This window comes from Enterococcus gallinarum (assembly GCF_021496385.1).
Lineage (GTDB): Bacteria > Bacillota > Bacilli > Lactobacillales > Enterococcaceae > Enterococcus_D > Enterococcus_D gallinarum.
The window spans coordinates 3,094,629-3,152,299 of record NZ_CP050816.1 but is presented as its reverse complement, the minus strand read 5'-3'; the positions used below and the strand labels follow the sequence as shown (position 1 = coordinate 3,152,299).

46 protein-coding genes and 1 pseudogene are annotated in these 57,671 nt (G+C 40.2%); 39 read left to right on the top strand and 8 right to left on the bottom strand.

Annotation, left to right across the window (positions count from 1 at the left end; translation table 11 throughout):
* Positions 1 to 96: 96 nt before the first annotated feature.
* A complete protein-coding gene (locus HED61_RS15220) occupies positions 97 to 627 on the top strand; it encodes a DUF4865 family protein (RefSeq protein WP_219645125.1) in 531 nt (176 codons plus the stop codon).
* 106 nt (positions 628 to 733) lie between these two features.
* On the opposite strand, the gene HED61_RS15215 is transcribed toward HED61_RS15220, so the two are convergent.
* On the bottom strand, positions 734 to 1,666 hold the full coding sequence (locus HED61_RS15215; RefSeq protein ID WP_103300195.1) for a helix-turn-helix transcriptional regulator: 933 nt from the start codon (positions 1,664 to 1,666) through the stop codon (positions 734 to 736).
* Positions 1,667 to 1,766: 100 nt separating this feature from the next.
* On the opposite strand from HED61_RS15215, the gene HED61_RS15210 reads away from it, so the two are divergent.
* The 11 genes from HED61_RS15210 (at position 1,767) to HED61_RS15160 (ending at position 17,702) form a co-directional block, all read left to right on the top strand.
* Complete coding sequence (locus HED61_RS15210; RefSeq protein ID WP_081131976.1) at positions 1,767 to 2,405, top strand: type 1 glutamine amidotransferase family protein; 639 nt, start codon at positions 1,767 to 1,769, stop codon at positions 2,403 to 2,405.
* A 279-nt stretch (positions 2,406 to 2,684) separates the two neighbouring features.
* Entirely contained in the window at positions 2,685 to 3,554 is an 870-nt protein-coding gene (locus tag HED61_RS15205; protein WP_081131975.1) for an AraC family transcriptional regulator, read from the top strand.
* Positions 3,555 to 3,556: 2 nt separating this feature from the next.
* Complete coding sequence (locus HED61_RS15200) at positions 3,557 to 4,660, top strand: glycoside hydrolase family 88/105 protein (protein WP_081131974.1); 1,104 nt, start codon at positions 3,557 to 3,559, stop codon at positions 4,658 to 4,660.
* Positions 4,657 to 5,511, top strand: coding sequence for a GRP family sugar transporter (locus tag HED61_RS15195; RefSeq protein ID WP_219645126.1), 855 nt, complete (start codon positions 4,657 to 4,659; stop codon positions 5,509 to 5,511). The genes HED61_RS15200 and HED61_RS15195 overlap by 4 nt, the downstream gene beginning before the upstream one ends.
* Positions 5,512 to 5,531: 20 nt before the next feature.
* On the top strand, positions 5,532 to 6,785 hold the full coding sequence (locus HED61_RS15190; protein WP_081131972.1) for an ABC transporter substrate-binding protein: 1,254 nt from the start codon (positions 5,532 to 5,534) through the stop codon (positions 6,783 to 6,785).
* 67 nt (positions 6,786 to 6,852) lie between these two features.
* On the top strand, positions 6,853 to 9,285 hold the full coding sequence (locus HED61_RS15185) for a hypothetical protein (protein ID WP_219645127.1): 2,433 nt from the start codon (positions 6,853 to 6,855) through the stop codon (positions 9,283 to 9,285).
* Complete coding sequence (locus HED61_RS15180; RefSeq protein ID WP_103300198.1) at positions 9,282 to 10,151, top strand: carbohydrate ABC transporter permease; 870 nt, start codon at positions 9,282 to 9,284, stop codon at positions 10,149 to 10,151. Before HED61_RS15185 ends, HED61_RS15180 begins: the two co-directional genes overlap by 4 nt.
* A complete protein-coding gene (locus HED61_RS15175) occupies positions 10,144 to 10,983 on the top strand; it encodes a carbohydrate ABC transporter permease (protein ID WP_103300199.1) in 840 nt (279 codons plus the stop codon). Before HED61_RS15180 ends, HED61_RS15175 begins: the two co-directional genes overlap by 8 nt.
* 25 nt (positions 10,984 to 11,008) lie before the next feature.
* Positions 11,009 to 13,990 (top strand): glycoside hydrolase family 2 TIM barrel-domain containing protein, encoded by a 2,982-nt coding sequence (locus HED61_RS15170; protein WP_219645128.1) that lies wholly within the window; start codon positions 11,009 to 11,011, stop codon positions 13,988 to 13,990.
* 4 nt (positions 13,991 to 13,994) lie between these two features.
* A complete protein-coding gene (gene arfA / locus HED61_RS15165; RefSeq protein ID WP_219645129.1) occupies positions 13,995 to 15,521 on the top strand; it encodes an arabinosylfuranosidase ArfA in 1,527 nt (508 codons plus the stop codon).
* Between the two features lie 60 nt (positions 15,522 to 15,581).
* Positions 15,582 to 17,702 (top strand): glycoside hydrolase family 95 protein, encoded by a 2,121-nt coding sequence (locus HED61_RS15160; RefSeq protein WP_219645130.1) that lies wholly within the window; start codon positions 15,582 to 15,584, stop codon positions 17,700 to 17,702.
* 335 nt (positions 17,703 to 18,037) lie between these two features.
* Here HED61_RS15160 and HED61_RS15155 read toward each other — a convergent pair whose 3' ends face one another.
* Positions 18,038 to 20,650: an HAD-IC family P-type ATPase gene (locus tag HED61_RS15155; RefSeq protein WP_219645131.1), complete on the bottom strand. Its 2,613-nt coding sequence runs from the start codon at positions 20,648 to 20,650 to the stop codon at positions 18,038 to 18,040.
* A 245-nt stretch (positions 20,651 to 20,895) separates the two neighbouring features.
* Between HED61_RS15155 and HED61_RS15150 the strand changes: the two genes are divergently transcribed.
* Together HED61_RS15150 and HED61_RS15145 are read left to right on the top strand one after the other, a co-directional pair.
* The gene (locus tag HED61_RS15150) at positions 20,896 to 21,543 is read left to right on the top strand and encodes an HAD family hydrolase (RefSeq protein ID WP_219645132.1); all 648 of its coding nucleotides are present in this window, start codon (positions 20,896 to 20,898) and stop codon (positions 21,541 to 21,543) included.
* Between the two features lie 344 nt (positions 21,544 to 21,887).
* Positions 21,888 to 23,225, top strand: coding sequence for an amino acid permease (locus HED61_RS15145; RefSeq protein ID WP_155853110.1), 1,338 nt, complete (start codon positions 21,888 to 21,890; stop codon positions 23,223 to 23,225).
* A gap of 94 nt (positions 23,226 to 23,319) precedes the next feature.
* Here the strand turns inward: HED61_RS15145 and HED61_RS15140 are convergent, their stop codons facing one another.
* Positions 23,320 to 23,679 carry a hypothetical protein gene (locus HED61_RS15140; RefSeq protein WP_081131963.1) on the bottom strand — a complete coding sequence of 120 codons (360 nt, stop codon included), beginning with the start codon at positions 23,677 to 23,679 and terminating at the stop codon, positions 23,320 to 23,322.
* A 640-nt stretch (positions 23,680 to 24,319) separates the two neighbouring features.
* Positions 24,320 to 25,840: a helix-turn-helix domain-containing protein gene (locus HED61_RS15135; protein WP_081131962.1), complete on the bottom strand. Its 1,521-nt coding sequence runs from the start codon at positions 25,838 to 25,840 to the stop codon at positions 24,320 to 24,322.
* Positions 25,841 to 26,046: 206 nt separating this feature from the next.
* Here HED61_RS15135 and HED61_RS15130 point away from each other — a divergent pair, with 206 nt between their 5' ends.
* The 13 genes from HED61_RS15130 (at position 26,047) to HED61_RS15070 (ending at position 39,765) form a co-directional block, all read left to right on the top strand.
* Positions 26,047 to 28,233 (top strand): VWA domain-containing protein, encoded by a 2,187-nt coding sequence (locus HED61_RS15130; RefSeq protein ID WP_219645133.1) that lies wholly within the window; start codon positions 26,047 to 26,049, stop codon positions 28,231 to 28,233.
* 165 nt (positions 28,234 to 28,398) lie between these two features.
* A complete protein-coding gene (locus HED61_RS15125) occupies positions 28,399 to 28,770 on the top strand; it encodes a GntR family transcriptional regulator (protein WP_003125548.1) in 372 nt (123 codons plus the stop codon).
* A gap of 3 nt (positions 28,771 to 28,773) precedes the next feature.
* Complete coding sequence (locus HED61_RS15120) at positions 28,774 to 29,622, top strand: ABC transporter ATP-binding protein (RefSeq protein ID WP_003125549.1); 849 nt, start codon at positions 28,774 to 28,776, stop codon at positions 29,620 to 29,622.
* Complete coding sequence (locus tag HED61_RS15115; protein ID WP_171917291.1) at positions 29,622 to 30,278, top strand: ABC-2 transporter permease; 657 nt, start codon at positions 29,622 to 29,624, stop codon at positions 30,276 to 30,278. The genes HED61_RS15120 and HED61_RS15115 overlap by 1 nt, the downstream gene beginning before the upstream one ends.
* A 337-nt stretch (positions 30,279 to 30,615) precedes the next feature.
* Positions 30,616 to 31,068, top strand: a complete 453-nt coding sequence (locus HED61_RS15110) for a MarR family winged helix-turn-helix transcriptional regulator (RefSeq protein ID WP_138371166.1) — start codon at positions 30,616 to 30,618, stop codon at positions 31,066 to 31,068.
* A 184-nt stretch (positions 31,069 to 31,252) separates the two neighbouring features.
* Entirely contained in the window at positions 31,253 to 31,963 is a 711-nt protein-coding gene (locus tag HED61_RS15105; RefSeq protein WP_219645134.1) for a B3/B4 domain-containing protein, read from the top strand.
* Positions 31,964 to 32,321: 358 nt separating this feature from the next.
* Entirely contained in the window at positions 32,322 to 35,096 is a 2,775-nt protein-coding gene (locus HED61_RS15100) for a sigma 54-interacting transcriptional regulator (protein ID WP_219645135.1), read from the top strand.
* 83 nt (positions 35,097 to 35,179) lie between these two features.
* The gene (locus HED61_RS15095; RefSeq protein ID WP_155853100.1) at positions 35,180 to 35,599 is read left to right on the top strand and encodes a PTS sugar transporter subunit IIA; all 420 of its coding nucleotides are present in this window, start codon (positions 35,180 to 35,182) and stop codon (positions 35,597 to 35,599) included.
* 10 nt (positions 35,600 to 35,609) lie between these two features.
* Positions 35,610 to 36,080, top strand: coding sequence for a PTS sugar transporter subunit IIB (locus HED61_RS15090; protein WP_029486434.1), 471 nt, complete (start codon positions 35,610 to 35,612; stop codon positions 36,078 to 36,080).
* Between the two features lie 17 nt (positions 36,081 to 36,097).
* A complete protein-coding gene (locus HED61_RS15085; protein WP_219645136.1) occupies positions 36,098 to 36,883 on the top strand; it encodes a PTS mannose/fructose/sorbose/N-acetylgalactosamine transporter subunit IIC in 786 nt (261 codons plus the stop codon).
* A complete protein-coding gene (locus HED61_RS15080; RefSeq protein ID WP_156247855.1) occupies positions 36,867 to 37,688 on the top strand; it encodes a PTS system mannose/fructose/sorbose family transporter subunit IID in 822 nt (273 codons plus the stop codon). Before HED61_RS15085 ends, HED61_RS15080 begins: the two co-directional genes overlap by 17 nt.
* Before the next feature lie 12 nt (positions 37,689 to 37,700).
* Complete coding sequence (locus HED61_RS15075) at positions 37,701 to 38,750, top strand: SIS domain-containing protein (protein WP_060813775.1); 1,050 nt, start codon at positions 37,701 to 37,703, stop codon at positions 38,748 to 38,750.
* 10 nt (positions 38,751 to 38,760) lie between these two features.
* Positions 38,761 to 39,765 (top strand): SIS domain-containing protein, encoded by a 1,005-nt coding sequence (locus tag HED61_RS15070; RefSeq protein ID WP_171917288.1) that lies wholly within the window; start codon positions 38,761 to 38,763, stop codon positions 39,763 to 39,765.
* A 514-nt stretch (positions 39,766 to 40,279) separates the two neighbouring features.
* Here the strand turns inward: HED61_RS15070 and HED61_RS15065 are convergent.
* Positions 40,280 to 40,606, bottom strand: coding sequence for a YbjQ family protein (locus HED61_RS15065; protein WP_029486440.1), 327 nt, complete (start codon positions 40,604 to 40,606; stop codon positions 40,280 to 40,282).
* Positions 40,607 to 40,622: 16 nt separating this feature from the next.
* Positions 40,623 to 41,354 (bottom strand): MerR family transcriptional regulator, encoded by a 732-nt coding sequence (locus HED61_RS15060; protein ID WP_103300208.1) that lies wholly within the window; start codon positions 41,352 to 41,354, stop codon positions 40,623 to 40,625.
* Positions 41,355 to 41,596: 242 nt separating this feature from the next.
* On the opposite strand from HED61_RS15060, the gene HED61_RS15055 reads away from it, so the two are divergent.
* Positions 41,597 to 42,637, top strand: a complete 1,041-nt coding sequence (locus HED61_RS15055; protein ID WP_156247722.1) for a DUF1002 domain-containing protein — start codon at positions 41,597 to 41,599, stop codon at positions 42,635 to 42,637.
* A 102-nt stretch (positions 42,638 to 42,739) separates the two neighbouring features.
* Positions 42,740 to 43,111, top strand: coding sequence for a YccF domain-containing protein (locus tag HED61_RS15050; RefSeq protein ID WP_003125563.1), 372 nt, complete (start codon positions 42,740 to 42,742; stop codon positions 43,109 to 43,111).
* Between the two features lie 131 nt (positions 43,112 to 43,242).
* Here HED61_RS15050 and HED61_RS15045 read toward each other — a convergent pair whose 3' ends face one another.
* Entirely contained in the window at positions 43,243 to 43,782 is a 540-nt protein-coding gene (locus HED61_RS15045) for a VanZ family protein (RefSeq protein ID WP_231609092.1), read from the bottom strand.
* A gap of 280 nt (positions 43,783 to 44,062) precedes the next feature.
* Here HED61_RS15045 and kdpA point away from each other — a divergent pair, with 280 nt between their 5' ends.
* From kdpA to HED61_RS15020, 5 genes and pseudogenes are all read left to right on the top strand, one after another.
* Positions 44,063 to 45,739: a potassium-transporting ATPase subunit KdpA gene (gene kdpA, locus HED61_RS15040; RefSeq protein WP_138371160.1), complete on the top strand. Its 1,677-nt coding sequence runs from the start codon at positions 44,063 to 44,065 to the stop codon at positions 45,737 to 45,739.
* 10 nt (positions 45,740 to 45,749) lie between these two features.
* A pseudogene (gene kdpB, locus HED61_RS15035) lies at positions 45,750 to 47,786 on the top strand (potassium-transporting ATPase subunit KdpB); the annotation flags it as partial.
* Between the two features lie 24 nt (positions 47,787 to 47,810).
* A complete protein-coding gene (locus HED61_RS15030) occupies positions 47,811 to 48,332 on the top strand; it encodes a potassium-transporting ATPase subunit C (protein ID WP_003125567.1) in 522 nt (173 codons plus the stop codon).
* A 25-nt stretch (positions 48,333 to 48,357) separates the two neighbouring features.
* Positions 48,358 to 50,934 (top strand): sensor histidine kinase, encoded by a 2,577-nt coding sequence (locus HED61_RS15025; protein WP_219645138.1) that lies wholly within the window; start codon positions 48,358 to 48,360, stop codon positions 50,932 to 50,934.
* Positions 50,935 to 50,949: 15 nt separating this feature from the next.
* Positions 50,950 to 51,636 carry a response regulator transcription factor gene (locus HED61_RS15020; protein WP_021150372.1) on the top strand — a complete coding sequence of 229 codons (687 nt, stop codon included), beginning with the start codon at positions 50,950 to 50,952 and terminating at the stop codon, positions 51,634 to 51,636.
* A gap of 261 nt (positions 51,637 to 51,897) precedes the next feature.
* Here the strand turns inward: HED61_RS15020 and HED61_RS15015 are convergent, their stop codons facing one another.
* Positions 51,898 to 52,746 carry a MurR/RpiR family transcriptional regulator gene (locus HED61_RS15015; protein ID WP_003125570.1) on the bottom strand — a complete coding sequence of 283 codons (849 nt, stop codon included), beginning with the start codon at positions 52,744 to 52,746 and terminating at the stop codon, positions 51,898 to 51,900.
* A 151-nt stretch (positions 52,747 to 52,897) separates the two neighbouring features.
* Here HED61_RS15015 and gnd point away from each other — a divergent pair, with 151 nt between their 5' ends.
* The 5 genes from gnd to HED61_RS14990 are packed head-to-tail and all read left to right on the top strand — an operon-like array spanning position 52,898 to position 57,658.
* A complete protein-coding gene (gene gnd / locus HED61_RS15010; protein WP_103300212.1) occupies positions 52,898 to 53,800 on the top strand; it encodes a phosphogluconate dehydrogenase (NAD(+)-dependent, decarboxylating) in 903 nt (300 codons plus the stop codon).
* 16 nt (positions 53,801 to 53,816) lie between these two features.
* A complete protein-coding gene (locus HED61_RS15005) occupies positions 53,817 to 54,821 on the top strand; it encodes a D-isomer specific 2-hydroxyacid dehydrogenase family protein (protein WP_103300213.1) in 1,005 nt (334 codons plus the stop codon).
* 12 nt (positions 54,822 to 54,833) lie between these two features.
* The gene (locus tag HED61_RS15000) at positions 54,834 to 55,937 is read left to right on the top strand and encodes an iron-containing alcohol dehydrogenase family protein (protein ID WP_156231863.1); all 1,104 of its coding nucleotides are present in this window, start codon (positions 54,834 to 54,836) and stop codon (positions 55,935 to 55,937) included.
* A gap of 11 nt (positions 55,938 to 55,948) precedes the next feature.
* Complete coding sequence (locus HED61_RS14995) at positions 55,949 to 56,779, top strand: PTS mannose/fructose/sorbose/N-acetylgalactosamine transporter subunit IIC (RefSeq protein WP_003125578.1); 831 nt, start codon at positions 55,949 to 55,951, stop codon at positions 56,777 to 56,779.
* A 21-nt stretch (positions 56,780 to 56,800) separates the two neighbouring features.
* Positions 56,801 to 57,658, top strand: coding sequence for a PTS system mannose/fructose/sorbose family transporter subunit IID (locus HED61_RS14990; RefSeq protein WP_003125580.1), 858 nt, complete (start codon positions 56,801 to 56,803; stop codon positions 57,656 to 57,658).
* The last annotated feature ends 13 nt before the right edge of the window (positions 57,659 to 57,671 follow it).

Sequence of the window (57,671 nt, the reverse complement as noted above, 5' to 3'; positions counted from 1 at the left end):
TTATCATTTTTTGTGATAAGCATATCATGATTCTATATTATGCGCGATGGGGGATGTCAAGTATACTTTTTTTGATAACGAAAGGAGAGAGCGAATATGCAAGCGATGCAATATAAAATAGTTTTTCCTGCTGATTACGACATGGAAAAGATAAGAAAAAGAGTAAAAGATAATGGGCACAAGACAGATGGCTTTAAAGATTTGCTGTTTAAGGCTTACCTGATTACTGAGAAAAGTAGCGGTGATTTAGAAAATAGTTATTGCCCTTTGTATGTTTGGAAAGCAACAGACGGTATGACACAATTTATTTTTGGCGGATTTTTTGACAATATTATTGCTTCTTTCGGCCGGAAAAACATTGAGATAGGTGTTACCTCAGAAATCCGCTTAGACCGTTCCTTCTCAGAAAGTAAGTATGTAATCGAAGAATGTCATGATATTCACGAGCAGCCTTCATTAAAAGAAGTTGGACTAAAATCGAATGATTATGACAATTCATTGGGTAAACTTACCATTTATAATCCGGATAAATGGAAGTATGTCACCTTCTCATTTTTTGAGGAGAAGCCAGTGCTCAAACCAAACTTAAAGCGTTATTCTATTTTACATTTATCATTAGAAGAGTAAAGAGGAGTGTCCAGTAGATCGTCATTCTGGACACTCTTTTTCATAGTGAAAACTTTCGTTCGTATAAGCAAGGTTTCATTAAATGAACTTACTCGCTTATCTGAAGCTATTTGTCATATAGTTGGGTTAAACTGGCGATTTTCCTTTTTAATTCTGTGCGAACATGTAAAGGTTCTAGACATTCGCATTTGTCCCCTAAGCTTAAAATAATCCCGTAATAATAGTCATTTTCTACAAAGGGGAATGTGACGATATAATGGGTCTCATCCTCTCTTACAAATTGGTTATAGTCGCAATAATCGAGTAATCGTTCCATGATAGACGCATGAATTCTTAGTTTGATCGATATCTGTCGTTTATTTAAGATTTCTGGAGTAAGCAAAGGTAGCGCTGGAGGAGATTTTGGAACAAAACTGCTCTCATCCATTTTTAAATTCGAAAGGCGAGCTACTTTGAATAATCGAAAATCCTTTCTTTCATAGCAGTATCCTTGAAAGTACCATTGACTATTTTTTAAAACCAGCTGATAAGGTTCGACTTGTCTTTTGGTCCTGTTGCCCTTGTGGTTAATGTAATCAAATGTGAGTAAATGATTTTTTTGTAAAGCCCCCTTGATAATAGTAAGATATGTTTCTAAATTTCGATCGCCCAACCATTGACTAAAGTCGATATGCATTTGCTTTGCTTGTACGTGAGCTGATTCTATTCTCTCTGGCGGGATCAGACTTCTGATTTTGGTCTGTGTATTTACAAAATCATTACTTTTCATAACACTTGGAATACTGGAGATGCCTACTAAAATCGTAATCAAGTCTTCTTCTGTAAAAGTATTTTTATCCATTTTATACTTTTCCATAATCTCAAATCCTCCGCCCACGCCAGAAGTAGAATGGACTGGAATCCCAGCTATACTGATTGCCTCTATATCGCGGTAAATCGTACGGGGTGACACTTCAAACATTTCGGCTAGTTCCTTCGCGCTCACTCTTTTTTTATCCATTAGAAGGATTATAATACTGACCAATCTACTCACTTTCATTTAGAAACTCCTAGTAAATTATTTTGGTATTGTTGTCATAAAGTTGTCAACAATTGATAGGTATAATGATAGCAGAAAGAACGATTAATGGAGGGAAATTATGAAAACAATTTATCTTTACGTACTAGATACTCTAGCAGATTGGGAAATAGGATATGTGACAGCAGAGCTACATTCAAAACGCTTTTTTAAAGCGGATGCGCCTTTATTAAGGATAAAAACAGTTGGTCATTCGAAACAACCTATTCACACTATGGGAGGAATGAAAATAACTCCTGATTGTTTAGTGGAGGAAATGGATTTAAACCAAGAATCTATCCTATTGTTACCTGGTGCGGATAATTGGAGTGATTCAAGACATCACGCTGTCCTTGATGCAGCGAGAGAGTTGCTTTTGCTGGGTGGAACTGTTGGAGCGATTTGCGGCGCCACGGTAGCCTTGGGAAAGGTTGGCTTATTGAATGATCGCTCACATACGAGTAACAGTCTTGAATTTCTTGAAATGTTTTGCCTGGGATACAATGGCCAAGAACTATACGTAGATCAGCGATCTGTATCGGATAATCGTCTAATCACTGCAGGATCAACGGGAGCGTTACTTTGGACGAAGCAAATCATAGAGAGCTTACATGTGTTCAAGAAAGAGACGTTAGAAGCATGGTATAACTATTTTAGTACAGGAAATGCCAGTCACTTTTTTGAACTGATGCAGACATTGCCTTCTGCTGACAATAAATGATTTTACCCGTGCCCAGAAAATATTTTCTGGGCACTCTTTTTTATGATTATAGACAGCTTTTAATGCTATTTCTCTAAAATGCACTGGACTCTGTCAGTTTATTTTCTCTTCCATTTGGTTCTCTAGTTTAAGTAATTTTTGTTGATAAATTATTTTAGCAATCAATTAAATCGTGCTGAATTTCATCTGTTCTGACGATATTGCCCGATTAATTGAATGGAAACGCATACAAATAACTTTAGAAATCGGTTACAATCATCTTGTCAGTGAGGTGAGAGCATGAGATTAGATACCGAAAACGTTGATAAGGTATTAATTGAAAATGATCTAGTGGTAATGCACAAAATAGATAGGATTCATTTTATGGATAAACCGCATTTTCATGATGGGTTTGAAATTCATTTTACATTAACGAATAGCACGACTTATCAGATTGATGAGCGAAAATTTGATGCAGATGCTGGTACGGTTGCTCTGTTTAGTTCAGAAGAGCTCCATCGAGTTTCCATTGATCGCAGCAAATTGTATGAACGCTATTTTATTTTGTTCAAGCCCAGTTTTATTGAAGAATTTACAACAAATTTTCCTTTTCTTTTAGAAATATTTTCCAAGCAACAGAAGGTTGACTGTATTGAGTTGACTTCAGATCAAAGTCTTAAAGTCACTGATCTTTATGAAGAAATGATTCGATGTGACCAAGAGCGAAAAGAGCCGTTTGAACTTTTGCATCTAAAATTGAAGTTGACGGAGTTACTTATTCTATTGAATAAAATCGTTTACTCTGATGAGAAATTACATAAACCAATATCTTATGAGCATTATCAAACAATTTCTGAGATTGTTTCTTTTCTTAAAGAGGAATACATGAATGAAATGACTCTGGATGAATTAAGTGAACGTTTTTTTATCAGTAAATCAACGATTATTCGCGCATTTAAAAATGCACTTGGTATGACACCAAATCAATATTTAATCTATATCCGAATCATGAAATCACGAGAATTGTTAGAACAAGGATATTCTGTGAAACAAGTTTCGGAAAAAATCGGGTACCGTGATGAATCTAGCTATATTAAAAAATTTAAAGAGATACAAGCCGAATCACCAAAACAATACCAATTAAAAAACTTAAGAGCCAAGAGGAGTTAAGAATGGTAGTAGCAAATAATAAAATCTCACTTGTAAGAGAACGGCTTAAGCATTTTGATAGCTTACCGTTAAATCAGGAAGATTTTAGAGACAGTAATAATCAATTATCAGAAAGTAAAGGATTCTTTGCTAGAGACTTTGGTATGGAGCAATGGGACTGGCCTCAAGGCGTCGGAATTTATGGGTTGCATTTGGAGGGACCTATAAATGATGAATATATCAAACAATGGGCCACTGAAGAGATCAATAAAGGTCTTCCAACTAAAAATGTGAATACGATTTGTCCTTTACTAACACTTGTTGACTATCCGGAGTATGAAACCCTTGCTCTAGAATGGATGAAGTGGATCGAAAAAGAATTTCCTAGAACAGATGAAAATGGACTGCAGCATATTACATCTGGAATAGATAAATTCACAGTAAAAGAAAATCGGAACCAGATCTGGGCAGATACTCTTTTTATGACAGTTCTTTTTATGGGGAAAATGGGCGTGAAATACGATAATCAAATCTGGCGTGAGGATGCAATCGAACAAATGCTTCTTCACTGTAAGTACCTCTTAAATCGTAAGAGTGGTTTATTTTATCATGGGTGGAATTTTGAAGAACAATCAAATTACGGAGGCAATTTTTGGTGTCGAGGAAATAGCTGGATCACGGTTGGTATCCCGCTGTTTTTGGAAATAATGAACGGTTATTTAGCTAAGTCGTCAGAAAGGTACCTATTGAATCTCTACAACAATCAAGTGAAATCTTTGTTGGAAATCCGAAGTAAGGATGGCTTATGGCATACAATTTTAACGGATCCGACTTCCTATACGGAAACTTCCGGATCAGCCGGAATCATTGCTGGCATTCTCTTAGGGGTAAAGAGTGATTTCCTTACTATTCAGCTTTCTCAAGAGGTAATCAACGATTTAATCTCATCCTTAACAGCTAAAATAGCAGAAGATGGTACGGTACTTGGAGTGTCTGCAGGTACTCCGATTTCCTGCAATGCTGAGGACTATAAAGGAATTGTCCAAATGCCAATGGTGTATGGACAAGCAATGACGTTGCTTGCCTTAACCATCGCAGAATCTTTGAAAGAAAAGGCAATCACATGAGCTTACTTATCTATAGTTTGCCAGCTTTGGGATGGGGATTGATGCCGATTGTTTCCAAAAAAGCTGGAGGAACACCCGTGGAACAATTATTGGGCACAACCTTTACGGCATTTGGCATTTCTATCATTCTCAGTTTTCTAATGGGTGTTGAATACACATTGACGGGGACTATTGCAGCATTGATTTCGGGATCATTTTGGGCGGGTGGTCAATATCTCCAATTTCAAGCCCTTGCGACTGGGGCAGTGTCAAAAGTGATGCCATTATCAAACGGGACACAATTGCTGTTTACGTCACTCGCTTCTGGCATCCTTCTCCGTGAATGGCAGAATCTGAAACAGGTTCTTATTACCCTGCTGTTGCTGCTGGTTATTTTAGTTGCAATCTACCTTGTTACAATGAATCAAAAACAGAATAAGCAGCAAGAATCAATATCACTACAAACCATTCTCATGATTTGTACGTCATCACTTTGTCTGATGGGCTATGTGGTCACGACGTCACTTTTTCACGTGAAAGGGCTACAAATCTTTCTACCTCAAGCTTTTGCGATGTTTCTTTCCTCTTGCGTGATTGCGAAATTCGACCAAGAAAAGCAAGAGTTGTCAAGAATTTCTCGTAATGTACTGACAGGTATATTTTGGACAATTGCAAATATCTCCTTATTTTATATCGCAACACAGTTAGGCGTAGGTTTAAGCTATACCATTTCTCAGTTGTGCATCTTTGTATCTATTATGGGCGGGATTCTATTATTAAAGGAAAAAAAGACCAAGATAGAGATGATACACACGATAATTGGAGTATTACTGTTTTTTTCAGCAATTTTGGGTTTAAGTCATTTTAAATAGATCATTAGGAGGAAATATTGATGAAAAACAAGATTTTAAAGGCTGGTTTATGTGTGGGTTTATTAATGGGCTTGTCGGCATGCGGCAATTCTGACTCAGCTTCTTCCGACACTGTAAGATTGTTTGTATCGGGAGATGCATCAGAAGGCGGTGCCTATAGTAAGATGGCAAAACGTTATGAAGAAGAGACTGGTATCAAAGTAGAAGTAACAGACGTACCTTATGCAGATATGGAGACGAAAATTTCTAAAGCTGTACAGTCAGATGATGCCCCCGATGTTGCACGGGTTGCAGGGGTCTTACCAGATTGGGGAGACTATTTAGTTGATTTGACAGATATTGCTAAAAAAGGCAAAACGCTAGATTCAATGACGATTAAAGACGAAGACGACAAGGTTCGCGCCTTACCAACAGATATTACTGCGGTAGGAATGTTCATCAATACAGATCTTTTTGATCAAGCAGGGGTTTCTTATCCGCAGAATGAAGGAGAAGTTTGGACATGGGATGAATTTTTAGAAGCTGTGGACACGATCCAAGAAAAAACAGATGCCAAATATGGGTTTGTAATGGACCCGTCTGATCATCGATTGAGAGCGTTCACGTACCAATTTGGTGGGCAGGATTTTGTTCTGAATGATAAAACCGGTACTTATGAAACTGATGATGCGACAAAAGCTGCGTTACAAAAGTTCATTGACCTAAATAATGATGGAACAATTCCAAAAACGGTCTGGACTTCTGGAGAAGATGCTTCTTCAATGTTTAAGAGTGGAATGATTCCAGCATATATGTCAGGAAGTTGGCAAATCAAAGATTTCACCACGAACATTAAAGATTTCAATTGGCAAGCCATTTACATGCCGTATGAAGCAACTCGTGCTACCAATATGGGCGGTAATTTTATGGTTGGTTTTGAAAACAGCAAGAATAGTGAGGGCGGACAGAAATTTATGGAGTGGTTGTACACACCAGAAAATTATACTGAGTTATGTGAATTAGCTGGTTATCTTCCAGCAGAAGAAGGAATAAAAGTGAATTACGCAGATGCACAAGCGGCTTACGATATTTACAATCAAGAAATTGAAGCGGCGGCCCAACCAATTTCTTCTAAACAAACTGCAGATCAAGTGGCGATGACAATGGCTGGATACACTGGACTAACTGGGGCATACAAGGACTCAATGATTCAAGTATTGAATGATGAAATCAGCTTTGATCAAATGATTGAGAATATCGAAAAAGACTACGACGAGGGGTACACGAAGAAGTAAAGTAGGAAATGATGTGGACTGGTACTCATCCGGTCCACATCCATTCTATTTTGAAAGTGGGAGAAGAATGAGCGATTATATCTATTCAGTAAAACAAGGCAGTTCGATCAATTGTTGGCAACGCAGCATGCTCCAAAAGGAAAAAGTTGAAAGCAAAGCTAGTTGTATTGATGCTCCTGTAAATATGACGGAAGGGTATCAAGAAGTCGAATATCCCATTCGAGCAAATTTCTTACAAACGCTTTCTGAGGTGCCGTATCCTGGAAAGCAAGATTTTTCAGAGGTATATGATGGTTTTGAAAATCCGAGGGTAGATTTTTCTACTTTTCAAGCAACTCCGCATAAAGTAAGTACATACTTGCGGGCACAGCTTCGTTGTCAAGAGAAACAAGCGGTGGAATGTTCGTTGGTTACCTGCGGAAGAGCTATTCTTTGGATGAATGGGAAATTGCTTACTGATTTTCGGCCCTATACGCGAAACCATGGCACGAAAACCACTGTAGTTCTCCCGCTAGAACAAGGCGATAATGAACTCATTGTTTACATGGATGATCTAGCCGAGCGAGATGTAAATTTTTTTGTTGAATTAAACGTCTTGTCGAATCATCACTTTCAAGTAGTCTTGCCTTTATCGTATGACGAAACTATTCTTCAACGGGCAGAGGAGTTCTTGAATGGACTTTATTTTGAGAAAGATTTTTATTCTAAAGGAGAAGTACGTATTTGTTCGGACTACGATTATTTCGAGAAAGTCTTTGTTACTTATGAAGAGGTCACCTTTACAGAAGAAATTGGGGGAAATATTACAGATTTCCGACGAGAAAGTCAGTTTCTACCTTTAAATAATCAACGCATTTCTTTAGGGAATGTGGAAGATATCCCTACCTCAGGGCTAACGCATCTGTTTGTGGGCGTGTTACTTCCAGACCAAACCTATCTGTTTAAAAAACTTGTTTTTACAGTTTATAACGAAGAAAAGTTAAAGCGCAACTTAGGTGCAACTTTAGAAGTGAGAAAAGCGACAGCTTTGACAATCTTTTCAAACCTTGCCATTCCGGATATGAATAGTGCGTTAGCAGAAATTCACTTAACCGGGAAATTATCAGAAGAGTGCTGGAAAAAACTTCAGCCGGCTTTTCGTATGATAAAGGAACGGGGAGATTGCGCAGATTTTATGTTCGCACCGTTACTAGGTTTTTGGCTAGGAAAAAAAGGGCAGTTGCCAGAGAAACTAAGGATAAAACTCCGAGAGTTGGCGATACATTTTCGCTATTGGATTGATGAGCCTGGAAACGATGTCATGTGGTACTTTAGTGAAAATCACTCCTTATTGTTTCATGCTTGCCAATATTTTGCTGGATGCTTGCTTCCAGAGGAAACGTTTGTCACGAGTGGAAGACAAGGAAGTCAACAATATGAATTAGGAAAACAGCGCTTGTTACAGTGGTTTGATCAATTTGAACACTATGGGTTTTCTGAATGGAATTCTACTACGTATCTGCCTATCGATCTAATAGGTTTTTTCAGCCTTTATACGAATGCGCCAGATGAAGAGATAAAAGATGCAGCGAAAAAAGCATTGGATTTCACATTCACGATCATGGCTGTAAATTCTCATGGAGGAACTCTTTCCTCCACATTTGGCAGAACATATGAGCACGATTTGAAAGCCATGCGTTTGGGAGAAATAAGCAATATTTTGGCAATTGCTTGGGATCGAGGGAACTTTAATTACGCCTTACGAGCATCGACACTTTTTTGCCTATCTGATTATGTTCCACCAAAAGAATGCATGTCTTTGATTGATTTACAGGCAAATGAGGAATTGACAGCAACTTATCTTCAGGGGATCAATCGAGTGCAGACGTATCTCTATAAATGTCGAGAATATTCAATTGCTAGTGGAATCGAGTATCACTGTTTTCAAAAGGGCCATCAACAACATATGATGAATCTTTCGTTAGGCAGTGATGGGACACAGCTTTGGATAAACAACCCAGGTGAGTTTATGCATAGTGGTGAAAATCGGCCTAGCTATTGGGCTGGAAATGGCCGGATGCCTTGTATTAAACAATTTAAAAATATTCTGCATATGAAATACGATTTATCCAAAGCATATGTACCGTTTATCCACATGTATGTGCCCTATTGGAATTTAGAGCGGGTGGATATCAATGATTCTAATTGGCTGTTTATCAAAAAAGATCAAAGCTACCTTGGCGTTTACTTCTCGCAAGGTTATGAAATGCAGCAGATCGGGGATACTCGTGGTAGAGACATCGTTTTTAAAGGAATCAATCATACCGTACTTGTGAAGTGCGGGAGCAGGAATGAGTTTTCGACTTTTGAGACTTTTATGAAATCGGTTAAAAAATCTAAAATGACCGATGAATCCTTTTATGATCCTCAATTTGGCGCATTAGTTTGGCAGGAGATTGAACATCTTGCATCGTATCAAGTCATACCAGCTGTAAAAATGAAAGAGGGGGGCAGAGCATGAAGAAACTTAAAAAAAATAAATGGCCTTTGATTTTTACGGGAGTCAATATTGTCCTGTTCATTACTTTTTTTCTCGTACCAGCAATTTTGGGCTTTTATTACTCTTTAACGGACTACAAAGGATTTGGGACTGCTAACTTTCTTGGTTTCGAAAATTATATTGCTTTATTTCAAGATGCGAGTTTTTACCGATCTTTATTCCGAACCTTTACTTATGCAATTTGCTTGGTGCCGCTGATTTACGCTGTTTCTTTAGGAATTGCCATTTTGCTGAACAGCAAGCACACAAAGGGAAAGCTCTTAGGGAAAATTGTTTTCTTCTTGCCTTGGACAATTTCGGGTATTGTTGCTGGGGTTATTTGGAAATGGTTGTTTGGAGAAAATTTTGGCTTTGTGAACTATATCATTGGGAATTTAGGCGGCGAATCTGTTCCCTGGTTTTCCAATGCAAGCGCTGCATTTTCGGTAATTCTGTTGGCAGCGCTTTGGGGTGGGACAGCATTTAACATGCTGCAATTTATGTCTGCTCTCAAAAACATACCTAGGTCATATTATGAGGCAGCCGATATTGATGGTGCCTCATCCTTCCAGAAGTTTTTGTACATTACGCTACCTTCATTGAAGCCGACTAGCTTTATGGTGATCCTATTAGCTAGTATCGGTGCCATGAAAGAATTTGCTTTGGTTCAATCCTTGACAAATGGCGGACCAGGTACAGCAAATATGTTCATTGTGCAATACATTTATACAACTGGCTTTGACAAGATGAAAGTTGGGTATGCCAGTGCAGCCTCCATGGTATTATTTGCAATCTTATTAGTTCTCGGACTCGTTCAAATGAAAATTGGAGGTGGTAAAAATGAATGACGTATCAAAGCTTCACGATAAAACGAGCACAACCATTCTCACAGCTGCCTTGGTTCTTGTGGCAATGCTGTATTTGTTCCCACTAGTTTGGTTTATACTCAGCTCTTTTAAACCTGGGTCAGAATTATTTTCCTATCCATTAAGTGTCTTGCCGGAGCATGCCACCATGCAGAATTATCTCGATGCATGGTCCAGTCTAGATTTCGTAAGATACTTTACAAATACTTTGAAGTCGTCCGTTATTACCACGATATTGACGGTTATTGCCAGTGCAACGTGTGGCTTTGCATTTGCAAAATATGATATGAAGTGGTTGAAATTCTTTTTTGTCTGCATTATTGCAACAACGATGTTACCTACCGAAGTAATCATGAATCCAGTGTTTACAGTGATTCGAGAATTAGGTTTGTATGATAGTTTAGCCGGGATCATTATTCCTTCAATCAACACTGCTACAGGAATTTTCATGTTCAGAACCTTCTTCGTCTCTATTCCAGACGACTTAATCGAATCCGCACGCATCGATGGAGCCTCGGATGGGGAAATATTTATGAAAATCATGTTACCTATTGCCAAACCAATCATTATGACGCTGAGCATCTTTTCATTCCAATGGCGTTGGAATGACTACATCTGGCCCTTGATTGTTTTGAACGACCCCAAAAAATACACTTTTCAGGTAGCTATTAGGAGTTTGGTGGGGGCAGAAAATGTCAACTGGACCGTGTTGATTGCTGCTTCAGTGCTTTCAATTATTCCCTTAGTTCTCGTGTTTATCGTGTTCCAACGTTATATCTTAGATTCTGGTGCAACAACTGGTATGAAAGACTAATTATGAATGAAAGCGAGAAAAACGAATGTTTAAGACAAACTACTTGTCAGATCCCCAGCGCATTCATGAAAATAGACAAAGCCCGCGAAGTTATTATCTCCCCTATGCTCCAATGGATGATCATGACAATTCTTCGCGAGTTTTGTCATTGAATGGATTTTGGCGATTTCGATATTTTCCGTCTCATCTAGATGTTGAAAGGGAGCGGTTTTTTGCTGATGATTTTTGGCAAAATAGTCACCTGATTTCTGTACCAAGTAATTGGCAAATGGAAGGGTATGGACAACCGCACTATACGAATATACAATATCCATTTCCAATCAATCCGCCCTTTACGTTCTCTGAGATTCCGGTAGGGGTTTACCGATATGATTTTATTTGTGACTCTCAAAAAATGCGGCAATTTCTTAGGTTTGAAGGAGTGGATAATTGCTTTGCGTTGTATCTTAATGGTAAATATATAGGATTTAGTAAGGGCAGCCGCAATCCAGCTGAATTCGATGTAACCGCTTCTATCGAAAAGGGAGAAAATCAACTTGTCGTTGAAGTTTTTCAATGGTCCGATAGTTCATATATTGAAGATCAAGATATGTGGTGGTTGAGCGGCATCTTTCGTGATGTAGCTTTGCTGCATCGCCCCCAAGAATGTATCTGGGATTTCCACATTCAAACATCATTTGACAGCAACTATGAGAATGGTATTTTGACTATTGATTTTCCGAACATTCATGGTAATCAGCTCGATTGCGAAATTTTTTTAGAAAAAGAATCACTTGTCTTTCAAAAAAAGATTGTGATAGATAAAGAAAACCATCATTTTTCTTTTCCAGTCGTTTCACCTCAAAAATGGACTGCTGAAACACCAGAATTGTATCGGTTGCGCTTTGTCACTTCAGAAGAGGAAATTTGTCAGGAAATCGGCTTCAGAGAAGTGGCTCTTTTGGAAAACAAAATTTGTATTAATGGCAAACCAATTCTATTTAAAGGAATCAATCACCATGAGTTTCATGAGACGAAGGGGCGAGCTCTGCCAAAAGGTTTCTTGGAAAAAGAGATCCAGCTGATGAAAGAAGCGCATTTTAATGCCATTCGAGCAGCTCACTATCCTCATAGTCCTGAATTTTATCAATTGTGTGATCGCTACGGATTATACGTGATGGATGAGGCGGACTTAGAGTGTCATGGAATAGGGAGTACCGGAGATAAAAATTATTTGAGCAGCAATCAAGATTGGGAGAAAGCTTATCTTGATCGCATGAAACAAATGGTCGAGCGAGACAAAAATTATCCTTCAATCATTATCTGGTCGGTAGGAAATGAGTCTGGAAACGGAACAAACCATGAAGCAATGATTCGTTGGTGCCGCGAAAAAGATCCTACTCGATTGATTCATCATGAAGGAGAGTCCCGTGATTGTATTTCAGAAACAGATGGGCGCTACTTTAAAGATGTTCAGCAAGCCGATTTTAATTCTAGAATGTATGCGACGATTCAAGAATTACAAGAGGTCGCAGACAATCCGCAAGTTATCAAACCATACATCCTTTGTGAATATGGACATGCGATGGGAAATGGCCCCGGTTCGTTGAAAGAATACTGGGAAATGTTTTATAAAGAACCGCAATTACAAGGTGGCTTTTTATGGGAATGGAAAGATCAAGGAATCAAAGCAAAGCGGGAAGGGCAACCGACCTATTTATACGGCGGCGATTTTGGTGATATTCCTAATGACTACAATTTTGTTTTGGATGGGTTAATGACCCCTGATTTACAACCATCACCCAGTTATTTCGATATTCAACGACAACAAGAACCAATCGCCATTGATTTTTCCTTGTATGAAGTCGGAAAAATAATCCTACGCAATCGCAATCAATTCAAAGACTTGTTAGGGATGAAGTGTTGTTTTGAAATAAAGCGAGATCAAGAAGTATTGGTAAGTAAGATCGTGACAGTTCATTTACCCCACGAAAAAGACGTCGAAGTGATATTACCTAGCGAACTGTTGCTCGCAGAAAAGGGAAATTTGCTAAAAGTGCAGATTTTCGATGAGCAAAAGACGCTTCGTGGCAAATTAGCTCGTATTGTCGCATCTATGCCAATCGAAGGAGACTCTCTACCAGGGCAAGAACCTGATTTACTCCTATTTAATGAAATTCAGGATGATGCAAAAATGTTGCTGCTCCGAAATGGGACAAATTATTTGAGAGTAGATAAAACTACTGGTAAATGGCAGTTCATGAACGAGCATCAAGACATTTATCTAGCCTCTCCAGAAAGTATTTTTTGGAGGCCGACAACAAACAATGATTTTATTTCTAGTGAAATATGGCGGGAATATGGTGTCGATCGCATGATGACAAATTTAATGAGCTGCAGCATTGTCGCCAATGATTCTGATAAATTGAAACTGTCTTTAAAGGAAGCAATCGGGCCAGCAGGAAAGTTTTGGCATATTGAGCAAACAACGAATATCACTTTTTTCAAGGATGGACGAGTCACCTATGAAATATCTGGGGAGCCTAAAAACCATTATCCGCTGACAGTTCCTCGTATCGGACTTGTTTGGCAGCTGCATAAACGATTTACGAAAACTTGCTGGTCTGGAAAGGGACCTAAAGAAACCTATGCAGATACTGAAAATGGCAGTTACTTTGATGTGTTTTCTCAGGCAACAGATGAACTGAGTTTCCAATATTTATATCCACAAGAAAGTGGCAATCATTGCCAGACGAAGTGGGCGACATTCAAGTCGGACGATCAATTAGCGCTCAAGTTCCAAGGAAACCATTTCTTTAATTTTAGTGTACATTCTTATTCTGCTGCGGCTATTGATTCCGCACAACATATTCATGAACTAAAAAAAGCAGACCGCTATTATTTGTACATCGATTATCAACAGCACGGGATTGGTTCCAGAAGCTGTGGTCCGGATGTACTTGACAAATACCAACTACGTTTACAGGATTATCATTATCAATTTGAGATAAGAATAAAAGGAGTGTGATCAAGTGAAGGCTAGGGCACGTATTTCACAAACACAACAAATTTCGAGAATCGATCGCCGAATTTATGGTTCATTTATTGAACACATGGGAAGAGCAGTCTATGAAGGTATTTATCAACCAGATCATGAAACGAGTGACGAAAATGGCTTTCGGCAAGATGTTTTAAAACTTGTCAAAGAATTGGCAGTACCAATTGTTCGCTATCCTGGAGGAAATTTTTTGTCTGGCTATCGTTGGGAGGACGGCATTGGGCCAAGAGAAAAGCGACCTAAACGACTCGACTTAGCGTGGCAAAGTATTGAAACGAATGAAGTAGGTTTACATGAGTATATGCGTTGGGCTAAAGAATGCGATACTGAAGTGAATATGGCCGTTAATTTGGGAACGCGGGGTATCGATGCAGCGCGTCATCTAGTTGAGTATTGCAATTTTGAAGGAGGCACCTATTGGTCTGATCTTCGAAAGCAAAATGGAGACGAAAAACCCTTCGCAATTAAAACTTGGTGCTTAGGCAATGAGATGGATGGAGATTGGCAAATTGGGCATAAGACAGCAGAAGAATATGGTCGTTTAGCAGAAGAAACTGCCAAAGCGATGAAATGGGTAGATGATTCAATTGAACTAGTGGTGTGCGGCAGTTCCAACAGCTCTCGCCCGACATTCGTGGATTGGGAATTAACGGTACTTGAGCACACATACGAATATGTCGATTACTTATCACTGCATCAATATTATGACAATAAAACTGACAACCTTGCTGAATTTTTGGCCAAGTCAGAAGATATGGACCGTTTTATCAAGTCAGTAATCGCCATTTGCGACACGATGAAAGCAAAAAAACGAAGTGACAAGACCATGATGTTGTCCTTTGATGAATGGAATGTCTGGTACCATTCCAATGAAGAAACCGCGGCGCAAAAGCCATGGACGGTAGCACCTCACATTTTGGAAGACATCTACAATTTTGAAGATGCTTTACTTGTTGGCAGCATGCTCATTACATTATTAAAGAATTCTGACCGAGTGAAGATTGCTTGTCTAGCGCAATTGGTGAACGTGATCGCACCGATTATGACTGAGAAAAATGGGACAGCTTGGAAGCAGACCATCTTCTATCCGTATCAACAAGCTTCATTGTATGGACAAGGCAAAGCATTAACTACAACAGTTGATGTAGTAACTTATGATACCAACAAAATCAAGAATGTACCCTATCTTGACAGTATTGCTATTTTAAACGAAGAAAAAGATGAACTAGTTATTTTCTCTGTTAACAAGCATAGTTGTGAAGAAATTACATTCACGGTTGACTCTGATTTGAGATTGGCGTGTGTCATTGAGGCTACTGAAATGGCTGATTACGATACAAAAGCAGTTAATGGACCAAATCAAGAGTTAGTTGTCCCTTGTGATTCGAAGGAGCGGGTAGTGATTGATGGAGGAAGCGTTACAATCTGCACAAAGCCGCTTTCTTGGAATATGACTAGAATTAGGTTGAGCGAAAGAGATCACAAGACTATGACTGATTAATCAAGGAACAATACTTTTTCAAGAACAGCCATAGGACTTTTTATGATGGAGGTCCTCAAAATGAATTTTTTCTTTACAAACCCAGCGCAGGAATGGGAGGAAACGTTGCCTATTGGGAATGGTAGTCTAGGGGGAATGATCTTTGGAAGTTTTCCTGAAAAAATTGGCTTGAATGACGAATCACTTTGGTCGGGATACGAATATGACAAAAATCGACCAGAAGCTGCGAATTATTTATCAGAAATCCAACAAGCTATTTTGGAAGGCCGTTATCTAGAAGCGGGGCAACAAGTGGAAGAGTCTTTTTTAGGGAATTACACCGAGAGCTACTTGCCTTTGGGAAATCTGATTATTACACAACCAGACCAACAAGGAGCGATTGATCAGTATCGCCGTTGTCTTGATTTAAGCAGAAGTAAAGTAGAAATAACATACCAAGGAACGAGAGGTGTCTATCAGCGCGAGTATTTTGCTAGTTATCCTGACCAAGCCTTGTGGGGAAGATTTATTGCTCCGGAAGCTGAATCCATTAGTATTGCTTATGAGTCACAGTTACACTCAAAAGTTGTTTACCATGCTAATGAAAGCTGTGTTGAAATACAGGTTCAATGTCCGGAACATGTCAATCCAAACTATATAAGCAATGAATGGGATTTTGTACAAGGGACTCGCGGGGAAACACATATTTATGAATTAATCATTGAGCAAACGGATGGAAATATTGTTTTTAACAACGATCGACTTATCATTGAAAATGCCCGAAACGTATCATTTCTTTTTAGAAGAAAAGGGGCAGGAAAAGTTCCAAGCTTTGTAGAAGCTAAAAAGCGTCACAGGAAAGACTATCAAGAACTGTTCAATCGAGTAGAGATGGATTTGGGCGACCAAGTCCAGTTGCCGCTGAATGAACGTATTGCAAGGGTAAAAGAAGGGCAGTTAGATCCTGGTCTAATCGCTTTATATTTTCAATATGGACGCTACTTATTGATCAGTTCTTCTCGTCCTGGGAGTTTGCCGAGTAATTTACAAGGGATCTGGAGTTGGCAGCTGCGAGCGCCTTGGTCATGTAATTTCACAACAAATATCAATTTAGAGATGAATTACTGGTTAGCGGATACTTGTAATTTACACGAATGCTTTGTACCTTATAGTAACTTTATTGAACAACTCTCTAGCGCAGGAGAAAAGACCGCCTTCCTTCATTATGGTGTAGCAGGATCTGTGTGTCATCATAATACAGATCGCTGGTTTACAACCAATCCAGTGGGGACTCCTTATCGATCTCAGACTGGTAGAGGAGATGCTTCTTGGGCGATGTGGCAAATGGGCGGGGCTTGGCTAGCCAGTGATTTATACCGGCACTATGAGTACACGGGAGATAGGACATACCTGAAAGAGGTGGTCTATCCAGTATTGCGAAAGTCTGTTACGTTCTTAGTCAATACATTAATAGAAAGTGACGGAATATATCACAGCTGTCCCTCGACGTCACCAGAGAACCTGTTTTTCGATGCTGCTGGCAACAAATGTTCATTGCAGCTATCAACTGCAATGGATATCTGCTTGATCAATGAAAATTTTGATTTCTTCCGGTTAACTTGTGAATCACTAAATATCCATGATGATTTGTTGGATAGAATGAAGCGAATCCAACCCTATTTAGCAACTGTAAAAATTGGGTCAAAAGGTCAAATTTTAGAATGGCAAGAAGAATTTGAAGAAGTGGAACCTGGACATCGCCACGTTTCCCATCTTTATGGCGCATACCCTGGTGAACTTTATAGAACAGAGGAGCTTTTAAATGCAGTGAGAAAGTCAATTTCTCTGCGATTAAAAAATGGTGGCGGACATACCGGATGGAGTAATGCTTGGTTAATCAATTTATTTGCTATCCTAGGAGATTCACAGCAAGCCTATCAACATATTCAGCATGCCATTTTAGAAGCTTCGTATAGTAATCTTTGGAGCAAACATCCTCCATTCCAGATTGACGGTAACTTTGGCGTGGCTGCTGGGATCGCCAATCTGTTTATCCAAGATCGCAACGGACATGTTAAATGGTTGCCGTCCTTACCAGCCGAATTGAAAGATGGTTTTGTCAAAGGGCTGAAAATCAAAGGGAATCAGACCGTTGAGATGCAGTGGAAAAACGGTGAGCTGATCAGAAAAAATATTTATTAAAAGCTTTGCAACAAGAGTTTGTAACAAAATAAAGAAGACGGGACTGTGCCATAAGTCTCCTACAAGTAACGCTATCCGAACATTAATTATTATTGCTCCTGCGGTGCAGGGACTCCTCGTCGCAAAAGTCAGAGGAATCAAGCCTAGCAACAGACTATTATTCGGTTTAACTTGTTGGATGATGACTTATGGCACAGTCCCACTTTTTACTCATCCTTCGAACGTAATCGTTGTTTCTTCCCTAAATGTCTAAATACTATTGAACTAGTGATACGTTCAATAGTATCAAGACTAGTAAAAGGCGCATTTATCTGAGGAAAGTTTGCTATTGCTTATTATTCGAATGAATTGAACTGTTCAGAAAAACTTTCATTCAGAATCACACGTGTAATGTGCTTTTCCGACTCTACTAATAGAAATAGTAGTAAAGCAGGAAGAATGCTTATCAGCATATTGTTCAAGCTTAATGAAGTTGTTTGGACGATTCTCTGCAGCGGCGGGAAATAAACCATCGCTAATTGTAATAGAGCCATCACTGACAACGAATAGATCAGGGCTTTATTTTGCTTGATTTTATTAGTGAAGGCATAGCTAGTGATCTCACGACAATTGAGCATGTAAAATGCTTGACCAAAAACGATCGCATTGATGAGGACGGTCTGTCTTGTCGCTTCATCACTAAATAAATTCATGGTAAGGAAGCCAAAAAAGGTCAATAGGATACCCACATATAGGATTCGAAACAACGTATATTTGGAAATGATTTTCTCATTCATGTCTCGAGGTGCACGGTTCATGATCATTTTGTGCGCGGGTTCAAAGCCTAGCGCATAAGAAAGCGTGATGGATGCGACAAGATTAAGCCAGAGAATTTGAACGGTGGTCAATGGCAAAGGCATGTTTCCCAGCATGGAGACGATCAGTAATAGACCTTGCGCCAAACAAGTTGGTAAATAGAAGAGGATCGTCTTTTTTAGATTGTCAAAAATTCTGCGACCTTCTCTAATAGCTTTGGCAATCGTCGCAAAATTATCATCGATCAGAATCATGTCTGCCGCTTGTTTGCTTACGTCGCTCCCTTTGATCCCCATAGCAATGCCGACATCGGCTTTTCTAAGTGCGAGTGCATCATTTACGCCATCGCCCGTCATCCCTACAATCTCACCTTGTTCTTGCAGGAAAGTCACGATTTGAAGTTTGTGTTCTGGTGTAGTCCGGGCAAAAATATTGGTGTTTTTCACAACGGTTTGCCATTCTTCTGCTGACAAACGATCCAATTCAGTACCAGTAATTGCTCGATCAGCATGATTGATTCCTAGTTGCTGGGCGATCGCTTTGGCTGTTGTAGGGTGGTCTCCGGTAATCATTACTACTCTGACACCCGCTTTTTTACAGTCTGCGACAGCCTCGATCGCGGATTCTTTCGGCGGATCAATAATACCTGCTAATCCGGTCATAACTAGATCATTTATTTCGTCATGGGTTAATAGGGTATCGTTTGCTACATCTTTGTAGGCAAAAGCGATCACTCGCTGACCTTCAGAAGCAAAAGATGAGTTGACTTGTTCCCACTGCAGGCGATCAAATTTTTGCTTAGTTCCATCGATATGAGCTGCGGAAACTTTGGTCATAATGACATCCGGTGCGCCTTTGACAAAAATACGTTTCTTGCCATTTATTCTATGACTTGTAGCCATATATTTGTATTTTGAATCAAAGGGCAACGTCTCTACACTTTCTATTCGTTGGGCACCGATCCGATTCGTCCACTTTAACAAGGCTAACTCTGTGGCATTTCCTGTAACTGGACAATGAACATCCTCAAAGCTTTGCGTTTCTTGACAATTTTGCATGATCTCTGCGAGCAGTTCATTCTCCGGGTAATCTTCCTGGTTTGTCTTCAACACATCAGTTACCTGATTGTTTGTAAACAAAGTAGTTAACGTCATGTCGTTTTTTGTTAAAGTACCAGTCTTATCCGAACAAATCACTGTCATTGATCCAAGGGTTTCTACCGTAGGCAATCCTTTCACGATCGCATTTTGCTGAGACATATTTTTTACCCCAGAAGATAGAATAATCGTCAAGATTGATGGCAATCCTTCTGGGATAGAGGAAACGATCAGCGCAATGATCGCAGAGACGATATACATCATGCTCATCCCGTAAACGAAATAACTGATCAGTCCAAGTAAAAGAATGAATAGTCCAATACCTTTAAAGATTGAATGATTCATTTCATTGACCTTTTTCAATAAAGGCGTTTCTTTGACTTCGATCGATGAAAGAGATTGGTTGATTTTGCCAATCTCAGTCTCGGAACCAATTGCGACGACGATGCCTTTCCCTGTACCTGATTGGACTTGCGTTCCAGAGTAAGCCATATTGGTTCGATCGGCTAAAGCTGTCTGCTCATCTAAGCGAGTGACGGTCTTCACGACTGCATCAGGCTCCCCTGTCAAAATCGACTCATCGATCTTCAATTCATTGACTGATTCGATTCGCAGATCAGCAGGGATAATATCACCTGGTGCCAAATAGACACGGTCGCCAGGAACTAGCTCTTCTGCATCAATAGACAGTCTTCCCTCTATCGATTCGATAGTTGCTTTTGAACTGAGAAGCTTTGTGATGCTTGATAGCGATTCGTCAGCTTTTCGTTCTTGATAATAACCAATCATGGCATTGAGGATAACGACTAATAAAACGATTGCTCCTTCAACAAAACTACCTGTAATAAATTTCAAAACAGCAGCACCGATCAAGACATACATCAGAGCATCATGGAAATAAGAAAAGAATTTTTTCCATTCTGGTGTTTTTTCTGATTCAGTAAGTAAGTTTTTTCCATGCTTTGCCTGATAACTTGTACGCGTTTCCGAAGTGATAAGTTCGGTACTGGTTTCTGATTGTACTGCGTCGATTTCTAAATTATGCCAATGTTTCATTTTTTTCCCTCCATATTCTTTACACCCTTAGCATAAAGGTTAGAGTCGTTCTAAGGTCAACAGTTATTTTTGACTTTTTGAAAAAAGAGTCCATTTCCTCTTTTTTTAGAAGATATGAGCGATACGTAGAATTAGGATCTGCTTGTGATCAATAGCTTCTGACGAGGAAAAAATCAATGATTGTTTTCTATCAAAGAATAGGATACGATGAATAAAACTTTTTGATCATGAAGGGGGAGGATGGAATGAGAACTAAGGGATTGATTTTTGACTTTGATGGGACACTAGGTGACTCTAGAGAATGTGGGATATTGGCGACGCAAAAAGCATTTAGTGACATAGGTCTAATGATTCCTGATGAGAAAACAATCGATTACTACATGGGGATTCCTATTGAAAAATCATTTCTAGAGATGGCGAACAGGCAGTTATCCGAAGAGAAATTAATGGAACTTCTCACTATTTTTCGAAGCCATTATCAATTTTTTGAAGAAAAGTCGCTTAAGGTGTTCGATGGCATCCCTGAATTACTGGCAATTCTTAAAGAGCAAGGCATCAAATGTTTTGTGGTTTCCAGTAAGAAAACCGATATATTGAATCGAAATCTGAAGGGATTAGGCATTGCTGCTTTTTTTGCAGAGACGATCGGATCGGATAAAGTGACGCATTATAAGCCGCATCCTGAAGGGATAACCATAATTTTGAAAAATCATGGGTTGCAAAAAGATGAGGTGAGGATGATTGGTGATGCGACCTTTGATATCGAGATGGGGCAGGCAGCCGGTGTAGGCACTGTTGCCGTTGCTTGGGGAAGCCATACGAAAGAAGCCTTATTAGCTGTTAGGCCGGACTTTTTCATTGAGCATCCACTGGATTTGATTGAAACGCTGTAAAGCTGCTTTGGCTAATTTGGCCAAAAAGCCAGCTACTTTCCAGCCGTTGAAACACGTTTTTCTGCTTTTATTGAAGTGGAAAAACGTGTTTTGTTTGTTAACGGATTGTCACCCTTTTGATAGAATAAGAACGTTTCTTTGAAGGAACTGAAAAAGATTAAAATATGATAGAATTTTCAGAAAAAATAGATTATTTTTTCAATTTTTAGTTGCAATAGGTTATTTAACTGTGTATGATCTGGGCAAGGAGCTTAGCTCCGTTATTTTTTTGAAACCAGTTATAAGAAATGATGATTTTTTTGATTGATTTCATTTATGCCTATCGGAGAAACAAGGAGGATCTTATGAACGAAGAAAATCAATTAAAAAGACAAATGAAAACTCGCCACATTACTATGTTGGCTCTTGGCGGAGCAATTGGCGCTGGCCTCTTCAAAGGAAGCGGAGAAGCGATCGACTTGGCCGGTCCTTCGGTATTACTCGCCTTTATTTTTTGTGGTCTTATTTTATTTATGGTGATGACAGGACTTGGAAAGCTGGTTCTAGAAGATCAAAAGCAACATGGTCTTTCTGGGTTGGTCCAACCTTATCTGGGGGTGCATACGGCTGATTTTATCGATTGGCTTTACTGGTCGATGTGGATGATCAATATCATTGCCGAAGCGGTAGCAGCTGCCAGCTTTTTGCAGCTTTGGTTTCCCAATATTCCGGCGTGGGTCTTTGTTTTGATTTTGGCCCTTTTAACAACAGCCATTAATCTTTTCTCTGTACGTTTGTTTGCAGAAACAGAATACTGGCTCTCTTGGGCAAAAATCAGTGTAGTGATTGCGTTGATCATTATTGGCATCTATTTAGTCGGCACACAACTACTTGACATTGGCTTCTTGCCGACTTTTAGTCAAATCACTGACCATGGTGGTTTTGCCCCTCATGGGATTCAAGGATTTATCAACTCATTGCTAGTAGTTATTTATTCCTATGGTGGCTCAGAATTGGTGGCAATCACGATCAGTGAAGCAGAAAATCCAAAAAAAGCGATTCCTAAAGCGATCAGAGGGGTCATGACCCGTATCACAGCTTTTTATATTATTCCGCTGTTTCTATTACTGATCATCTACCCGTGGAATCAGTTAGCGGATCCGAATGTGAGTCCATTCGTGATGGTCTTTCAAAAGATCCATTTGCCTTTCGCGTCGGACATCGTGAATTTGGTAATCATTCTGGCTTTATTTTCTTCGATCAATTCAGGAATCTATGCGTCTTCGCGAATCCTGTATTTCCGACTGAGCAACAATGGCAATGCTAAGCATAAATTTATTGCTTTAAATAAAAATAGTGTCCCGCAACGAGCAATCATGTTTTGTAGTGGAACGTTATACTTAGGTGTTGTGCTTTCCTATTTTTTAGGAGACAAATTGTTTGGCTATTTAGCTGGATCTCTTTCCTACACTGTTCTTTTGATCTGGCTATTGATCAGTCTGGCCGCTTTTGTCTTAGCCATTAAGCAAAAGAATCTTTTTCGTAAAGGTTATTTAAGTTTGGCGATTGTTTCTCTCGTCTTGCTGTTTCTGGGGATTTTGATCACAAATTCGGTTGCCGTCACTGGTTTTACAGCGGTGTTATATGCAATCATTTTTTTCAGCTTTTATCGTCAACATAATCGGAAAGAAAGCAATCTTTGAAATAATAAATGAAGCAACGAGCAATCAATCGTAGTTATCGTTTGATGGAAAGACGAAAAAACTGCTACCTCTGTTTTTGAGAGGCAGCAGTTTTTTATTTAGCTGACTTGACAACGAGCAAACCAACTTGTTCACTACTGCGAAGATTTTTGTTATATTCTCTAAAGCCATCGCGGACGATAACTGAATAATCCGCCTTCAGTTCGATGACCGCTTTTAGCACTTTGATAAGGGCATGATCGTAGATATTTCCATTGATCACGACCTTTGCGTCCCTCTCCGAAATTTGGTCTTTTAGTTTATGACATAACTGATCAGGAGATCTTAATAATTCATGGATTGTGATGAAGTAGATGATTTCGTTAGGGGAGTGGCCTAAAAAAATATCTTTTTCCACGGTTTGCTTTGTGGATTGCTGCATTTGTTGTTTTAAATAATCATCGATTCTGGACACTCATCTGTTCTCCTTACATATAGAAATAATAAAAACGAGGGTAGCGCGTTACTGAATTTCATCAGGTTTGAATAGTTGGGAGGAGTGGCAATCATCTGTTGATTCAGGCAAAAAATGTGCGTTATCATTTTGCCTTTTCATTGACTGGCTCTATCCAAAACATTGAAGCAGTCAACAAATGGCCAAACCAACTAACTCAACAATCAACTTTCAATTATAGAAACATTTCTTAGTATCAACCTCCTTATTCTTTCTTTGTTGCTAAGTGTCACTAATAATAAGAATCGGTTGATTCTTCAAAAGATTAATCAGAGAAGTATTTATGAGAATGAAAACAGGTTGAGAGCCGATTTTTCGAAGGTGTGAAGCTATTCAGAGAAGCACTGCTTGAAAAGAAATTGTAGTGAAAAAAATACTTTGACTGTATATTATCTATCAAGACCATCCGAATACTAGTAAAAAAACAATCTGTCAGCCAATTTGGAATAGTGACAGATTGCTTATACGATTGTTTGTCAGTATCAGATAAGAGGTTATCGTCTTCCTGTAACAATCACCAACTGGAACTAACGAATGCGGTAGCAAGAAGGGGGGAGCAGGATATCCTATTTTTCTCAATGACTAACTGCATGCTTAAGTTTCAATGGTGCGGACGATTTTGCTGGGTCAGCTCCTCGAGGGCTTGATGGATCGCCAACAAATCAGGTAGTGTGATCTGGGCATTGATCAGTAATACAGGGACTTTTTCAAAAGTTTCAGTCAACGGTGTGGTACTTAAGCAAAGATCATATGCCTCTTGGTCAAAGTGTTCGCGAATATCAATATTATAAAAGCCTTGGAAAGGCATTTTGATCAGTTTTTTTATTGTCAGTGAAACGGCTAAAGGTAAATCCGTTTCGAGTTTGATTCTGATTTGTTTCTGAAACGCAGCGGGTGATATCACTTGCGTCCAAGCCGTTGCGACATGCAATGCAAGTCCTTTGCGATTGAGTGGTTCATCATGATACAAGCTTGTCTGTTCTAAAAGTTTTTCTGACTGCATCCGCAATTCTGGGAAATGTTCTGCGAGAAATTGGACGGTGTCATAGCCTGCCAACGTATGATCGGTTTTTCCAAAAAGCGCAATGGAGAGAATGCCATTTAAAATGGTGTTCAACATCAGATTTTTCTGAGAGGATGGGAATGTTTTTCTCTCATGATGTGATGCCATTGAAGCAATCACTTCTTGAATGGCAGTAGGGGGCTTCTCCGCCTCATTCGACGAAAAATAAGTCTCTAGCTGAGATTCCTTAAATGTACGGTCAAGATTGGATTGCAGCCAAAGAAAACAAAAACGGCGTTCGTTTTCTGGTAGAAAGAAGTGTTCGGATAATTCTTCTGCTAAGTGATTGAATATGGGCGTATTCTGATCAGTCAGTTGTTGAAACAATTGCAAGTCTTCATCTGCGAGAAAAGGTGCCATCTCCAATGAATCCGTAGGGATCGACTGCCCTTTGCGAAAACGTAAAATAGTGACGGCTAGAATATACGTCGTCATTCTTAATTCGATTTTATTGAAAGGAATCTGGTTATTTTGATAGAAGTCTTGAGCGATCGTTTCACATTTTTTTTGTGAGAGTCCCTTGAACGGCCAATGCAACCCAGAGAATGTCCGCCAAAAGAAGGCGACCATAAAATATCTGATACGTGCTTCGTCGCCAATTAATCGAACCATGCCTTTTTGTTTTCGCAAAGAAAAGCCAATAGGAGTCAATGCGTTTTCTAATTCATAAATTCTTTTACGAACAGTCGATTCAGAGAAAAAATTGTTAGCAGCAAATTGGATCAAATTGATTTCATTTTGCAGCAGCAGGGTTTTAAGTAGTTGAAAAAAAGGATTGGATGCTAAAAGCTGACTCGTCAATCGTTTATAGTCTGTTTTGGTGCCGCTGAATTTATACCCGGATCCGTGTTTGGCAATTAGAATCTCGTTTTTTTCTGCTTGATTGTTTGCCAGCTGTTTGGTCAATGAGTCAAAGCTCTTTTGAACAGAACGACGATCGAGACCTAATGTTTGACTGATTTCTTCTATAGGGACAAAGCGTTTTTGCAAATACAAAAAGCGCAGTAACTCAACGTCTTTTTTGAGGCCACTCCCAAAAAATGTATGGAATCGTTCCATCGATTTGCCTCCGATCTAGTAATTTTTTGTATCAATTTTCTTTTATCATAGCACAAAAAAGGATATTTTTTTGTGTTTGAAATTTGCATTTTTTTGCCTCTTTTGTTAGCCGAAACAAACTACAATTTGGATTGGCAAATTTCGTTCACAGTTAAACGATGATTCTCCCATTAAATGAGTGGACATGAAATAAAGGAGTGTAAGAAATGCAAGTTAACAAAAAAAGATCAGGTAAAACAATTGCTTTTTTACTAATGATTATTGGATCAATGGTCATTTTTATTGGTATACAGGCAAGTGCTGCTACTTATGATTTTGATTATCAAGCCAATCAATCTGGACAATATATTACTGATGGTGTCGAACAAGGGGATACCTATAATTATGACTACGGCAATGCACCAGGTGTCGATTTTGATAGTGAAAACTATGTGAACTATCATGATGAAGCTTATGTAAAGAAGAGTGTCAAAGAGGTAGCCGGGCAGCAAGGTCTCTTTGACGTTACTTTAGATGTGAAAGGGAATCAAGTAGATAATCCAGTTGATCTTGTCCTTGTGATTGATTACTCCTCCTCTATGAAAGGAGAGAAATTAACCAACGCCTTAAAAGGGCTGCAACAATTTGGTGAGGAATTAGGAGATTCCCTGTCAAACGGCTCTATTCGTATCGGAATTGTTGCCTATAACCGAACAACTTATTCTACGAATGGCTTCTCCAAAGACATCGATTATCTGCAAAATTTTTTACAGCATACGGCGGAATCACACTCAGGAACATTTATGCAAAAAGGCTTGATGGAGGGACAACGTCTGCTCCTTGAACAAAGTCGACCTGAAGCTGAAAAGATGTTTATCCATATTGGCGATGATAGTGCCAATCGCAGCTATTTACCTGCTGAAAATGCAACTGTGTATCCCAATACAGGAAAGATCGATGATTATAATGGCTATCATACTAGCAGCTATACCAAAGCTTTCCAAACAGCTAATCCTCAATACCATACAACAAGTAAGACTTCAACAGATAGTTTAGCAGTTCCAGTCAGCAGTCAAGTGGTGACTGATGAAACATTAGGAACGATCGTTGACATCAAGGAATCGAACTTTACGGTTTATTCAGTGGCAACGGCACCTTCGGCAAGGGGCGAATATATTGCCCGTAATCTTGCTACTGCACCGGCTAATTATTTGACGACGGACGAAAACCTTAGCGGTCTTGGTTCAGCATTGAAAGAAATTGCGAACCACATTGATAAAACGATTCCCAATGGAACGATCACAGACCCTATGGGGGAAGGAATCCTTTTACAAGGAGCCGGTACGTTTGATAATAGCCATTATCAATTGGTCGGGTGGTGCAAAAATGATCAAGGAGCATGGATCCAAGCTCCTGAAATTGTTGCAGCAGTTCAAGTAACGGAAGCTAATCAAACCATCTCTATCAGCAACATCGCGTTAGGTGAAAATGAAAAACTTACCCTAACTTATCAGGTTCGAATAAATACAGAATCCGCTGAGTTTCAAGGAGAAACATGGGTCTTGTGTAATGGACGCACGACATTAACAACAGGAAGTGATGGTGAATATTTAGATTTTCCTATTCCATCCATCAAGGCACCTGTCGTAGAATTGAAAATTATGAAGAAGTGGATCAATGTTCCAGATGCTGAGATTCCTGATCAGATCGAATACCAAGTCAAAAGAACAACCACCGTTAGTGCTGAAAGTTGGCAAACGTCAGATAGTTTAACCTTGACTAAAGGCGAGGGCTATCAAGGAATACGCACAAAAGTCCCAGTTGAAGGCCAAAATGTAGTATTACCAAAGTACAATAACCAAGGGGAAGATTTCTTTTACACTGTCGAAGAAGTCAATGTTCCAGATGACTTTGAAAGTGCGGTAACCAATGAGGGTGGTACCATCATTATTACCAATACTAAAAAAGAAACATCAAGTACGACAGAGCCAAGTGTTACCGAACCAAGCGTAACGGAACCAAGCACGACAGAGCCAAGTGTCACCGAACCAAGCGTAACGGAGCCAAGTACGACAGAGCCAAGCACAACGGAACCAAGCACGACAGAGCCAAGTGTCACAGAACCAAGCGTAACGGAGCCAAGTACGACAGAGCCAAGCACAACGGAACCAAGTACGACAGAGCCAAGTACGACAGAACCAAGTACGACAGAACCAAACACAACTGATTCGTCCATGTTAGGGACTCAGAACAATCAATCAGAATCAAGTCACTCTGCTGCCTTAAACGCTTCAAATAAAACGAATGATAAAAAACTTCCACAGACAAATGATGAGAAGGCGAGTTGGATGCTTGTCCTCGGCATAATGATTGTGAGTGTTATAGGTGGGACAATTATCATACGCATGAAATAACTATCTATCTTTCACGATTAAATCGTGTTCTCAGCTAGGCTTTTGCCTAGCTTTTTTTGTTTATGTTCAGTAAAAACTCAAAATTTTTTTAATAAACAGTATATAACACTTGATAACAGTTGTGTACTGTTATATACTGTTTGTAACGAGAAGGGGGAAGAAAATGTGAGATTGATTATTAATACTTCCTTAATGGTGCCGATTTATGAGCAGATTGTCGATCAAATCAAAGGGCATATTCGAAATGGGGAGCTGAATGAGAATGATCCGTTGCCATCTGTCCGCACACTGTCAAAAGAATTAAAGATCAGTGCTTTAACGGTCAAAAAAGCCTATGATACGTTAGAATCTGAAGGTTTTACAGTAACGGTTCACGGGAAAGGAACTTATGTAGCTGCTACCAATACAGAGCTTTTATTGGAAGAGCAAAAAAAGGAGCTGGAACAAGACTTGGAACAAGCAATTCTAAAAGGGCGACGTTGCGGGATTAGTGATGAAGAGATAAAAAGTTTGTTTGAATTGATATTGGAGGGTTGAAACATGTTGAAAATTGAGCATCTAAAAAAGCAGTATGATAATTTTTCTCTTGATTGTTCATTAGAAGTTCAAAAAGGTACTATCACAGGGTTGATTGGTCAAAATGGAGCAGGTAAAAGTACTACGTTTAAAGCAGCTCTTGGTTTAATTCCTTTTGACAGTGGGAAGATCACACTTTTAGGCAAGGATAGTAAAGAACTCACCCCAAAAGAGAAGGAAAAGTTAGGTGTTGTTTTATCCGATTCTGGCTTCAGCGGCTATTTAAGGATTAAAGATATTGTTCCGATTTTACGGACAATGTATAGCGAATTTGACGAAGACTTTTTTACCGAACAAATTCAGCGATTCCAACTACCAGTGGATAAAAGACTCAACGATTTTTCAACAGGGATGAAAGCAAAACTAAAAGTATTAGTAGCTATATCGCATCACGCTAAATTGTTGCTTTTAGATGAGCCGACAGCTGGCTTGGATGTGATTGCCAGAGATGAATTACTTTTGATGTTGAGAGAGTTCATGGAAAAAGATGAAGAGTGTGCGATTTTGATCAGTTCCCATATCTCTAGTGATTTAGAAACACTTTGTGATGATCTTTATATGATCCATGATGGACGAATGATCTTACACGAAGAGACCGATGTCTTGTTAAGTGATTATGCACTATTGAAAGTTGATCCGGAGCAATACAAAGAACTGGATAAACAATTTATTCTCCGATACAAAGAAGAAAGCTATGGGTATAGTTGTTTAACGAATCAAAAACAGTTTTATATGGAGAATTTTCCTAAAATAGTCATTGAAAAAGGATCAATTGATGAAGTGATTATGATGATGGTAAGGGGGCGTGAATAATGACAGGTTTGTTGGTAAAAGATTTTAAATTGATGGCCACACAAAAAAATTTCTTTTTGGTTATTCTTTTGATTGTAATAGGAATGATCTCGTTTACAGAGGATGTATCATTCCCACTAGGTTTCTTAACCTTTGCGCTTTCTTTATTCACATTAAGCACTATCAGCTATGATGAATTTGACAATGGGTATGCGTTTTTATTCACTTTACCTATTACTCGAGTGGGCTATGTGCTGGAAAAATATTGTCTAGGATTTCTACTGGGATTTAGTTCATGGCTTTTGGCAACTTTCTTAGGATTGATTGCAACAGTTGTTAGAGATACTACTTCTCTCACTGAGATCTGGCAGATTGCAGCAATGATTCTGCCTGTTATGATCATCATCCAATCTATTATGATTCCCTTCCAACTAAAGTTTGGCGGCGAAAAGGGCAGAATTGCCATTATTGGTGCTGTTGGACTTCTGATAGTCGCTGGTGTTGTGATTGTAAAAGGGGCAAAGCTCTTCTTTAATGTTGATCTGATTGCTCAATTGAACACATTGCCCATCGTCAGCATGGGAATGCTCTTTCTTATTGCATTAGTAATTGCTATGCTACTTTTTGCACTCTCTGTGAGGATCAGTATTTCGATTATGAAAAAGAAACAATTCTAAAGAGTTCTTTTATGAATAAAAGAGAATACGTGTCAGAAAAACAGACAAAACGAACTGAGGGAAAAAATCAGCTAGTCTTTAGATAGAGGATACCTCTGACGAGTTCTAGTGAATGATCAATGGTTTAGCTCTCTTCCTCCAAGCAATGAGCAAATGAAACAATCTTTGTTGTTAGTCATGTGGTTGGCGAAATATGATCAACTAGCAACAGAACGTATAAGTGATATAAATATTTTTTAAAAGAGTGAAACATTGGTTTCGCTCTTTTTTATTCTGGGAAAATGTTGCATTTGCAACAATAAAAAGGTAGGATAATGATAGAAGAGGAGAAAGAAGAATGAATGACATTTTACGAGAAATTGGCTCGATTAGCCGAATGCTTGATGCCATTGCCAATATTGAATTTAAAGAGTTAAAGCTGAACAAAGGGCAGTATATTTATTTGGTTCGTATTTTTGAGAATGAGGGAATTATCCCTGAACGATTAGCAGAGGTGATTAAAGTCGATCGGACAACGCTGTCAAGAGCTGTCCGAAAGTTGGAAGAGAATGGATTCATTTTAAAAGAATCCGATCCGTTCAATAAAAAAATCAAACATTTATACACAACTGAAAAAGGAAAGCATGTTGTGCAGTTTATCTTAAGAGAAAACGAATACTCAAACAAAATCGCTACCACTCAACTATCCGCATCAGAAATAGAAACGGTGACAAATTTACTTTCAAAGATCAGAGAATCTATTGAATCGGATTGGGCGATTGTAAAGAATGGTGGGAAAAGAGACTACTAATTAGATAGGGCAGGAGAAATCGGCACTGTAGGATAGAAAATCGTTTTCTTTTTCAAAAATGTGATCAACCTTCCCTAGTTTAAAAGGACAGGTTTAAATAATGATCAACTTTTGGAATCAATTGGCGGAACTAGCAAATATTGTTTTGCCGCTTTTTTATTAATACATTTGGAGTGTGAAAGTAATGAAGAAAATAGTGATCGATCAAGCATTCTGGGAAATCTTTCCCCATGCACAAATTAGTTGTCTCGTTGTGAAAGGGATCGACAATTCAATAGATCCTGCAAAAGAAAGTTATTTTACGGAATTGCTGAAAAACGGTAAGCGCGAAGCTAAGCGATTCTTAACGAATGCAACCTTCAGTGAAAATCCAGTTGTCCAAGAATGGCGGGAAGCTTTCCAAAAATTTAAAACAAAAAAAGGTGCCCGTTCTTCCATAGAAGCATTGTTGAAGCGTGTCAATCAAGATCGAACTTTTTTTCCAATCAATCCATTAGTAGATCTCTACAATAGTGTCTCTATGAAGTATGGGATGCCTTTAGGTGGAGAAGATTTGGCTGCAATCGCAGGTGATTTACACCTTGGACTAGCCAAGGGTGGGGAGTCATTTTTCCCATTAGGCGCCGAGGAGGATGCGCCAGCACTAGCAGGAGAATTGATTTACTATGACGAGCAAGGAGCCATCTGCCGCTGTTTAAATTGGCGAGAAGCGCAACGCACGATGTTAAAAGAAGAGACCGTCAACGCAGTATTGTTCGTTGAATCAATCAATGAAGAACAACATTTGCGGGCTGATGCCGCAATGGCTGAGTTGAAAAAATTAGTCGAAGACTACTTCAAAGTCGAAACCAGCCTATATACCTTGAGCCGGGATCATACGGAAGCAACGATTTAAGAAAGGAATAGAATGCAATAAGTAGAGAGTTATTGTAAAGGAATAAAAAGGGAGGACTTGTTGCGGAACCGTCAGCTTTGATGATTTACTTTAGATTGCAAGAAATAGAAGTATCTATGAAAATGAAAAGAGTCTCTAGCGGAAGGGCAAGATCTGTGAACGGTCTAAAAAAATGTGACTGCCTTGAGTGATTTTTATTGGATCATAAATTTTATGCTAAGGACTCTTTTCAAGATGACCTATAGTCGAGGGAAATATCCTCGAAATTATTCATTCCAAGCAACTTCCTCTGTCACCTCTTGGCTTTTTAAGAATCGTAAGCTATGATAAACGGAGAAAGAGGACAAGGAGAACAGCGATGAAAGAACAATTACTTGCTTACTTGCAAAACCAGACGGCTTTTTTCTCTGCAGAAAATGTAAGCGATGTCTTTACAGCGAAAGATATTGCCGAGAAGTTTTCAGTCAAGAGAAACACGATCAGTCACTATTTGAATCAGCTAACGGAAGAAGGTCGTTTAGTGAAAATTGCGACCCGACCCGTTTATTTTTTTCATAAGCAGGCATTTGAGAGCCAAAACTACCCCTTAACACAAAACGTATACGAGAGTCTGGCTGCTGTTGCGGCGGAAAAACCTTTTTTTGATCAAAAAGAAGATTTCTTTTCCAGTGTGATCGGCAGCAAAGGCAGTCTGGCAGAAGTCATTGAACAGATCAAGATGGCCGCCTTCTATCCAAATGGTGGGCTTCCCTTCTTACTGACGGGGGAAAGTGGGACGGGGAAGAGTTTTCTGGTAAAAATGTTCCATCACTATTGTGTGGCCAATGAATTATTGGAGGTCGATGCGCCTTTGATCACCATCAATTGCGCACAGTACGCCAACAACCAAGAGCTATTGACTAGTAATTTATTTGGACATGTCAAAGGGGCTTTTACCGGCGCAGAGGAAGATCGTGCTGGTGCTTTTGAAGCAGCAGATGGCGGTGTCTTGTTTCTCGATGAAGTTCATCGGTTGAATGCTGAAGGACAGGAAAAATTATTCACTTTTCTGGATCAAGGTGTCATCTATCGAATGGGGGATACAAGACGACCAATCACGGTGGATTGTCGGTTGGTGTTTGCAACGACAGAAGATTTGAAACAAACTTTTCTAACAACTTTTTTGCGGCGAATCCCGATCCAAGCGACATTGCCTGCTTTGGAAGAACGAACGATTTCTGAACGGAAGCAACTGATCTTGCAAGCATTTTTTGAAGAGCAAAAGCGCATCGGTTTGCCGTTAGAACTCTCACCTCAAGTGATCGAAATGTTAACGACGAGTCATTTTTCTGGGAATGTCGGTGAATTGAAAAGTACGATCAAGATTATTACTGCCAAAAGCTATACTGCTAGCCTAAAGCGGAAAGCCAAAAAAATAGCAGTCACGGTCTATCATTTACCAGAACATTTACTGCAATTGACAGATGAACCCAATGAGTCAGCGACGACGCAATTGATTCTTATCGATGGGCAAACGCAAATCCAGCAGCTGACTGCCGAAAGTGAGCCAGAACAACAAAAGATCATTCAAACATATGAACAGATCCTGCTCAATTATGTCCAGGCAGGACAGGATTTTACAGCTGCAGCTGATCCTATTTCTAAAGTGATTGAAAGACTATTCGAAAATTTATTGTTTGATCATAAGCAAGAACAAAAGCAGCGGACGATGATTTTTGTGACCGAGCATGTCCAGCGAATGATGGAGCAGATTGAACATTCCTTCCAAATCAGCTTTAACGGCAGCATGGTTTATACGATCAGTTATTATTTATGGCTGCGGCGAAATGTGGAGTGGCTGCCGGATGATCAAGACAAACTTTTATTGACAGAGAACCTACTGAAGAGCGTTAAAAAGCATTATTCGACAAGTGATCGCTACACCGAAAATCTGTTAGGGCTAGTACAAAAAGCATTGGATATCGAGCTAACCAGTATGGACCGCATTATCTTTACACTCTATATCAACGATATGGGGTATACCAAAGATTCATTGCTTCCGAGAAGTATCATCGTGGCTCATGGCTACGCAACTGCCAGCAGCATTGCGAATGTAGCGAATCGTTTGTTGAATGAATCGGTTTTTCAGTCTTTCGATATGCCATTAGATGTCACGCCCAAGCAAATTGCAGAAAGGGTCACTGCATATATTCAAAAAAATGATGTATCTAATGGACTAGTGGTCTTGTTCGACATGGGTTCGTTGAAAGAAATCTATCAGTATATTCCAGAATTGACGGTTCCAATCGTCATGATGAACAATGTAACGACAAGTGTAGCCATCGCTGTGGGGGAATGTATCCAGCAAAATGTTTCGCTGAGGGAAATTCCAGAACGGGTAAATGCCTACAGTCAAAATGAATGGGAGATTATTCTTCCGCAAACGAAAAAAGAGAAAGTTGTCATCACAACGTGTTCAACAGGAATTGGAACTGCGGTTCAAATCTCAAATTTATTAGAAAAGAGCATTCCAGATCATTTACAGATTCGAATTCTCCCTTATGAGTTCAATCAGTTGGAAAATAGGGAACATGTCAAACAGGCTTTGACATCGTATGACATTGTTGGTGTTGTAGGAACCAACAAACCTCGTCAAGAGCTGGCTCCTTTTATTTCTTTAGAAGAACTGATTTCTGGCGCAGGTACAGCAGTGCTATTAAGTTGGCTGAAAGAAGAATTGGATGAAGAGATGATTGCTTATGTGAACAATCAATTAGTAAGAAACTTTTCGCTGGATCGAGTGATTCAATCTGTGACGATTCTAGATACAGAGAAAGTGATTTCTCAAATGGAATTCTTTGTGGGGAATCTGGAACGTATATGGCAGCAAAGAATCACTAATGACCGCAAGCTTGCGTTGTTTGTCCATACAAGTTGTTTGATCGAACGACTGATTCGAAATGAAGCCATTGAGAATTATCATGCCAGCGGCACACTGCTTCAGTGTCATGAAAAACAGCTGGAAGAGATCAAAAAGGCGTTTAGTGTCATTGAAAAGGTTTACAGTGTCGCGATACCAGAATCTGAAGTTTGCTATATTTATGATGTTTTATTTGGAAACACGGATTCTTCAATGGTTGAAGCGGATTTTTAATCGATAAGGAAAGCGTGCCACTTTTTTTGGCACGCTTTTTGCGTTTAATAAAGTGTAACTTGGCGCAAAGAGAGGTGAAAGCAGTGGAGCAAATCATTATTTTAGCATCACACGGTAGATTTGCATCAGGAATCTTGCATTCTTTAGAACTTATTTGTGGAAAAAAACAATCAGTCATTGCCATAGATTGTTATGTTCAAGAAGCATTCGATCTAACAGCAACTATAGATACACTGATGGAAACCTATAAACAGCACGAAATGATCGTTATCACAGATATTTTCGGTGGCAGTGTGAACAATGAATTTTTACGTTATATCCAACAACCGAATTTCTACTTGATCGCAGGATTGAATTTGCCATTGTTGATTGAATTGACAACACAACTTCAAGGAGGAGGTGCCATCTCAGAAACGATCCACCAAACGTTGGCTAATTCGAAAGATATGATCCAGTTCTGCAATGAGAGTGTAGCAAAAGAAATCGAAGAAGAAGAATTTTAGGAGGAACGACATGATTATTTTGACACGAGTCGATCACCGACTCTTACATGGACAAGTTGCATTTTCTTGGACGCAAAGCTTAGGGGCAGATTGTATCTTGATCGCCAATGATGATGTGCCGACAAATGACATTCGTAAGACAACGATCAAACTAGCTAAACCACAAGGCGTTAAGCTAGTAATCAAAACAATCGAAGATTCTATTCATGCGTTGAAAAGCGGTGTGACCGATAAATACAAGTTGTTCATCGTGGTGGAATCCATTGAAGATGCCTATAAGTTAGCGGAAAACTATCCAGAGATCACTAAAATCAATTTGGGCGGGATCAAAGCCAAAGAAGGCACCAAGAATATTGGCAAAGCAGTCAATGTTTTACCGTTTGAAGAAGAACTTCTGAAAAAAATGGTTGCTAAAGGAATCGCTGTCGATATCCGGCAAGTACCTTCAGATAAAAAAGTCGCTGTCGAAGATGTTTTATAAAGAAAGGAGTAACAGAGATGCTGCAAGCAATATTACTTGGAATTGTTGCATTTATCGCGCAATCTGAATATGCATTAGGAACGTCATTACTGTCGCGTCCTATTGTTACTGGATTGTTTACAGGAATCGTATTAGGGGATGTCAGCACCGGAATCATTATGGGTGCAACACTGGAACTAGCGTTTATCGGCTCTTTTTCTGTTGGTGCGTCTATTCCGCCCGATGTCGTAACTGGTGGGATTCTTGGTACAGCCTTTGCAATTACAGCAGGAGCGGGAACGGAGACGGCTTTATTGTTAGGACTCCCGATCGCAACATTGACACTTATCTTGAAAAATGTTTACTTGGGACTGCTCATTCCTATGATGAACCAAAAAGCCGATTTGTACGCGGCAGATGGTAACTACAAAGGTGTGGAAAGAATGCACTTATTGGCAGGTTTTGGCTTATCACTGATGTTGGCTCTTGTAGTTACGATTTCCTTCATGGTAGGCAGTAATACGATTAGTAAATTGTTGGATATGATTCCGGCCTTTGTTCAGAACGGTTTATCAGTAGCAACTGGCTTGATCCCAGCCCTTGGATTTGCCATGTTGGCTAGGTTACTGATCAATAAACAAGTTGCTCCTTATTTCTTTTTAGGGTTTGCATTAGCAGCTTATTTAGAGCTGCCTGTTACAGGAATTGCAATCTTTGGTGCGATAACAGCCGTTGTAGTTGTGAATCTAAGAAACATACGCGGACAAGGGCAATCTATTCAAACGACTTCAGGGGAGGTACTAGATGATGATGAAGACTTCTAATGAGAAAGCCGAAATTACCAAAAAAGAATTGAATCGTGTCTTCTGGCGTTCGTTTCAAATGGAGTTCTCATGGAACTATGAGCGGCAAATGAACCTGGCTTATGTCTATGCGATGATTCCGATTTTAAAGAAACTGTACAAAACAAAAGAATCGATGGCCGATGCATTGAAACGTCATCTGGAATTTTTCAACACGACCCCTCATATCGTGACACTTATTTTAGGAATCAATGCAGCGATGGAAGAAGAAAATGTGAATGATCCAAATTTTGATTCCTCAGCGATCGATAACATCAAGACATCCTTGATGGGACCTTTAGCTGGGATTGGGGATTCCTTCTTTTGGGGAACGTTACGGCTGATCGCCACTGGAGTAGGAACTTCATTGGCTTTACAAGGAAACATATTGGGACCGATTCTCTTTCTGCTGATTTTCAATATTCCTCATTTACTGTTTCGTTATTTTGCTACTGGTTGGGGATATAAGCTTGGAACAGGATTTTTAAAGAAAATCCAGGAAAACGGTATGATGGAAAGCTTAACATACGGCGCCGCGATCATTGGATTGATGGTCGTGGGAGGAATGACAGCTACGATGATCGATATCAATATCCCATTACAGATCGGTTCGGGTGAAAATGCTGTTACAGTACAACGTATCTTTGATGATATCGTTCCGAAAATTTTATCATTAGGTGCGTTTGGGGCTGTCTTTTATCTGCTGAAAAAAGAAGTCAAGCCGTTGATTATTCTGCTTGGATTAGCAGTAGTTGGTATTTTGGGATCTTTGATTGGACTTTTTTAAGGAGGAATTGTTGTGGCAACGATGATGGATTATATTCAGGAAGAGCAAGAAACATTAGTTGAGATATTGCAGGGATTTGTTCCTAAAAAAGAAGAAAGAAGATCAGCGATTGAACATTTAATGATTTTGGCAACAGGCTCTTCTGCCAATGCCTGTTTAGCAGCAAAGTACGCACTGGAGAAGTTGGCGCAGATCACTGTCACGATCGAGGAACCATACCACTTTAATCACTATGGTCATCTTTCAAAAGAAATTGAGACAGTTCTGGCGGTTTCTCAAAGTGGAAAAAGTGCCTCGACAATAGATGCCGTGGCGCATTTGTCAGAGCAAGGTCTTTACACCATCGGTTTGAGCAGTGATCTCGAAAGCCCCCTTGTGCAAAAAGTAAACGAAAGAATTGATCTAGGAACCGGGATCGAGACCGTTGGATTCGTGACGAAGGGATATGTCGCAACGGTATTGCAACTCTATCTGTTAGGCGTATCGATTGGCTACAGCAAAGGCTTATTGTCCGATGACCAAGTGTCGATTATCAAAAGCCAGTTAGAGAAGATGATTGAGGCTGTTCCTCAAGTCATTGATAAAACGATAGCTTTTTTTGAGAAAAACGTCAGTACTTTTAAACTAGCCAATCGGTTTGTGACAATTGGTTACGGCCCAAACTGGGGAACCGCAAAAGAATTTGAAACGAAATTTACCGAAACTGTTCGAGTACCTTCTCAAGGCGTGGAATTAGAAGCGTATATGCACGGTCCTTATCTTGAAGCAAACCATGAACATGTGCTTTTCTTTATTGAAGCGCCAAGCTCGAATCAAACAAGATCTCAGTTATTGCGTGATTATATGACTTCTCATGTGGGGAAAGCTTATACAATCACTGTAGCAGCAGCGGCTGACTCCGATACACTTGGGCTGGATGTTGCATGTGAGGAACTTTTTTCTCCGTTGCTCTTAGTTATTCCGTTTCAAATTTTCTCCTATCTTGGGGCAGCTGCTAAAGGAATCGATTTAAGTAAACGTATTTTTGACGATTTTGATCAAGTGTTAAAAAGTAAAATTTAGAGGTGGAAAAATGCTTAAATTTAATGAACAACAACAAATTGACGATATCCAAGGAATGTTAGACTTGCGCCCAGAAATTGAAAAGTTGATCGACACCCTTGACGAAAAAGGCTTTGATGGGATCTATTATCTAGGAATTGGCGGCACGTATGCTTCTGCTATGCAAGCAGTTACTTATATCAATGGAAAAAGTGATCTGCCTGTTTATGTCCAGCATGCGGCGGAATACTATACAACAGGGAACCGTCGCTTGACAAAAGACTCATTAGTTATCTTGTCATCTGTCACTGGTACGACACAAGAAGTGGTAAAGGCTGTCGCAGAAATCAAAAAAGTAGGAGCGACATTGCTAGGATTTATTGATACAAAAGGCAGTGTCTTGGCAGAACAGTGTGACCATGTCATCACGTATCCTGCACCAGGAACAGAACAAATCAAATTCTTTATGGTTGCGGATCGTTTAATGAAAAATCATGGGGATTTTCCTGATTACGAAGAGTATTATCAAGAATTGGATCAGCATCTAGCAAAAGGATTAGTAGAAGCAGAGAAACAAGCGGATGAATTTGGCCGATCGTTTGCGGAAAAACATCGTCATGATGCGATGCACTATTTCATCGGTGCGGGAAATCAATGGGGTGCTGTTTATTCTTACGCTATGTGTTACTGGGAAGAACAAAGCTGGTTGCGTTCTAAATCAATCCACGCCGCTGAATTTCTTCACGGGACGTTGGAAATCGTTGATGAAACAACCCCTGTGACCGTCTTTTTAGGCGAAGATGAACAGCGGCCATTATCAGAAAGAGTAGCTAAATTATTGCCAAGAATTTGTGGCGACTATACATTGATCGACACGAAAGACTATCCTGTTTCAGGAATCAGTGAGAAATATCGTGGCCGTGTACTGTCTCATTTATTGATGCATTGCGTGACACAACGTATTGATGCCTATGTCGAGCAAATGAATTGCCACCCAATGGAGATACGACGCTACTATCGCCAGTTTGAGTATTGATAGCATACAGACCTTAGATAACTCTTATAAGTTTCAAAGAAACGAGGCATATAACGCTTACTTCATAATGAAGAAGCAGGAATAGATTCAATTATGAACAAGCGGCCTACTGGTCAATCTACTCAGGATTGATCGATAGGCCGTACTTTTTTGACTTGTTAAGAGGTCTATGTGTTTAGCGATTGAAGATATATTAATAGACAAATAGAAGCGAAGGCTTTTTTCTTTTTTCTAATAAATTTTCTATTTAAATCACTTTGTCACAGGTGATTTTTTGTTTTTAATTGTGCATAGTGTAAATGATAGACTTTTCTTCCTATAATTGTTGCTGGGAAAAAATAGTGCCGCTTGATTGGAGTTGTGAGTTATTAAAAGGGTCTTATACCTAGACTCTCAAAAAAACATACTTTTTTCTCAGGAGAAAAATTAATGTGGAAAGAATGAGCTATCACGGCATAATGCTGCCTTACATTGTTTAGTAAGCTGATTTTTTATAGATGAGAGCCTAGTGCATCTATTCTTCAACAACAACTGCTGTTCCGCTAGCTGTTACAACGATGAGCATGATATCAGAATTTACAAATTGATTATAACTAACACGGGTATTGATTATCGCGTTTGCAGATAGACTACGGGCTTGTGATTCTAATTCTAAAAGAGCCAATTTCCTTCCGCTTGAATATTCATTAGAATAAGTAGTAGATTTTCCGCCAAATATCCCTTTAATACCACTGATTGTATCTTTCACAATGTTAATTGAAATGACTTGTTCATTAAAGATAGCTCCTTTTACTTCACGAATTCTTTTATCCGCAATTGTTTCCGTTGTTACTGTAAACATGTCCAATCCCCTTTTCTTATAATTTAATCTCAACAGTAAAAATGGTGGCATTATTATAGGCTAATGAACAATAGATATTTTCAAAAACTAAGAAATGATGTGGTGAAGTATCCTTTATAGCCAGTAATTTATCAGCTAAAAAAAGATCAATATTTTTTTTAATGCAGTCTTCCGTATTAACGATAAAGCTCATACTGGCATAAGTCCCTTTAGCAAAGAAAAGATCATCCTCTTTATTTTTGCTTTGAAAGCAAGGAATCACTTCATTTTCATTATGAACATAGAATAGTTGATCGAGGGACGAGAAGTTCATTTTTGTTGCTTTGATCAAATCAATCTCGGAATTATCAATAACCGATTCCGGAAAAGGATGGAAGTAGCGATCCGTTCTTTCAAAGAAAGTTATTTCATTTAGCTTGTAGCGTTCTTGAGCCTGGATGATGTTCTGCACGGTATTTTTTATAGCAAGTAATTCGTCGATTTTTTTTTGAAGATTTTGTTCAGCTTCCAAAAAATAGTGGGCTACATCCTCTTCAGTTAAAACCGTTTTAATTGTTTTAAGAGAGTAGCCAATGTTCCTAAGAACGATAATTTGATATAATCTATAAACATTTTCTTCATCGAAAAAGAAATAACCATTGTCTCTCCTTTCCTTAGGTGTCAGCAAATCAATATCAATATAGTGCCGGATTGTGTGTTTTGAAATAGAAAATAAGGTTGCTAGTTCACTTGTTGTCAGTAATTTCATCGTTCGCCTCCTAATAATCAGTATATAGTGTCGGGTAACCACACAGTCAATAACAAATGTAATAAAGATAATAAATACGTTTGTAGTCAGTATCCTCAATATTGCGATAAAAAAACATTTTAATTTTTTCTTTAAACAAGTAGATCATAAATTTTCCTTCAAATCCGACCCTAGCCGTAGGTCGAAACGTATCTCTTATAGTACAATAATAGAAACAGGAAAATAGTTAGATGGAGGATACTATGAAAAAAAATATCAGAAAAAAACAAATGATTTTAGCCACTCTCTTGGTTTCTAGCCAAGTTTTAGTTGCCGCACCATTAGCATTTGCTGAAGAATCAACTTCAAGTGAAGGGAGCTCAGCAATCTCACAAACGATCGAAACCTCGTCTTCGGCAGCTTCAGAGACAGCAAGCTCAGAAACTGCGACTTCTACGACGGATAGTAAAGAAAAATTGCAGATCAATGCGGTAGCCATTGGTAATGCATTAACAAAAGAGCAAGAAAACTATACCCTGGATCAACTGGGGATCAAAGGAGAAACACCGATCTATACGACTTCAGGTTCCGATTTAATGAAATATATCCCTGATGGTGGCTTTACTAAAGATTGGGCGGTGTATAGTTCTGTCCGCATGCAGACCCTTGATAGTGGCGAAGGAATCACGGTGGATATTGCGACACCTAAAAATATCACCCGCATCACTGCCGCACAATACCAAAATGCCGCACTGACTGCTGGGATCACAGATGCTAAGCTAACAGTAGCTTCTGCTGTACCGATTGACGGTTCTGGGGCATTGGCAGGAGTCTACAAAATCGTTGAAGAATCCGGCGGCATCATCAATCAAGATCGTGTCAGTGTTGCGCAAGATGAAATGGATGTCTTATCAACCATTACAGAAGAAAACAAAGACAAAGAAGGCTATTCTGATGAAGCTCTGAATGCTGCACAAGAACAAGCGAAAACAGAGCTAGCTGCCCAAACAGCTGATGGCTCAGAATTGACCCAATCCGATATTCAAGCAACTGTTGAAAAAGCATTGAAAGACAATGGTTTAGAGGGAATCGTGACTTCGGATCAAGTTACTGAATTGACAACATTGATGAGCGACATGAAAGACAAAAATATTTTTGAAGATTTTGTCAAAGAGTTGGATCTTTCAGAAGCCCGCAAACAAATTGAAGAAAAATCCAAAGGACTATGGGAAAATGTTAAAAACTTCTTCAGTGGACTTTGGTCTTCGATCACGGGTGTATTTGGCGGAAATTCTAACGAATAAGCAGTTGGCTAAATGAATGTAATCAAAAACGAACGAAGGATAATGCAAGGCGGTCGTCATCTATGATGGCCGCTTTTTTCAAAGGAAAGGAATGTGATGAGTATGAGTTGTTTAGGAAACCTGATTTGGATGATTTTTGGTGGATTGCTTGGTGCAATTTCGTGGTTTTTGGCCGGTTGTCTGTGGTGTGTGACGATCATCGGTATCCCGATTGGTTTGCAGTGTTTTAAATTCGCTTCTTTATCATTGGCTCCTTTTGGAAAAGAAGTTGTCTATAGTGGTTCAGGGGTTTCTTTGCTATTGAATATCCTGTGGCTGATTTTTTCAGGAATACCTTTGGCAATCGCTCATCTGATGAGTGCCATTCTCTTAACGATTACGATTATTGGGATTCCTTTTGCGAAACAGTCGCTGAAACTAGCGGGTCTAGCATTGATGCCTTTTGGTGCCACGATCGTTTCAACAAATCGCTAAACAAAGTGATCTGCTTGATTTCCGGCAACAGCAATACCCATCTAGTAAAACTGCAAGATTTTCTTTTCGAATAGACAGATACGAAAAAGAGCCTTTTGACGGGCTCTTTTTTGCTTGCTCCGATAGTTGATTTACGACTCACTAGGGGAATGAAGCATAAATTTTCTAAGAAAGGATCGCTCAGGCAGCACAGTGAAAAGAAAGCGACTGAGTAAATAACCAAGTAATGCCCCAACGGTATTTGCAATTAAATCCACGACATCTGCCCCTCGCCAGCCGCCTAGGAAATAATTGCTTAAAAACTGCAGTACTTCGATACTAAAGCTGACCGAAAATCCCAGCAGAACAGCTCGAAAAATAGAAGTTTTGTTAACCATCAAATAATAAAAAACAGCTAATGGCGCCAACATAATAAGATTAGGGAGTATCGAAAGATCTGCTGCTAAGGAGAAGTTGATGCGACTAAGCCAATCGGATTGATTGGCATAGACCCCTGTTTGGATTTGAAAAGGGAAAAAAGTCAAGTAAAGGACAGCGAAACTATAGAAAACAAAGGCTCCAACCGTTATTTTTTGAAAAAGTGAAAGCTGAGCAGCATTGTAACGCAGAATCAAATAGCAAGTAACAAGAAAAAACGGGATTAAGACCAGACCCGAGATCGTAAACTGCATTATTGATTGCTCCTTTCTAGATTAAGTGAGACAAGTATAACCAAATATAACAGGGTGGGCAAGAAGATAAATCCGCTAATTCGCTGTAAACAGACAGATTGTGTTACAGCTCATCGTATAAAGAAGATATAAAGAAATCCAGCGAACCTTGATACTATCTTTACAACATTTTTTTTAAGATAAGATCAAAGGAGAGGAAGAAGATGTTACTACTTTTAGGATGTTTGAGTTTTGGATTGATGCTTTATCTATTTTGGTTTCTGTTCAAGGGGGAAGAGTTATGATGAGTTTTGTTTTTCAAGGGCTGTTTTTCTTTTTTGTATTACTAATTTTAGCAGCCCCTTTAGGGTTTTATATCAAGATGATCATGACGGGGGAGACGCCCCGTTTCGTCCGCTTTATCCAACCGATCGAGCGTGGTTTCTATCGGTTGATCGGTTCTGAAAGTCAGCGAAAAATGTCCGCAAAACGTTATTTGATCAGTGTATTAGGGCTAGGAATCAGTTCGCTGCTGTTTTTGACGGTACTTTTAATGGTTCAAGGTTGGCTGCCGGGTGGAGCAAAGGTTGATAATCTGTCTTTTGATTTAGCACTTAATACAGCTGTCAGCTTTATCACTAATACGAACTGGCAAGCATATTCTGGCGAGTTGGCACTATCCAATAGTACACAAGTCTTTGGTTTGACTGTCCAAAATTTCTTGTCGGCGGCAGTTGGATTGGCTGTTCTTTGTGCATTCATTCGTGGATTGGTTCAGAAAAAAGAATCCTATTTAGGCAATTTTTGGCAAGACATGGTTCGCGGATTATTGTATATCCTATTACCACTGTCCACGATCATTGCGATTTTATTGATCTCTCAAGGAGTCGTTCAAACCTTCAGTAGCGGAATGGCCTACAACAGTTTGGAAGGAGAAAATCTTTGGTTATATCTTGGCCCTGTTGCTAGTCAGGTGGCTATCAAACAGTTAGGGACAAACGGTGGCGGCTTTTTTGGGGCCAATTCGGCCCATCCATTTGAGAATCCGACGATTTTTTCAAACTTTATCGAGAATTTAGCCATTCTCCTTTTACCAGCTGCGCTGATTTTTGCTTTTGGCTTTTGGGTAAAAGACTGGAAACAAGGACGAACGATTTTATTTGTTTCGCTGTTCTTCCTATTTGCCGCTTTTTTAGGTGTATTGATCAGTGAAAACTATGGACCGATTTTCAACGATGTCGTTGGTTCAGCCAATATGGAAGGCAAAGAAATTCGCTTTGGGATTGGCTGGTCGAGTTTGTGGGCAGTCAGTACCACGGCAGCTTCCAACGGATCGGTCAACGCGATGTTGGATAGCTTCACTCCATTAGGCGGTGCAGTGCCGATGTTTCTCATGCAACTAGGGGAAATCATTTTTGGTGGTGTCGGTAGCGGGCTTTATGGGATGTTAGCATTTCTGCTTTTAGCAGTGTTCATTGCCGGACTGCTTGTTGGACGCACACCAGAATATTTAGGCAAGAAAATCGAAGCCTTTGATATCAAAATGGCAAGTTTAGTCATTTTGACGCCGCTTCTGCTGACGCTGTTTGGGGCGATGGCGCTTGCGATGCACCCGGATATTTTGGAATGGTTGACCAACAAAGGGGCTCACGGATTTAGTGAACTGTTATACGGAGCAACATCATTGGCTAATAACAACGGAAGTGCATTTAATGGGTTGTTAGCAGATACCCCATTCTTGAATGTCTTAGGTAGTGGACTCATGCTTTTCTCTCGGTATATTCCGATCATCGCCGTTTTATTTTTGGCTGAAAACATGGGACGCAAGAAGAAAGTAGCTGTGAATGACGGTACTCTTTCTACCGTCAATCCGACATTCGTCACGATGTTGATGATTGTGATTTTAGTGATCGGGGCATTAAGTTTTCTACCTGCATTGGCATTAGGTCCGATCGCAGATTTTCTTACACTGAAATAAAAAGGAGAAGAATAAAATGAAAAAGATATATCGCTGGGCAATCAAGCAAGCATTTCTCAAACTAGATCCGCGGCAACAAATAAAAAATCCAGTGATGTTCGTGGTTTATATTGGTGCCATCGCAGCGACGATTCTCTGCTTTGAACAATCTGACATTCCATTGTGGTTTACCATCACGATCACCAGCTTACTTTGGCTCACATTGCTGTTCGCAAATTTTGCTGAAGCGGTCGCGGAAGGTCGTGGGAAAGCTCAGGCAGATAGCTTAAAACAAGCCAAAAAAGACGTCATGACTTACAAAATCAATGATTTACAAGATATCCAATCAGAGCAGTTCATCGAAATGAAGTCATCAGATTTGAAAAAAGGTGACTTGGTTTATGTCGTTTCTGGACAACAGATTCCGGCAGACGGCGATGTCATTGAAGGTGCTGCCTCGGTAGATGAAAGTGCCATTACGGGTGAATCAGCGCCAGTAATTCGAGAATCAGGCGGAGACCGCAGTGCAGTCACTGGCGGGACAACGGTGGTTTCCGATTACTTGGTCATTCGAGTGACGTCTGAAAATGGACATTCGTTTTTGGATAAAATGATTTCAATGGTAGAAGGGACACAACGCAAAAAAACGCCTAATGAAATTGGGCTGCAGATTTTTCTGATCACATTGACGATCATCTTTTTAGCGGTGGCAGTAACATTAGTCCCATTTACGGAATTAAGCAGTATTCTTTCGCAAAAAGGAACCGCGCTTTCTAGTATTGTAATTATTGCATTGCTCGTTTGTCTAGCCCCAACGACCATCGGTGCACTGATCTCTTCGATCGGGATTGCTGGAATGAGCCGTCTGACGAAAGAAAATGTTATTGCCATGAGCGGTCGTGCCATCGAAGCGGCTGGTGATGTCGATATTTTGTTATTGGATAAAACAGGAACCATTACACTGGGAAATCGTCGGGCAAGTGCCTTTCTACCTGTAGCCGGTATTAGTGAAGAACAATTAGCAGATGCCGCGCAGCTTTCCTCATTAGCTGACGAAACGGCAGAAGGCCGCAGTATTGTTATTCTAGCCAAAGAAAAATTTGGGATTCGAGAACGCGCTTTTGAACAATCCGAAGTGAAATTTATCGATTTTAGTGCCAAAACACGGATGAGCGGCATGGATTATCGTGGCGATCAAATTCGTAAAGGTGCGGCGGATACGATCAAGAAATATGTGCTCGCTCGTGGCGGTACCTACCCACCACAGTGTGACCAAATCGTAGCCAAAGTGGCGCACTCTGGGGGTACCCCGTTGGTAGTTGTCAAAAATGACCAAGTCATGGGGGTCATCTATTTGAAGGACATCGTCAAAAACGGTGTACAGGAAAATTTTGCCGATATGCGGAAAATGGGTATCAAAACTATCATGATCACAGGAGACAACCCGTTGACCGCAGCAGCGATTGCAGCAGAAGCGGGAGTCGATGATTTCCTCGCTGAAGCAACGCCAGAAAACAAAATGGAATTGATTCGGCAATACCAAGAAAAAGGACACTTGGTTGCCATGACCGGCGATGGAACCAACGATGCACCAGCATTGGCTCAAGCAGATGTGGCAATGGCTATGAATACTGGAACACAGGCTGCCAAAGAGGCTGGCAACATGATCGATCTGGATTCCAGTCCAACCAAATTGCTGCAGGTCGTACGAATCGGTAAACAGCTGTTGATGACTCGTGGTGCATTGACGACATTCAGCATTGCCAATGATGTGGCGAAATATTTCGCCGTAATCCCTGTTCTTTTTTATGGCATCTATCCTGAACTGGCGCAATTGAACGTGATGCAGTTAGGTAGTCCACTGACGGCGATCTTGTCAGCCGTGATTTACAATGCGGTCATTATCGTTGCTTTGATTCCATTAGCTCTAAAAGGAGTCAAATACAAAGAAAAACCAGCCAGCCAAATTTTGCGCCACAATTTACTGGTATATGGACTAGGCGGATTGATCGCACCTTTCATTTTTATCAAATTGATCGATATCGTGCTAAGCTTTTTCCTACTATGAACAAATTGAAAGAAGGATGCAGAAATGAAAAAGATTCTAGGGACTCAATTGCGTTTCTTGGTGTTTAGTATTTTGTTTTTTGGCGGGGTGTATACTGCTGTGATCACTGGTGTCGGTCAATTGTTATTTTCCAACCAAGCCAATGGTAGTCAACGAATGGTAGAGGGAGAAGTAGTTGGTTCAACACTGATTGGTCAGCAGTTCCTGCAACCAGGCTACTTTGCTGGCAGAAGCAATGCGGTCTCCCAATTGTCTCCGGTCTCTGCGGAACAAGAGGGACTGGTATCCGACAGAAAGACCGCGCTTCAAAGAGAAAATCAAATCACAGAGGTACCGGTTGATCTGGTGACTGCATCAGCCAGCGGATTAGATCCGCATATTAGTGTCGCTGCAGCCGAGATACAAGTACCTCGCATCGCCAAAGAACGTAAACAGAAGGAAACAGCCATTCGTGCTATAATAAAAGAAAAGACACAAAAAGATTGGTTTTCTGATCGAACATTTGTCAATGTGCTTGAACTGAATTTAGCATTAGATAAACTGTAAGTGATTGTTGATGGGAGAGGCAAACATGGATAGACCAACATCAGTAGATACATTGAAAGCAGAAAATCGAAAAAAAGGCCGGCTGCGGGTGTACTTTGGCTTTGCTGCAGGAGTAGGAAAAACTTACGCCATGCTTTTAGAAGCACAGGAACTAAAAGCCCTCGGCAAAGATGTGGTGATAGGTTACATCGAACCCCATGATCGTCCAGATACCAATAGTCTGCTGGCTGGTTTGCCGCAGATTCCGTTGAAAGAAATCCAATACAAAGGGATCACGTTGACTGAACCAGATATCGATGCGATCATTCAGCAGCAGCCTGCGATTGTCTTAATCGATGAGTTGGCCCATACGAACGCTGAAGGATCAAGAAATCGCAAGAGGTATCAAGACATTGAAGAACTTTTAAATGCCGGTATTGATGTGCATACGACGGTCAATGTCCAACACATTGAAAGCTTGAATGATATTGTAGAAGAAGTAACTGGGATCGAAGTCAAAGAGACGGTCCCAGATACATTCTTCCAACAAGCAACATTGAAAGTGATCGATGTCGAGCCAGATGAGCTGATCGATCGGTTGGCACAAGGAAAAATCTATGCCAACGAAAATGCCAAGCGAGCGTTGCAGAATTTTTTTATTCCCAAAAAACTGGAACAACTGCGGGGATTGGCGATTCAGCGGGCTTCTGACCACATCAATCGAATCAGTGGCCGAACCAATGGAATCCAGAGCAAACTGATCACGATTGTCCAGGATGCATTCCCTAAAATGGCAGAAAAAAGTATTCGTTGGACAGCGCGATTAGCGCAAGGCCTAGGTGCTGAATGGACTGTGCTTTACATACGTTCGGAAGAAAAAAATGAAGCAACGACATTAGCCGAAAAGTTAGGCGCGGAAGTCGTTGTCATTGAAGAAGACAATTATTTTGAAACAATCATCGAATATGCCAAGCTGGTGGGAGCCACCGATATCATCATGGGTAAAAACCTGGCCAAGCCATGGTATGAGAAACTGTTTGTGGAAGAACTTGATGTGCGGCTACTGAAACGGTTGCCTGACACTGAGATTCATTTGATTCCTTACAAAGAGGAGCGTGCTTCTATTTTTTCTCTTTCCAAGAAAGTCATTGAAGGAGGGGGAAAGGATCTAGCGATTGCCCTGATCAGTGTTTTCTTAGCGACACTGACGACTGAAGTGATGCAGTATTTGCATTTTGGTGATCAGAATTTGATGCTCGTCTACATTTTTTTTATTCTACTTGTGGCGCGTCTAACTTCAGGCTATTTCTGGAGCGCTCTTTCTTCGATCCTGAGCGTCCTAGCCTTCAACTGGTTCTTCGTTGAACCACTGTACTCCTTGACCGTCTATAAACAAGGTTATCCGATTACGTTAGTCATCATGCTGCTTGTCGCACTAATGATCAGTAATCTAATGGTTCGTTTAAAAAAACAAGCTGTTCATTCAATGGAAAAAGAACAGCAGATGGAAATACTTTATGAGTTGAACAAGCAATTTGTTCTAGCAGAAGACCGGCAGCAGATTTTTGATTTGTCAGCCACCTATCTGGCCCGCTTGTTAGATCGCGAAGTGATTTTGTATGATGCACAAGCGCAAAAACAAAGCCAATATGGAGCAAAAAAACAATCCGCATTGAGTCATCCGGAAGAAGCGGCTGTTGCTTATTGGTCTGCCAAAAATCAGAAAGAGTCTGGCTATGGGACCGATACATTAAGTGGTGCAAAGGGATTTTATTTACCGATTATTGCCAACAGCAAAACAATGGCCGTTTTAGGAATTCGCAGAAGCCGTAATTTTCCACTTGAGAACAGCCAACTAAATTATCTGCGCTTAGTGTTGACCCAGTTAGCTGTGATTTTAGAACAAACAGAATTGAAGGATGAAAAAGAAAAAATTGAATTAGAAAATGAACGAGAAAAAGTTCGCAGCAATTTGTTGCGGGCCATTTCTCATGATTTACGGACACCTTTAACGGCAATTTCAGGAATTGCGGAAACGCTCTTACAAACTAATAACTCTTTAAAGGAAGCGACTCGCAGCAAGTTATTGAGAGACATCCAAAGTGAGTCCCAATGGCTGATCCGCATGGTGGAGAATTTGCTTTCGATCACTCGTATCAACATGGACACGATGCAAGTCAAGAAAACCCCAGAACCAATCGAAGAGATCATTGGCGCAGTCTATGAACATGCCAAAAAAGTCTATCCGGAAAAAGAGTTGATCGTTCAGTTGCCGGAATCGGTCCTGTTCGTAGAAGTAGATCCGATTTTGATGGAACAAGCGATTTTTAATTTAGTAGAAAATGCCTTTCGACATGGTTCAGACTCGGAAAAAGTCTACTTGTCTGTATTTCAAGAAGGAGCAAAAACGGTATGTGAAATAAAAAATACCGGGGAAATATCGATGAAGCAGTTTGAACGGATCCAATCAAATCTGTCTTCAGACAATGAAGTGCCGGTAGACTCAAAAAATGGTCTCGGCATCGGCCTGAGTATCGTCAAAACCATTGTTCATGCCCATCATGGCAAGTTGGAGATGGCCGTAGCAGATGGTCAAACGGTCGTACGCATTTATTTGAATTAACTGGAGGTGGGCATCATGGGAAGAACTGTCTTGCTGATTGAAGACGATCCGACGATCGCCGATTTTATGGAAGTCGTTTTAGAAAAAGAAAGGTATCATATTCGAGTAGCAGAGACTGGAATGGCTGCTCTGACGATTTTTCAGGAACAATCCTTTGATTTGATTTTACTTGACCTAGGACTACCCGATATTGACGGCATGGAGTTATTGAAAATCATTCGCAAACGGATGGCGGTGCCATTGATCGTGATTTCAGCTCGCAGCAATGAAAGCGAGAAAGTCAAAGCGTTGGATCTTGGTGCGGATGATTATGTGACCAAGCCATTTGGTATGAATGAATTGCTTGCAAGGATCCGCACAGCATTCAGGCATCGGAAGCAAGAGCCAATGCCGCTAGTCATCAAGAATGGTGAATTAACACTTGATACTGAAAGGCAGCTTTTGACTAAGGCCGGAACAGAGATCCATTTAACCAAAAATGAGTACCGAATTTTAACTGTTTTGTTCCAACATCTAGGCAAAGTCGTAACGTACCAAACGTTGGCGACAGAAGTTTGGGGACCTTATGGCACTGATCCGCAAGTATTGCGGGTCAATATGTCAAATATACGAAAAAAGATCGAGACCAATACCATCAGTCCCGAATACTTGATCACTGAGATCGGTCTCGGTTATCGCTTAAGGGATCATCGCGACTTGTGAGGATTTTTAACAAGAGAAAGCAGACTGTTTTTCTATGAGGAAAGACAGTCTGCTTTTTTCTATTATCATGGACTAAAAATCGAACACGCTTATGCTTAGACGGTATCAGAACTTTAATCGTTAGCTTTGGTTTTTATTTAGACTAGCCATCAATCCTCTGAAGTCCAAAGAAAGGAGAGCAGAGGAAATTACTTTTTCATAACCCATTAGTACATGATTGAAAGGTTTTAAAGATTAGGCTGCTACGCTATTTAAAGAAGGCTATTCTTTGATTTTAGAAATCGTACGTCGAACTTTCGCAATGGAGTCTTGGGATTTGTTGCGGTTGATAAACATCAAAATCACATAGAGCGAATCGATGATACTTAGTTGAGAGATTCTGGAAGCAAGAGCTTCTGAACGAAATTCGATCTCTTCGGAAACAGAAATAAATACGACATCCCCTAATTTGGCTAGCGGAGATGCTGCGTGACTGGTAATAACGATAACTTTGGCGCCGCAATCTTTGGCGACTTGCGCAAGTTCAATCGTTTCTTTCGATTTACCCGTATGAGAAATCAACAGGGCACAATCTTCTGGGGTCAGTAACGCTGCTTCCATCAACTGAATGTGATAATCCGCACTGTGAACGACAGAAATCGGTGAGCGCAAGAATTTATGGTATGCATCAGCTGCAACGATTTCAGAACCGCCTACGCCAAAAAAGAACAATCGCTTGGCACTGTCGATCATTTGGACGGCTTGTTTCAAATCTTCTTCTTGCAGTAGTTTTCGCGTATCGGTCAATGTGGTGAGGTTGGAATCAAAGACTTTGCGCGCCATGGTCAGCTCGTTATCTGATTGCTGAATATTTTCGTGGAAAGAGATGGCGGATAAATCATTTTCTTGCATCAACATGGCCATCTTAAAGTCTTTAAAACCGTTGTAACCAAGTTTTTTTGTAAATTGAAAAAATGTCGAATCCGCCATTCCTAGCTCATTTGCTAAATCACTAATGGAACTATGGCTAACCTTACTGGGGTTTTCGAGTATGTAATCGGCGATTGCTTGTTCTTTGGGGCTTAAGTCTTTATAGAGGGTCTTGATTTTTAAGCGAATCGATATAGTCATAGTGTTTTTCTCCTTTTTCAATACATTCCGAAGCCTTCATTTTTAAAGTACAACGATTTCCAAAGAAATGCAAATAAAAAATATTTTTTATTATTTATATTTACAAAAAAATATTTTTTTGTATAATGAAGATAGAAATGGAGGCGCTATCATGGAGATTGGTATTATCGGTCTTGGCAAAATGGGCTTGAACTTAGCAAGCAATTTAAAAGATCATGGCTATCGAACGAAAGGGCTGGATCTTTCAGAACAAGCACGACTTGCTGCACGAAGGGAGGGAATAGAAACATATGAGACTATCAGCCAAATGGTCGCTTCATTTACTGGCAAACGAGTCATCTGGCTGATGCTGCCAGCAGGGGAAATCACAGAATCGGTACTAAAAGACTTGCTGCCACTTGTTTTACCAGAGGATATCGTGATAGAAGGTGGAAATTCAAATTATAAAGATTCGATTCGACGAGGGAAACAATTTGCAGACAAAGAGGTTGCCTATTTGGATTGCGGCACTTCAGGAGGAATCTCCGGTGCGCGCAAGAATGCTTGTCTGATGGTCGGCGGCGACTTAAATGCCTTTCATTCGATCGAACAAGTATTCAAAGATGTTGCTATTGAAGGCGGATATCTTTATGCAGGCGCATCAGGAAGCGGTCATTTCTTGAAGATGATCCACAACGGGATCGAATATGGCATGATGCAGGCAATCGGTGAAGGGTTCCAACTGATTGAGCAGAGTGAGTATGCTTTTGATTTAGCAGCAGTAGCCCATGTCTGGAACCATGGATCGGTAATCCGCAGCTGGCTGATGGAGATTGCCGAAGCACAATTTTCCAACAGCCCCCACTTAGAAGAATATCGGGGTATCGTTGCTGCTTCAGGAGAAGCCAAATGGACGGTGGAAACAGCACTGGAAATGGACGTTGCCGTTCCAACGATTGCATTAAGTCTTTTCATGAGAAATTTATCACAAGAACAAGACAGCTTCTCAGCAAAAGTGGTGTCTGCACTGCGAAATGGATTTGGCGGACACGAAATCGTAACAAAAACGGAATAAAGGAAGGAGACTTAGGATGCTTGAGTATAAGATTGCGATAGTCAACTCTAGTAGTTTTGGCAAAATATTTCCTCAACATATCCAGAGGCTCGAAAAAATCGGCACAGTGACTCATTTTGATGTGGAAAGTGACATTTCCGGGAAGGAATTGGCGCAACGTTTACAAGGTTATAATCTGATCATCGCCAGTGTGACGCCTCACTTTACAGAGGAATTTTTTGAACACAAAGATGAGCTATTATTGATCACTCGTCATGGTATTGGCTACAACAATATCGATCTAGCAGCTGCACGTAACCATCAAACGATCGTTTCGATCATCCCAGCATTGGTGGAACGAGATGCGGTGGCAGAAAATAATGTGACGAATCTGTTGGCGCTTTTGCGGTGTACCGTAGAGTCATCTGTGAAAGTTCGGCAAGATCAATGGGAGTCACGAGCCAAATTCGTCGGGCGAGCATTGTTCAATAAAACAGTAGGTGTCATAGGTGTAGGCAACACAGGAAGTTGTGTCGTGGAGATTTTGCGCAATGGGTTTCGCTGTGAGGTATTAGCCTATGATCCCTATCAATCAGCACTCCACATACAAAGTTATGGCGGGAAGAAAGTTGAGTTAGATGAGTTACTGACTCGTTCAGACATCATTTGTCTGTGTGCCAATTTGACAGAAGAAAATTATCATATGATTTCAACCAAAGAAATTGAAAAAATGAAAGACCAAGTATATTTGTCAAATAGTGCTCGCGGAGCACTTTTAGATGAACAAGCAATTGTAAACGGTTTAAAATCCGGGAAGATCGCTGGCTTAGCGACAGATGTTTTAGAAGAAGAACCGGGGCGCAAGGATCACCCATACCTGGCATTTGATAACGTAATCATGACACCTCATACGTCTGCTTACACAATGGAGTGTCTCGAACAGATGGGAGAAAAATGTGTGACGGACATCGAACAGATCATTCAAGGGCAATTACCAGAACGAGCTGTTCAAGATCAAAGCGATTTTCTTGTTTTCTCATAAGGAGGGAAGGAAATGTTAACTGATTTAAAAGTAAAAGTTGGTCCTCAGTTTTATCGTTACCATGAAGGTGCATTCGCCCATATTCCAGAGCTGCTGCAAGAATATCAAGCCAAACGATTATTAATCGTTCATGGCTCGATTTCATGGCAAAAAGCGCAACCCAAATTGACTTTTATCAACGAGGCGCCCCAGGATGTTTTTTATCATCAGTATACTGGGGAATGCAGTTACTACGGTGCAAATTTGATCAAAGATCAAGTAGAAGCACATCACATTGACTTTATCATCGGTGTCGGCGGCGGAAAATTGACCGATTTGGTCGGATACGCAGCCCATCTGACCAATACGCCATTTGGTGTCGTGCCAACCTTAGCAAGTAATTGTGCACCATGGACACCGTTAGCTGTGATGTATAAAGAAAACGGCGAATCTGAAGGAAAGTCAGAGCACTTCTTGCGGCAGGCAGCTTTTTTGATTACAGATCCGACACTAGTGATTGATGCGCCAGTTTCCTACTTTATTGCTGGACTAGCAGATACCTTAGCAAAGTGGTATGAATCAGAAACAATTTTGGCGCAACCACAGCTTCAACATGAGCCTTTTCTACAATTGGCTGGCTACACAGCCAAACTATGCGAGAACGCGATTGTATCTCAGTCAAAACAAGCAATCCAGGATATGGAAGAGCAAAAGGTAACAGAAGAATTCATTCACTTGTCAGAGATTGTGTTTGCAGTTGCCGGTTTAGTTGGTGGATTGGGTGACAAATACGCCCGCAATGCGGCAGCCCATGCGATGCATGACGCAATCAGCAAATATCTGCCAGCAAGTCATCAGTTTTTGCATGGTGAAAAAGTTGCTTACGGCATTTTTTATCAATTAGCGATTGAAGAAAGATGGACGGTCATTGATCAGTTATTGCCGTTTTATCGAGAATTGCAGTTGCCAATGTCCCTGCATCAAATGGGGATCTATCCAGAAGACCCGCAAGTGATCGATCAGTTGGTGGCATTTGTTGATTCAAAAGAGAAAGTTCATCTGATTCCGGTTTCTATAACGAAAGAACGGCTGAAAAAAGCACTTTTAGATTTAGAAAACTATATCGAGCAGGTTTAGGAGGAGGAAAAATGGAAACTTTAAGTATTACACAGAGTTTACTGATTGCTTTATGGGTTGCGGCAGTCATGTCTAGATGGCTTGGTGGTGGGGCAACACTAACCCTTCGTTTCTCGCCATTGATGACTGGGTTGGTTGTTGGGATCGTGATGGGGGATGTAGCGCAAGCGATGATCGTTACTGCTGCACTACAGATGATTTATATGGGGGTATTCTCTCCCGGCGGCTCAATGCCAGCTGAACCATCGATTGCTGCGGCTATTGCTGTACCGGTAGCATTATTAGGTAATCTGAAGCCCGAAGCGGCGATCGCAGTTGCTGTCCCAGTGGGACTTTTAGGCAGTTATTTGTATCAGTTCCGGTTCTTTATCAATACATTTTTAGGGAAGTATACGGATAAAGCAGTGGAAGACATGAATACAAAAGCAATTACTCGTTCGATCATTTTGTATCCAACGTTGGCCTCATTTATTTTATTTGTACCGCTTGTTTTCATCGCGCTTTATCTGGGTGCACCACTGATCGCCGATGTCATCAATGCCCTTGAAGGGACGGTCGTCATCCATATTCTGGAGGTAGTAGGTGGTGGCTTGGCAGCGATCGGGATTGCAACGACTGTTTATGTCATTGGTCGGAAAGATTACATGGTTTTCTTTTTCCTTGCCTATTTTATGAGTGTCGTACTGAAATCATTGGAAATCACTATGGTTACTTACGCAATCTTTGGTGTTCTGATCGCATTGATCTTTGTACAATCACAAAAAGGAAAATTAGCTCCAGCTGCTGAAACGAATACGTCCAATGCGTCCTTTGATGAGGACGATTACGATGATGGATTCTAAGAAACAAGGAGGAAGGAAAAAATGACAGAATCAGTGAAAGCAACACAGATCGCTCCAGAGGAGATCACAAAAAAAGATGTCACGAAAGCATATCTTCGCTGGCACTTTGCCAACGAGATCCCTCATTCATTTGAACGCTATCTGGCACCGTCACTTTTATACGCAATGATGCCGATTTTACGAAAATTATATAAGAACGAAGACGCCCTCAAGGCTGCCTATAAGCGGCAACTGCTCTTTTTCAACACGCAATTGAGCTGGGGGGGCGGCGTGATCACAGGCCTGATGTCTTCTATGGAACAGCAGCGGGCAGAAGAAGAACATGAAAACAAAGAAGTTCTGATGCAAGATGATTTGATGTATAACACAAAAGCAGGGTTGATGGGTGCTTTAGCAGGGATCGGTGATGCGATCGATTCTGGAACAGTACAGTATATCTTTATTGCGATCGCTGTCCCATGGGCCCAGCAGGGAAGTCCGCTAGGTGCATTGTTCCCATTTGTCTGTTTCGCTTTATACCAAGCATTTTTAGGTGTATTTTTTGCTCGACAAGCTTTTGCAATGGGACGAAACGCGACCGGATTGATGCAAAGCACCGGTGTTCAGACAGCAATCGAAACGTTGTCTGTTCTCGGGTTGTTTATGATGGGGGTCTTAGCTGGAAACTATGTCAATGTTTCTTCTTCGCTGAAATTTGATATTTCAGGACGAGAATTTATCATTCAAGATATTCTTGACCAGATTGTTCCAGGTATCTTGCCATTGGCTGTTGTAATGGGTGTTTATTGGTTCTATACGAAAAAAGGCTTAAAAGTTACGCAAGCACTGCTCTGGCTGACTTTGATCTTGATCATTCTAGCCGGCGTAGGGATTTTATAGAAAAGGAAGTGGA

Bases quoted from the DNA above. Each gene is read 5' to 3' on its own strand.
- HED61_RS15115 (WP_171917291.1), top strand. From the start codon at position 29,622: ATGACAGGTTTGTTGGTAAAAGATTTTAAATTGATGGCCACACAAAAA.
- HED61_RS15065 (WP_029486440.1), bottom strand. From the start codon at position 40,606: ATGTTTACAGTAACAACGGAAACAATTGCGGATAAAAGAATTCGTGAA.
- HED61_RS15015 (WP_003125570.1), bottom strand. From the start codon at position 52,746: ATGACTATATCGATTCGCTTAAAAATCAAGACCCTCTATAAAGACTTA.
- HED61_RS15020 (WP_021150372.1), top strand. From the start codon at position 50,950: ATGGGAAGAACTGTCTTGCTGATTGAAGACGATCCGACGATCGCCGAT.
- HED61_RS15025 (WP_219645138.1), top strand. From the start codon at position 48,358: ATGGATAGACCAACATCAGTAGATACATTGAAAGCAGAAAATCGAAAA.
- HED61_RS15190 (WP_081131972.1), top strand. From the start codon at position 5,532: ATGAAAAACAAGATTTTAAAGGCTGGTTTATGTGTGGGTTTATTAATG.
- HED61_RS15055 (WP_156247722.1), top strand. From the start codon at position 41,597: ATGAAAAAAAATATCAGAAAAAAACAAATGATTTTAGCCACTCTCTTG.
- HED61_RS15045 (WP_231609092.1), bottom strand. From the start codon at position 43,782: ATGCAGTTTACGATCTCGGGTCTGGTCTTAATCCCGTTTTTTCTTGTT.
- HED61_RS15085 (WP_219645136.1), top strand. From the start codon at position 36,098: ATGCTGCAAGCAATATTACTTGGAATTGTTGCATTTATCGCGCAATCT.
- HED61_RS15200 (WP_081131974.1), top strand. From the start codon at position 3,557: ATGGTAGTAGCAAATAATAAAATCTCACTTGTAAGAGAACGGCTTAAG.
- HED61_RS15050 (WP_003125563.1), top strand. From the start codon at position 42,740: ATGAGTTGTTTAGGAAACCTGATTTGGATGATTTTTGGTGGATTGCTT.
- kdpA (WP_138371160.1), top strand. From the start codon at position 44,063: ATGATGAGTTTTGTTTTTCAAGGGCTGTTTTTCTTTTTTGTATTACTA.
- HED61_RS15070 (WP_171917288.1), top strand. From the start codon at position 38,761: ATGCTTAAATTTAATGAACAACAACAAATTGACGATATCCAAGGAATG.
- HED61_RS15180 (WP_103300198.1), top strand. From the start codon at position 9,282: ATGAAGAAACTTAAAAAAAATAAATGGCCTTTGATTTTTACGGGAGTC.
- HED61_RS15060 (WP_103300208.1), bottom strand. From the start codon at position 41,354: ATGAAATTACTGACAACAAGTGAACTAGCAACCTTATTTTCTATTTCA.
- gnd (WP_103300212.1), top strand. From the start codon at position 52,898: ATGGAGATTGGTATTATCGGTCTTGGCAAAATGGGCTTGAACTTAGCA.
- HED61_RS15170 (WP_219645128.1), top strand. From the start codon at position 11,009: ATGTTTAAGACAAACTACTTGTCAGATCCCCAGCGCATTCATGAAAAT.
- HED61_RS15110 (WP_138371166.1), top strand. From the start codon at position 30,616: ATGAATGACATTTTACGAGAAATTGGCTCGATTAGCCGAATGCTTGAT.
- HED61_RS15000 (WP_156231863.1), top strand. From the start codon at position 54,834: ATGTTAACTGATTTAAAAGTAAAAGTTGGTCCTCAGTTTTATCGTTAC.
- HED61_RS15195 (WP_219645126.1), top strand. From the start codon at position 4,657: ATGAGCTTACTTATCTATAGTTTGCCAGCTTTGGGATGGGGATTGATG.
- HED61_RS15090 (WP_029486434.1), top strand. From the start codon at position 35,610: ATGATTATTTTGACACGAGTCGATCACCGACTCTTACATGGACAAGTT.
- HED61_RS15205 (WP_081131975.1), top strand. From the start codon at position 2,685: ATGAGATTAGATACCGAAAACGTTGATAAGGTATTAATTGAAAATGAT.
- HED61_RS15160 (WP_219645130.1), top strand. From the start codon at position 15,582: ATGAATTTTTTCTTTACAAACCCAGCGCAGGAATGGGAGGAAACGTTG.
- HED61_RS15155 (WP_219645131.1), bottom strand. From the start codon at position 20,650: ATGAAACATTGGCATAATTTAGAAATCGACGCAGTACAATCAGAAACC.
- HED61_RS15210 (WP_081131976.1), top strand. From the start codon at position 1,767: ATGAAAACAATTTATCTTTACGTACTAGATACTCTAGCAGATTGGGAA.
- HED61_RS14990 (WP_003125580.1), top strand. From the start codon at position 56,801: ATGACAGAATCAGTGAAAGCAACACAGATCGCTCCAGAGGAGATCACA.
- HED61_RS15105 (WP_219645134.1), top strand. From the start codon at position 31,253: ATGAAGAAAATAGTGATCGATCAAGCATTCTGGGAAATCTTTCCCCAT.
- HED61_RS15220 (WP_219645125.1), top strand. From the start codon at position 97: ATGCAAGCGATGCAATATAAAATAGTTTTTCCTGCTGATTACGACATG.
- HED61_RS15175 (WP_103300199.1), top strand. From the start codon at position 10,144: ATGAATGACGTATCAAAGCTTCACGATAAAACGAGCACAACCATTCTC.
- HED61_RS15135 (WP_081131962.1), bottom strand. From the start codon at position 25,840: ATGGAACGATTCCATACATTTTTTGGGAGTGGCCTCAAAAAAGACGTT.
- HED61_RS15005 (WP_103300213.1), top strand. From the start codon at position 53,817: ATGCTTGAGTATAAGATTGCGATAGTCAACTCTAGTAGTTTTGGCAAA.
- HED61_RS15030 (WP_003125567.1), top strand. From the start codon at position 47,811: ATGAAAAAGATTCTAGGGACTCAATTGCGTTTCTTGGTGTTTAGTATT.
- HED61_RS15185 (WP_219645127.1), top strand. From the start codon at position 6,853: ATGAGCGATTATATCTATTCAGTAAAACAAGGCAGTTCGATCAATTGT.
- HED61_RS15120 (WP_003125549.1), top strand. From the start codon at position 28,774: ATGTTGAAAATTGAGCATCTAAAAAAGCAGTATGATAATTTTTCTCTT.
- HED61_RS15100 (WP_219645135.1), top strand. From the start codon at position 32,322: ATGAAAGAACAATTACTTGCTTACTTGCAAAACCAGACGGCTTTTTTC.
- HED61_RS15080 (WP_156247855.1), top strand. From the start codon at position 36,867: ATGATGAAGACTTCTAATGAGAAAGCCGAAATTACCAAAAAAGAATTG.
- HED61_RS15130 (WP_219645133.1), top strand. From the start codon at position 26,047: ATGCAAGTTAACAAAAAAAGATCAGGTAAAACAATTGCTTTTTTACTA.
- HED61_RS15215 (WP_103300195.1), bottom strand. From the start codon at position 1,666: ATGAAAGTGAGTAGATTGGTCAGTATTATAATCCTTCTAATGGATAAA.
- HED61_RS15145 (WP_155853110.1), top strand. From the start codon at position 21,888: ATGAACGAAGAAAATCAATTAAAAAGACAAATGAAAACTCGCCACATT.
- HED61_RS15150 (WP_219645132.1), top strand. From the start codon at position 20,896: ATGAGAACTAAGGGATTGATTTTTGACTTTGATGGGACACTAGGTGAC.
- HED61_RS14995 (WP_003125578.1), top strand. From the start codon at position 55,949: ATGGAAACTTTAAGTATTACACAGAGTTTACTGATTGCTTTATGGGTT.